This is a genomic window from Segniliparus rotundus DSM 44985, assembly GCF_000092825.1.
GTDB classification, from domain to species: Bacteria; Actinomycetota; Actinomycetes; order Mycobacteriales; family Mycobacteriaceae; genus Segniliparus; species Segniliparus rotundus.
Window position 1 is genome coordinate 1,679,385 of record NC_014168.1, and the last position, 57,671, is coordinate 1,737,055.

A 57,671-nucleotide genomic window follows, 5' to 3' on the forward strand; every position below is an offset into this window, starting at 1 on the left:
CATTGTCGCCCTCGGCTTCGTCATCGGGGTGAACTACGCGAACGACTACTCCGACGGAATCCGAGGCACGGACGACGAACGGATCGGCCCGATGCGCCTCGTGGGGTCGAAGGCCGCGGCTCCGGGGGCGGTCCTGCGGGCGGCGGTCGCGAGTTTCGCGGCCGCAGTCGTCGCGGGTCTGGTGCTGGCCGCGACAAGCAGCTGGTGGCTCGTCGTCCTCGGGGCGGGTTGCCTCGCCCTGGCCTGGTTTTACACCGGCGGAACGAATCCGTACGGCTACAAAGGCTACGGCGAAGTCGCCGTGTTTCTCTGCTTCGGCCTCGCCGCGGTGCTCGGCTCCGAACTCTCTCAAACGGGCCGGATCAGCGCGAGCGGCGCGCTGTGCGCCGTCGGCGCCGGGTCCTTCTCCGCCGCGGTGCTCGCCGTGAACAATCTGCGCGACATCGACGGGGACCGGGCGAGCGGCAAACGCACGCTCGCCGTCCGCCTTGGCGAGCCCCGGGCCCGTTTGCTCTATCTCGCGTTGGCCGCAGCCCCTTTCCTCATCACGCTCGGCCTCGCCGTGATCCACCCGTGGACGCTGCTCTCCCTGCTCGCGGCGCTCATACTCGTCAAACCGGCGAGCGAGGTGCGCCACGGCGCGCGCGGGCAGGCGCTCATCGGGGCTCTGGGCGCCACGGGCGCTGCCATGCTGGCCTGGGCCGCGCTGACCGCCGCTGCCCTGTGCCTGTTCGAGAGAGGTCTGCTCTAGCGAGGTCTGCGCGGCGCTCGTTTCGCGACACATGCGCACGATGCAAATCTTCATGCGCTAGCCTGCACCCATGTCTGATTTGAAGCCTTTTTACGAGGATGTGCAGTCCCACTACGACCTCTCGAACGACTTCTTCGCATTGTTCCTCGACCCGACACGCACCTACAGCTGCGCGTATTTCGAGCGCCAGGACATGACGCTGGAAGAGGCGCAAATCGCGAAAATCGACCTCGCGCTCGGAAAATTGGGCCTCAAGCCCGGCATGACCCTCCTGGACATCGGCTGCGGCTGGGGCACAGTGCTCAAGCGCGCGCTCACCAAATACGACGTCAACGTCATCGGCCTCACCCTCAGCAAAAACCAGCATGAGCACGTCCAGGACGAACTGGCGAAACTCCCCAATCCGAACGGGCGCACGGCGGAAGTGCGCCTGCAAGGCTGGGAGGAGTTCGACCAGCCTGTCGACCGCATCGTCTCCATCGGGGCATTCGAGCACTTCCGGCGCGAACGCCACACCGAGTTCTTCGAACGGACCCACCGTCTGCTCCCCGAGGACGGGCGCATGCTCCTGCACACCATCGTCTCCTTCGACTTCTACGAACTCGCCGCGAAGGGCATCAACCCCACATCCCAGCGCATGCGCTTCGGCCTGTTCATCGCGAAAGAGATCTTCCCCGGCGGCCAGCTGCCGAACCCGAAGAAAGTCAAAGAACTCGCCGGCGAGGCCGGTTACACGCTCGAGCGCGAGCACTCGTTGAACATCAACTACGCGCGCACGCTCGACCACTGGTCGTGGGCCTTGGCCGAAAAGAAGGACCAGGCTGTCGCGATCAGCGGCCAAAAAATGTACGACACCTACATGCGGTATCTCACTGGGTGCGCCGTCGGGTTCTGGGAAGGCAGCATCGACGTCGTCCAGTTCACTCTTGTGAAGTAGTTCCGCGTTCGTCAGCTCGCGCCGCATCGGTTTTTTCACCTGCGAGCTGGGCGCGCAAGGCCGCGCGCTCGGAACGGCGCCGCCCGTCCGCCTGGGCCATTGCAGCCCCGATGTTCACATTGAACTGCTTGAACAGAAGCCAGGAGAGCGGCATGGAGGCGACCCCGGCGAAGAGCAGCGCGACGACAACAGGCACATGCACGCCCATGAGCCGCCCGACGCCCCAGACGAGCGCGGCGACAACCGCCAAGAGCCCGAAGCGCATCGCCATGTACCCGGCGACGCTCGCGACGAAACGACCTCGGCCAGAGGGGGGAGGCGCTGGGGCGGAATCCGACATGGCGTCCAGGGTAGCCGAAGCCGGGCCGCCAAAGCGAACAACGGGTGAACGGGCTATTCTGGACCCATGGCCTACCTCATAGCCGCGTTGGCGATCCTCGTGGTTGTGGTGTTGCTTTGGCGGGCGCGACCAGTGCGGGCGCACCGAGTTCTCGCCCCGGACGACGACCCCGACTTCCTCTTGGATCTGCGCAACAAAATCGAACGCGAACGGGAGTGAAGCGGGCCAGCGCGCACTGGCCCGCTGCGGGCGAAACCCGTTCCAACAAACCCAGTCAGACCGACCCGGTCCAGGCGGACCCGGTTCCGACAGATTTCAGCTCAGGCCTGTGTAGCTGTGCAGGCCGGACTGCACGAGGTTCACGTAGAACAAGTTGAAGACCAACATCGCGAAACCGACGATGTTGATGATGGCCGCTCGGTGCTCTTTCCAACCGGCGGTCGCCCTCGCGTGCAAGTACGCCGCGTAGATCACCCACACCACGAACGAGACGGTTTCCTTCGGGTCCCAGCCCCAGAACCGGCCCCATGCGGACTCCGCCCAGATCGCGCCGCAGATGACCCCGATTCCGAACAGGGGGAACGCGAAGACCGCCGATTGGTAGGCGACGCGGTCGAGGATTTCCCCCTTCGGCAGACGCGAGCCCCACGCGCTGCTGTGGAATCGCTCACGAGCCAAGTACAGCGCGCTCGCGACCCCGGAGACGAGGAACACCCCGGTCGCGGTGGAGATGATGGAGACGTGGATGGCGAGCCAATACGACTTCAGCGCGGGCACCACTGGCGCGGTCGGCGTGTACAGCCATTTCCCGGCGATGTACAGGAGCACGACCGCGGGCCCTAACGCGAAGACAAGGCTGCGTCTGGTCGCGTCCGAGCGAAGGAGGATCATCGCCGCCAGCAGCGCCGCCGCCGTCGCGAGGGTGATGTACTCGAACATGTTCCCCCACGGCGGCCTGCCCGCCGCGAAACCGCGCAGCAAGAGGACCGAAACCTGGCATGCCCAGCCGAGCATCATCGCGGCGAACCCCGCCCGCCCGGCCCGCTCCCCCGCGGTCCGCGAATGCCCCGCCCCCGGCATGGTCATCACAGCGGGCTTTTGCGGCGCGCCGGCCGTGACGAGCTCTTTCTCGGCCGGTTGCTCCCGCACGGCTCGGGCCCATTCGAAGAGCAACGCGACGAAGGCGACCACATAGCAGGTCAGGGCGGCGCCGAAGGCGACTCCCGCGTAGCCTGCCAGCGTTTCGTTCACCGGCATCGCGCGCTCCTTGTCATAACGAGCCAGACTACCGTATCGCGTTGTCAGAAGACCTGTTCGATGCGGCAAGCCCCATCCCGCTCCTGCGGTTCTCAGGGTTCGTCAAACGTCGGCGCCGCACGCCCGGCGACAGAGCACCTCACGCGGTTTCTGCGCCCAGTTTCTGCCTGACGCGGGCGGCAAGTTTGTCGAATTCCCCGTGCCAACCGGCCTGATCGGTGCGCGCCAGGCCGCCGAGCTCCAGCTCGGCGGCCTCGAACCGGGCCCAGACCCGGCGTCGGCGCACCACGAGCGAGCCGAGCAAACCGCACACCATCGTCACCGCGAACAGCAACACCCAGAGCTGCGCCGGGTCCTTCGAGACTTGCAACGACACCCACTGCTGCACGCCGTCGAACCGCACGATGACCCCGTCCGGCAATGTGACCGACTCGCCCCGCATGAGATTCTTGCGCGCTGCGCGCACGAGCTTGCCCGAATCGACCAATCTGTGGTCCAGCGACGTCGCCGACTGCGGACGGCCGGAGTTCAGACCTGTGTCGCCTTCGTACACGTCAATCGCCACCCCCGGATTGACCAGCTCCGGTGACAGCGAGGTCAACAGCGTCCCGTGCAGCCCGGCGGTGGGCGCGAACAGCCCTTCGAGGGCGACGGCGTGCTTGTCCCGCTCGCCGAGGTCCGGCCACATGCCGGCGGGCGGGTCGAACCGCGCCGCGCCGCTGGAGAGGAACGTGGCGCCGTCTTGGGGGATGAACGGCACCGTCTCGGTGCGGCTCTTGCCCGGGCCGCCGTCGGGCCAGGTGACCGTGAATGTCGGCGCGAAGCCGTGGCCCATCAGGTAGACCCGCAACCCCTCCACACGCAGCGGATGGTTCACCCGGAGCTGGTATCCGTGCCAGCTGTCGCTCGCGAAGTCCGCCGGGAGCTGGTACGCGATCTGGGATTCGTAGTTGTCCGGCTGGCCGCTCGCCAGGAACGTCTCGTGGAAGCTTTTCGCCTGGAGGCAGAAAGGGTCCAGGCGGGTGCCGTCTTCGAGCAAACCTCCCCGGAAAGAGTCATAGACCGAGGTAGAAGTATTGCAGAAGCCTGTTGTGCCGGGCCCGGCGATCAATGTCCGGGTTCCCTCGTAGCCCCACAGCCTGCCGAGCGCGATGGCGACGAGAATCCCGAGGAGGGCGAAATGGAAGAGCACGTTGCCGAACTCGTGGACGAAGCCCCGCTCCGCGGAAAGCTCCCAGCCGCGCTCTGTGTCGTGGACCTCTGTTCGCCAACCGCGCAGCACTGCCTTCACCTGCGCCTTGGCCAGCTCTGAGTCCGCGGCCCGCAACCGGGCGTGATGCGGCAGGCGGGAGAGGTTGCGCGGCGTCCTCGTCAACGGCGCGCGCAGCTGCTTGCACTGCTCGACCAGGCGCGGGGCGAGACACCCCACCAAAGAGACGAACAGCAAGGCGTAGATCGCGGTGAACCAGGGCGAGATGAAGATCTCGAAGAATTTGAGCTTGTCCAGCCACGGGCCGATGTCAGGATGGTCCTCGATCCAGCGGTCGACCTTGCCGATGTTCAGGTCTTTCTGCGGCAAGACCGCCCCCGGCACTGCCGCGACGGCAAGCAGGAACAGCAGGACGAGAGCAGTCCGCATGCTGGTCAAAGCGCGCCAGCTGTTGCGGAGAAAGGCGAGCGCGATCATATCGGTGAGATGTACTCCCCGCCTGTGGCCGAGCGGAGCCAACCGACGACGCAGCCCCATTGCCCGGTCGCGAGCAGAACCCCGATGAGGGCCATCGCCGCCGCCCCGGCGATCCGCACTCCGCGCGCGTGCTCGCGCAGCCAGCCCGTGGCGTCGGCCATCGTGGCGGAGCCGACCGCCACAAGGAGGAACGGCGCCCCGAGGCCGAGGCAGTACGCGAGGACCAGCCCCGCGCCTCTGGCGGCGTCCACGCCGTCGGTCGCGAGCGCGGAAGACACCACCGCGCCCAACGTCGGACCGACGCACGGAGTCCAGCCGAGAGCGAAAACAGCGCCGAGGAGCGGCGCGCCGCCGAGGTGCGCCACCGGGCGCGGCGCGAGACGGGCCTCCCGGTTCAAGATCGGCGGCCACCCGAGGAAGGCCAAGGCAAGCACGATCGTCACCACGCCCCCGATGCGCGAGAGCGTCTCCCGGTGGGTGACGAACGTGTCGGCCAGGCCGAAGACCAGGGCCGTTTCCAGCAGAAAGACCACGGTGAAGCCGAGGACGAACAGCGCGGCCCCGAGCACAGCTTTCGTCCGGGCCCCCGCCCCGCGCGGACCGGCCTCGTCAACGCTCACCCCGACCAAACCCGCGAGATAGGAGACATAGCCGGGGACCAGCGGCAAGACGCAGGGCGAGGCGAACGAGGCCGCACCCGCGAGGGCGCACGCGCCCAAGGCCAACAGGATCGGCCCCGAGGCGGCCGCCTGCTCGAATGCGGCGCCGACGCTCATTCGGCGAGCACCTTGTCCAGCACCGGTTCGAGCGACGTCTGGCTCACCGCGCCGATGTGCACGAAGGCGACCGCGTGCGTCCGGTCGAGCACGACCGTGGTGGGGACAGCGCTCGTGGACACATGCGCGGAGAGGCCGAGCAGGGAGCGCCCGGACGGATCGTAGATCGACGGGTAGGACACGCCGCGGTCGAGCACGTAGTCCTTCGCGGCGTCGCGGGAGTCCTCCCGCAAATCGACCCCGAGGAACGCCACGCCTCGGTCTTTGCTCGCCTGGTACGTGGACTCAAGGGCGGGCGTTTCACCGCGGCATGGTCCGCACCAACTCCCCCAGGTGTTGATGACCACGGCTTTCCCGGCGAACTGCGGGTCGTCGAGCGAGATGCGCTTGTCGGTGAGCAGGTCGGGCCCCGCCACCGGCCCGGTGAGGGCCGGTCTGTGGCCTGGGTCGTACCAGTGCTCGGGTTTGCCGTCCGGGGAGAAGATCCCGTTCGGCGAGGGCTGGCGCACCACGCACGCCGTGCTGGTCAACGCGAGGAGCGCGCAGCCGAGCGCGACGAGCGGTTGTCTCATATCCCTGCGCTGGGCTCGCTGTATTTGATCTGCGCCACCGTGTCGCCCTCGTAGACGATCGTGGTCAGCGACGCGAGGTCGCATTCGCGTTTGCGCGGGTCGTGGAAGAAGCTTTTGCCCTCGTAGTGGCGGCGCAGCGTGTACACCGGCAGCTGATGGCTCACGATCACCGCCTCGTGGCCCCGCACGCTGTCGCGCACGGAAGTCGCCACGCGGACCATGCGGTCGCGGATCTCGGTGTACGGCTCGCCCCAAGACGGCCGGAGGGGGTTGCGCAGCTTCCACCAATGCTGCGGCTTGAGCAGCACTCCTTTGCCTTCGGCGAATTTGGTGCCTTCGAAGATGTTGCCCGCCTCGATGAGGTCGTCCTCGGTCTCGATGGGAATGCCCAACGCCTCGGCGATGGGCTTCGCGGTCTCCTGCGCGCGCTGCAGCGGGGACACCACCAGGCGCCGCACGTCCCGGCCGGCGAGGTGCTCGGCCACCTTTTTCGCCTGCCGCTGGCCGCGCTCGGAGAGGGAGAAACCTGGCAAGCGCCCATAGAGCACGCCCGTCGGGTTGTGCACCTCGCCGTGGCGCATCACATGGACGATCGTGCGGACGTTCTGCTCGCCGCCGGTCTGGGTGCTCATCTCGTCTCCTCTGATCCTCTAGCCCTAGGCAGTCTAAAGGGCGCCAAGCTTGTTGACGACATCGGTGAACCTTGTCCGGCATTGCCGTCAGACCCCTGCGGTGTTCCCGCCGCACAGGCTGAGCCCACATATTTCAGATCTGGGGCATCTTTCAGATCTGGGGCGTCGGCCTCTTCTGCGGGGAAAGAGCCGTTCCCCGTGGACGGGCTCATCGCCGCGCTGTCGGCGGCGCGTCGGGCACTGCTTGGGCAGCGGCGCGCGCTGCGGCGGGCACAGCGCGCGCGAACACCTCGAACGCCTCATCGGTGAGAGAAGTCGACACGAACCACGCCTCGTACGCGCTCGGCGGCAAATGCACCCCGTGGTCGAGCATCGTGTGGAAAAAGGCCGGGTAACGCCAAGTCTGCGTGGCCCGGACCGTGTCGAAGTCTGTCGGCGGGGCTTCGGCGAAAAACACCGAGAAGAGGTTTCCCGCCCTGCCGATCGCGACCGGCAGTCCCACAGCGGCGAACTCTTTTTCGACCAAGCCGACGATCGTCTGCGCGGCAGCGTCCAACCGCGTGTAGGCGGCCTCGTCGGCGAGGCGGAGCGACGCGAGACCGGCAGCTGTGGCGAGCGGGTTGCCCGCGAGCGTGCCCGCCTGGTAGACGGGGCCGGCTGGGGCCAGCTGCGCCATGATCTCAGCGCGTCCGCCGAACGCCGCCGCGGGCACGCCGCCGCCCATGACCTTGCCGAATGTCACAAGGTCCGCCGCGACGCCGCCAAGGCCGAACCAGCCTGCCCTGCTGACTCGGAAACCGGTCATCACCTCGTCGGAGATGAGGAGGGCGCCGCTGGCGCGGGGGGTTTCTGCCAGCGCGCGCTGGAACTCTGGCTTCGGGGCGAGAACGCCCATGTTGCCGGGGGCGGCTTCGGTGATCACAGCCGCGATCTCGTCGCCGTGTTGCGCGAAAAGCTCCGTGAGCGCCTGCGCGTCGTTGTACGGGAGGACGACCGTGTCGGCGGCAGAACCAGGGGTCACCCCTGGGGAGGACGGGGCGCCGAAGGTCAACGCCCCGGAGCCCGCGGCGACCAGCAGCGCGTCGGAATGCCCGTGGTAGCAGCCCGCGAACTTGACGATCTTGGCGCGGCCGGTGTGGGCGCGGGCGAGGCGGATCGCGCTCATCGTGGCCTCGGTGCCAGAGGTCACAAGGCGCAGTTGCTCCGCGCCCGAGCCGTGGACGCGGGCGATGATCTCCTCGGCGAGAGCGGCTTCGGCCTCGGTGGGCGCGCCGAACGAGAGGCCCCTCCCGGCGGCCAGCGCCACATCGGCCAGAATCTCCGGGTGCGCGTGCCCGTGCAACATCGCGCCCCAGGAACACACGAGGTCGAGGTAGCGGTTTCCGTCCACATCGGTCAACCACGGGCCTTGGGCTTTGGCAATGAAACGGGGGGTGCCGCCGACTGCGCCGAAGGCCCGCACGGGCGAACTCACCCCGCCGGGGATGACCCGGACCGCTCGCGCATAGGCTTGCTGCGAGGCTGCGACGGCGGCTGGCTCAAAATCGGTGGGCACAGCAGCAACAGTAACGCAGCGGCGTGCGCGAAGGCTCCGTCGTCCCGTGTGAGGTTCCCCGAGAAGAACGAGGCGCCCGCGCTTTCCCGGCCCAATCCCCTGCGGACGAGCCGGTTTCCCCCGCGCGGGAAGCCGGTCAGTTCTCGCGGGGGATGAAACCGTTCGCTTTGGCGGTCTCCACGTTCTTCAGATGCTCCTCATACGTGTCGCTGAACAAAGTCGTGCCCTTCTCGTCCACAGTCACGAAGAACATCCAATCCCCGTCAGCGGGTTTGAGCATCGCTTTGACCGCCGCGTAGCTCGGCGAGCAAATCGGGGACGGGGTGAGGCCCGGACGGATGTACGTGTTCCACAGCGTCGGGTTCTTCCTGTCCTGATCGCTCGTCCCGACCTCCTGCTTGTCGAGCACGTAGTTGATCGTGGAGTCGAACTGCAACGGCTGGTCGGCGGCGAGCCGGTTGAGCATCACGCGCGCGACTTTCGGCAGATCCTCGGGGAAGACGACTTCCCGCTCGATGAGCGACGCTCCGATCAGCGTCTGATACGGCGTCCAGCCCAAAGCCTTCGCGCTGTCGAGCAGGCCGAGCGCCCGGTACTGCGCCGCCGTGCTCGTGATCAGGAAATGCAGGATCGTCAAGGGGTCGGACTGCGGGTTGAAGTTCATATCGCCGACAATCAGGCCTTCCAGGCGGCGGTCGCGAGGCACGCCCTCCGGGAATCCCGCGACGCCCTCCTTCGCCCAATCCGGCACTCCGAGCTCTTCGAGCGTCGCGTTCTGCGCCGTGGCGCGCAGATCGTCAGCCGAAACGCAATGCTCCTGGCCGTTCAATGTCACGCAGCTCGCCTCGGCGATGATGTCGTAGATGGCAGGAGTGCGCTGCCCTGTCGTCGTGATCGTCCCGTCCAAGGCGCGGGAGCCGGGGACGCTCAGATAGCCGACGACGTCTTTCTTGCCCTTCTCGGTGAGCTTTGCGAGGGCAAGCGCGGCGGGGATCTTGGTCGGCAGCACATAGTAGCCCGGATTGATCGAGGTCAGCCCGGCGTCCAGGAACGCCTCTTTGCTTTTGACCACGTTCTGCGCGACAAGATGCTCGCCGATCAGCGCGTTGCCCTCGCCCTCGGCGACGTGGAACACGAGCTCCGGGCCTGCGGGGCCGGTGAAGTCCGGCGGGGCGGGCTTCGAGGCTCCGCCGCCGCCCCACCAGAAGAACACCAGGCCCGCGGTGAGCAGCAACGCGCCGACCAGAAGGAGCACAGCGGCCACGCGGCGGCGGCGCAAAATCTCCGGGGAGCGGTCGCGCATGGCGCGGGTGCCGCGCTGCGCGGGCAGTTTCGGCGACCCGACCACCTCCGGCAGAGCCCTTCTCCTGCCGGAGCCTCCTGGCCGAATCGGATCGATCATGCTCTGCCCTCTCTCTCGTCGCGCGCACGGTCCTTGCCGTCGAGCCATCCTTGCAGAATCGCGGTCGCGGCCAACTGATCCACCACGCCGCGTTGCCCTTTCCGAACGAGACGCTTGCCACTGACGCCTGCTTCGCGAAGCTGGCGGTGCGCCAACAGGGTCGTGACCCGCTCGTCGACGAGGCGCACCGGCACCGGGGCGATCACCTCGCCCAATCGGCGGACGAACTCCTCCGCGGTGCGGGCCGCCGTGGCGGCTTCGCCTTTCAAATTCCTCGGCCAACCAACGACGACCAGGGCGATCCGGTGCTCCCGCACCACTTCGGCCAGAGCGGCGAGATCCTCTGCCAACGCCAGCTTCGGCGGCTTGCCCGTGGCGCGCTCCAGGGCCGCGAACGGCGCGGCGAACACTGCGTCCGGATCGGATATCGCCAAACCGATCCGCGCCTGGCCGAGATCGATCCCCAGCCGAGGGCCGCGGAGCCCTGTCTCTGCCGCCGACGGGCGGGGTTCTGTCTCCGCCGCCGACGGGCGGGGTTCTGTCTCTGCCGCCGACGGGCGGGGTTCTGTCTCCGCCCCCGACGGGCGGGCCTCAGACACGGGCTCCGAGCCCGGCGATCTCCTCGCGCAGCTTCGCCTGGGCCGCCGGAACGGCCGAGGGGTCGGTTCCGGAGCCCTGCGCGAGATCGTCTTTGCCGCCGCCTCTGCCGTTGACGGCGGGGGCGACGGCGCGGAGCAGTTCGCCCGCTTTCGCGCCGAGCTCGTTCGCGGCTTTCGTCGCGAGCACGGCGAAGGCGACTTTCTCGCCGCTCTTGTGAAAAAGCGCGGCGACTGCGGCTCGGGAGCCGAAAGCTTCCTTCATCGAGGCAGCCAGGCCGCGCAGATCGTCAGAGTCCACCTCTGCGCTGACGAACTCCACGACGGCCCCGGAGCAAAGACGGACCGGGCTCGCCGACTGGGCGAGGTTCCCCGCCTGCGCCCGAGCCTGGGCTTGGGCCTGCCGCGCGATCTCGCGCTCCAAGGTTTTCACCCGCTCCACCAGCGCGCGCACCTTGTCGGGAGCCTCCGGCGCAGGTGCGCCCACCGCGGAGGCCACCGCCGCCAGCAGCGCGCGTTCCTTCGCGAGATGCTCGCGCGCGTCATAACCGACCAAAGCCTCCACCCGGCGCGTGCCAGAACCTGTGGAAGACTCGCCGAGCAAGACCACCGGGCCGACCTTGGCAGACGAGGGCACATGCGTGCCGCCGCACAGCTCCATCGAGAAAGGCCCGCCGATCTCGACAACGCGCACTCGCTCGCCGTAGTTCTCGCCGAACAGCGCCAACGCGCCCATCGCGCGAGCCCGGTCGATATCCGTGACAAAGGTGTTGACCGGGTAGTCGGTCTCCACCGCCTCGCCGACCACCGACTCGATCTCCTGCTTGGCCTGCGGGGAGAGCGCGCTGTGCCACCGGAAGTCGAACCGCAGGTAGCCTGGCTTGTTGAGCGATCCTGCCTGCGTCGCCTCAGGGCCGAGGACCTGGCGCAGCGCGGCATGGACCAAGTGCGTGCCCGAGTGTCCTTGGTTCGCCCCGTGGCGCCACTTCGAATCGACCTGGGCGGTGACTTCTTGGCCGGTGGCGAACGCGCCTTCGACAACTTTGACCCGGTGCGCGAACAGGCGCTTGGCGATCTTCTGCACATCGCTCACCTCTGCGAACGCGCCGGGAGCGCTGATCGAGCCGGTGTCGGCGAGCTGCCCGCCGGACTCCGCGTACAACGGGGTGCGGTCGAGGATGATCTGCGCCTCCTGCCCGGCGCGGACCTCGTTGGCGAGCTGGCCGTCCACCACGACGCCCAGGATCGTCCCGAACGAGGAGAGCTCGTCGAAACCAGTGAACTCCGTCGGCGGGCCGTCGAGCAAGGCTTGATAGGCCGATTGGTCCTCGTGCGCCTGCTTTCGGGATTTCGCGTCCGCTTTGGCCCGGCGGCGCTGCTCCGCCATGAGCTGGGCGAAGCCCTCCTGGTCCACCTCCAAGCCGACCTCGCGCGCCATCTCCAAGGTCAGTTCGAGCGGGAAGCCATAGGTGTCGTGCAGCGCGAACGCCTCGGTTCCGGGGATGATCTTGCGCGAGGAGCCCAGCGCCCCGGCCGCCACCTGCTCGAAGAGTTTGGAACCGGAGTCGATGGTGTTGCGGAACGCGTGCTCCTCCCCGGCGGCGGTCCGCTCGATCCGAGCAGCCTCGTGCGACAGCTCGGGGTACATCGGACTCATCGAGGACACGACTTGCGCGACCAACGCGGGGGTGGCCAGCTCCGTCGCGCCCAACAGCCGCGCCGCGCGCACGATCCGGCGCAGCAGCCTGCGCAGCACGTAGCCCCGGCCGTCGTTGCCAGGGTTCACCCCGTCGGCGATGAGCATCACCGCCGTGCGGGCGTGGTCGGCGATCACCCGGAACCGGGTGTCGTCGGCATGCGAACCGGCTCCGTAACGGCGGCCGGTGAGCTGCTCGGCGACGGAGATGACCGGGCGCACCACATCGGTCTCGTAGACGTTGTCCACCCCTTGCAGCAGGAACGCGACACGCTCGACGCCCATGCCGGTGTCGATGTTCCGTTTGGGCAGCGGGCCCGCGATGTCGAAATCCGTCTTGCTGCGAATCGCGGCGAGCTCGTTCTGCATGAAGACGAGGTTCCAGATCTCCAAGTACCGGTCCTCGTCGGCCTCCGGCCCGCCGTCCGCGCCGTATTCGGGCCCTCGGTCGTAGTAGATCTCCGAGCAGGGGCCGCTCGGGCCGGGGATTCCCATCGACCAGTAGTTGTCGGCGGGGCCTCGGCGTTGGACGCGCTCGTCGGGCAGGCCCGCGACCTTCTTCCACAGCGTGATGGCCTCGTCGTCGTCCTCGTAGACGGTGGCCCACAGCCGTTCCGGGTCAAAACCGTAGCCCCCGTCCGCAACAGACGAGGTCAACAAGGTCCAGGCGAGCTGGATCGCACGCTCTTTGAAGTAGTCCCCGAAAGAGAAGTTCCCCGCCATCTGGAAGAACGTGTTGTGCCGGGTGGTCACCCCGACCTCTTCGATGTCCTGGGTGCGCACGCACTTCTGAATGCTCGTCAGCCGCGGCGAAGGCGGGGTGCGCTGGCCGAGGAAATACGGCACGAACTGCACCATGCCCGCGTTGACGAACAACAAGTTGGGGTCGTCGAGAATCAACGAGGCGCTCGGGGTCAGCTCATGGCCGTTTTTGATGAAATGCCCGAGAAAACGCTCGATGATCTCCGCTGTGCGCATGGGCCACTACCCTACCGGAAAGCTCAGCGGAGCTTATTTCGCCTTGATCCGCCGCACTGTCTCTCGCAGCAGCTGAGCGGCCACGTCTGATTCGTCCGCAGAACCGCCCCGAGTCTGCGGGAGCGACAGCGCGAGGCCCGCCCGCATGCCGGAGCCGATCACGACCAGCCCACGGGACCGCGCCCCGGTGATCGTCAGGACAGCTGGAATGGCCATGGTGCCCTGGGACTGCAATCTGCCCGACATCCTGATGGTCATCGACTCGTCGGCGCCGGGCACGGTGTCGCGCTCCGTGCTCAACCGCATGACCGCCGTGGCGCCGCCAGCCGAGCTCAATGTCACCGCAGGGCAGCGTTTCGCGAAATCCTCCGCTGCGACGAACGGCCCCGAGCCGCGAGGGTCGCGGTGCAGGCGCACTTCGGCCGAGGCCGCTTCGACAAGGAGCATCCCGGTCGAATTGCCCTGCACGGAACCGACCGCGTCCGCGGATTTCTCTGCTTTCCGCAGATCGCACTCAGGCGGGCTGATGTCGACAGCCGAGCCCTTGCCTTCCGATCTGGCTGAGCCTCGCGTCCTGGTCACCTTCCACCCGTCCGGGTAGTCCTCTCGTGCGGGCAAGAGCGCGAACAGCTCGTCGTCGGACAGTCCGGCGAGGCCGTCTTGCCCCGGAGCCGCCGCGCCGATCAACGCCAACGGGCTCGAATCCCCCGGTTGCGAGCTTCGCGACCCCCACCACCAACCGAGCAGAAAAATGCAGGCGAGCGCCAAACAGCCCGCGAGGGCCTTCTCCCACCGCTTCGGTTGTCCTGGCCGGGGCGGTTCGGGCGGGGCGGCGCCGTGCGGCGCAGCGGCGGCCTGCGGGGCGTGCTGCGAATCCCAGGACTGCGCGCACTGCTGCTCGGGCACCTGCGGGAGCCCCAACGCCGGGTAGAACCACTGCGGCACTCCACTGTTTTGGGGCGGACTGTTTCGGGGCGGACTGTTCTCCGATGGCGGGCCCTGCGGCTGCTCTGGTGTTGTGCCCATCACTCCATTTTGCCTGACGGCTGACCGTCAATCGAGCAGAGGGGTTTCGCCGAGCGGCTGATTCAACATGATCCGCACTTGGTAGGTGCCATAGCCGCCCCAATGCGAAATCGTGGCGACCAACGCGTCGTCTTCGCTCCGCGCCGCGCTGAGGAAGCCGCCATACACCCCTCGGGGATCTCGCAAGCTTCTGTCGCGCCCGTCCCCGGTGACCACCGCCAGCTCCGGGCCGAACTCGGTCGGATGGTCCAGCGGCGCGAGGCGCATCGCGACCGGGGTCTGCATGTTCCTCGTGTACACGAACGCGAGATACGGGCCGAACTGCATGAGGCCGGATTCGCCGATCCCGTCCTGTTGGCCGTCCCGCGCGCTCTTGGGCCGCTGTAGGGCCACACTGGGCAGCGGCGGTGTGACGGGCAAAGTGCTCAATGTCTTGCTCTGCCCAGGCCGCCGCCAGCCCGCCGCCGTGTAGTACTCCCAACGGTCCGGGTCCAGCAGGTCGTGCGGCGCGCTGCGCGCCATGTGCAATCCGTCGTTGGCCCTGCCTTCCTGTTGCCCCCCGATGTAGACGACCGGGGGCGAGCCGTCCGGCGGCTCGACCATGGCGAACTCCATCTGCTGGAACGGCGCCCCCCGGTTCCAGGTCTTGGGCTTCGAAGCAGGGCGCTGGCCGTGCGGGTTCGTCAGGACCAACGCGGGCGCGGGCAGCTCGGGAATGGGCGGAATGACCCGGCGGGTGTCGGGATCGAGGTCGAACTGCACGATCTGAGACTGCAGGGTGGTCCACTGGGCGGAGACGTCCCAGTTGTTCGCGATCTGGAACGCGACGAACAACTTGTCGTCCACGACGATGGCCGAAGTCGGGACGATCGAAGCGGCAACAGGCCCCTTGGCCTTTCCTCCCACGGAACGGACCACCTCTAGCATGGAGCCCCCAGGTGTTCCGGCCGCGGCAATGCGGCCGAGCAGGTCGATGGGCATGCCCTTGCGGCCCGGATACGGCTCCGGCTCCGGGCCGGCGCCCGCCGCCTGCAAAGCCCCGCCGACCCAGCGGGTGGACCACGCCGGATAGGCGGGGATGTCGTTCTCGTCGGCGAACCCGTCGACGATTTCGTCCCCGTCCTGGTCCAAGTGCGTGTAGAGGATCGGATTCGCCCATGTGACAAGACCTGGCCGCAGGTCGAGGTCCGGGCCGCCGTGGGAGAAAGGCTGAATCCGGCTGGTCGAGTCGCCGAAGACATAGCCGATCACGCGCTCGCCCTTGGCGTTGGTCCCGAGGTCGACGGGCACGCCGAGGTCGGCTCCGTCCATCCGCCAATCGTCCTTGATCTGGCGGGCCGCAGGCCCCACGCCGCCCACCATGTCCTCGCCGACACGGGGGACGATCTCATCGAGATCTGGCTCCGAGTCCGGGCCGGCCCCGTCCTCTCGGTCGTCCTCAACGTCGTCTCGATCCATGTGGTCCGGGGCCGGTTCCTCCTGGATGAAGGCCACCGCCTGGTCTGGGCCCGAGGCTGGGTCTGGGTCTGTGCCGTCGGGCGGCGGGTCCTCGTCCGGCTCGGGGGCCGGGTCCACCGGCTCGACGGCGACGATGCTGATGTCTCGGACCGGCGCGGGCATGGTCGCGAGCGGCGGCCCCTGCCAGAGCACTGCGCCAGTTCGGTCGTCGTCAGCAGGGACGTCATCGCACGAGACGGCGCGATGCTCCGGCTCCGCCTGCGCCGGGGCCTGGGCGAGCCACCAAAACAGTGGAACGGAGACCGGCAGTCCCAGACCGGCCAAAAGCCAGGGCCGGCACCTGCCGAAAACTTTCGGCCAGATTTTCGTCGACCGGCGTGGGGATGTCCACGGGGTGGAACTTTTCGACAAAGCACTGTGTTTCGACAAGGAACTGTGTTGCCGCATTGGCGCGAGTTTAGTCCTTGTCGCCGTCGCGCGGGGTGGCCCGGCGGGTCTTCGCCCCGCCACGGACGATAGCGCGCAGCTTCGGCACCCGCCCGAGCAGCTCCCGTTCAAAACCGTGGTTCGTCGGCTGGTAGTAATCCACCCCGACGATCTCGTCCGGTGGGTACTGCTGCGCGAGCACGCCTTCCACCGTGTCATGCGGATAGCGGTAACCTGCGGTTTTCTTGGTCTTGCGGGCATATGAGGAGTGCCCGTCGCGCAAATGCTGGGGCACTGGTCCCGCTTTGCCCGCGCGCACGTCCGCCTCTGCCGCGCCGATGGCGCGCACCACGGCGTTCGATTTGGGCGCGGTGGCCAGGTGGATCGTCGCCTGGGCAAGGATGATCCGGGCTTCGGGAAGGCCGACTATGGCGACCGCCTGGGCCGCCGCCGTCGCGACACCGAGGGCGGACGGGTCCGCCATGCCGACGTCTTCGCTCGCGTGGATCATGAGCCTGCGCGCGATGAACCGGGGGTCTTCTCCAGCGACCACCATGCGCGCCAAATAGTGCAGCGCCGCGTCCACGTCTGAGCCTCGAATCGATTTGATGAACGCGCTGACAACGTCATAGTGCTGATCGCCGTCACGGTCGTAGCGGACCATCGCCTCGTCCAGGCTGGCGGTGACCTGTTCGAGGGAGACCTCCCAGGTCTGCGCCCCCTCGTCTTCGGCCTGGGCGAGGTCCACGGCGGCTTCGAGGGCGGTGAGCATGCGGCGGGCGTCGCCGCCCGCGACCCGGAGCACGTGCTCGCGCGCCTGGTCGCACAGCCGCACCGCGCCGCCGTAGCCGCGTTCGTCTTCGAGCGCCCTGCTGATGAGGGCGTCGAGGTCTTCGCGGGCGAGCGGGCGCAGTTCGAGCACCAAGGATCGCGAGAGCAGCGGGGAGACCACGGCGAACCCCGGATTCTCCGTGGTGGCCGCGACGAGAAGGACGATTTGGTGCTCCACGGCGGCGAGCAGGGCGTCTTGCTGCGTCTTCGAGAAACGGTGCACCTCGTCGATGAAGAGCACCGTGCGCCTTCCGGCGGCGAGGCGCATCCGCGAGTCCTCAATGACCTCGCGCACCTCCTTCACCCCTGCGGTGAGCGCGGAAAGCGCGACGAACTCGCGCCCGGTGGCGGCGGAGAGCAACGAGGCGATGGTGGTTTTGCCAGTGCCAGGGGGGCCGTGCAGGACCACGGAGGCCACGCCATGCCCGTCGACGAGCCGCCTGAGCGGTCTGCCCGGCCCGAGCAGGTGGTCTTGGCCGAGCACTTCGGCCACGTCGCGCGGCCGCATGCGCACAGCAAGGGGGGTGTGGGCGGCGCTCACCAGCGCCATGCCGCGCGCAACGCGGCGATCACTGCTTCGGCGTGCTTGGCCACAGCCTGGTCCTGCGCCGCCTCGGCGAGGCCGAGCAGCACCTCCCACCGGGCCATGAGCACCTGCGGCGTCGGCGAGGAGAGGGCGTGGCTGTGCGACCACGCCCCGTCCCTGCGATGACCAGGCAGCCACCACGCCGTGGTGAGCCAGACCCAGACCAACCCGGCGGCCAGGACGCGCTTGTGCACCGTCATCTCGTCGGCGAGGGCGGGCCACACGGCGACCGCCTCCGCACGCCAGGCCTGCACGATCCGCTGGTCCAGCTCAGCCCAAAGCTCCCGGCTCTTGCCGCTCTTGTCTTCGCCCATAGCCCCGCGATACGTGAGCAGCGCATACGCTATGTCCAGCGTCGCGTCGCGGAATCCGCCCCACTCGTAGTCCAGGAACCGGACCCCTTGGTCCGCCGTGAGCACGATATTGTCCGGGCCGGGGTCCGCCGGGCTGAACGCCCGCATCGCGCCTTTCTCGAAAAGGCTCCGCGCCTTCGCCGCGATCTCGCGCACCTCGTCGGACACCTCGACGGAGAAATGCTCACGGAGCTGCTCGGGGAGAGCGCCGACGGCTCCCTGCACTTGTTGGCCGATCACGTCGCGGCCAGAAGGCACCTTGGCCCGGCGCAGCAAAGCGGAGAAGTCGGCCTCGCGGCCCGCCGTCGCCGCGTGCATCTTGCCCAGACGCTGCGCCCAGGCCATGAGGGCGTTCTCCTCGCCGCCCGAATGAGAAGCCAAAACCTGCGACATCGTCATGGCCTCGCCGAGGTCCGAGATGATGAGCACCCGCTCTTCGAGATCCCAGGCCAGCAGCTCCGGACCGGGGCGGTCCCCCGTCGCGAGAGAGGTGGTGAACTGGTAGCTCACCACCTCTCTCGTGAACATCTCCAGCCTGCTCTGCGGCGGCGTCTGCTTCACCACGATGGTCCTGGGCAACGAGAACGGGTTCTCCCCGACCTTCGCGCGGACCACCACAGTCTGCCCAGTGCCGCCAAGGTCCTCGACCTCGACGAGGGTGAGTTCAGCGCCGGTCCGCTTCGTGAGCAGCCGGACTGCGGCGGCGATGACCGAAGCGGCCTGCGCTGTGCCGAGCGGCGGATTATCCGTGAGAACTGACATCACCATCAAGAGTACTCTCGGCTGCCGACAAAAACGGAAATCCGGCAGAAGACGGGGGCGCCCCCGCCAATTCGGCGGGGCGAAAAGGCCCGCTACAGTTCCGCCACGTCAACGGAAACCCCGATCGTGCTGCTCTTGGCCTCGGAGTAGATGACGCCCCGCAGCGGCGGCACATCCGCGTAGTCCCTGCCCCACGCGCACGTGACGTACTCGTTGCCCACAATTTTGTCGTTCGTCGGGTCGAAGGCGAGCCACCTGCCCCGGCCGAAGCCCACAGCGGGCCACGCGTGCGTCGCGTCCGCGCCGACCAGCTTCGGCTGGCCCGGCGGCGGGTTGGTGAGCAAATAGCCAGACACGTACCGGGCCGCGAGACCGTGCCCGCGCAGGCAGGCAATGGCGAGGCGGGCGAAGTCCTGGCACACCCCCGACCGCTGCGCCAACACGGAGGCGACCTTGGTGCTCACGGTCGTCGAGCCCTGCGTGTAGCTCAGCTCGTGGTGGATGCGGTGGGTGAGCTCGGCGACGACGTCGATCAACGGCCTGCGGGGCGAGAACGTGGGAGCCGCCCACGCCAACACCTCCTCCGTGATCTCCGGCGGATCCAGGTCGAGGACGTACTGCTGCGCGAGCGGCTCCTGGTTCAGCCGCAGCCGCACGTCCTCCCACTCCGCGCGATCATCCCAATCCTCCCAGGACGAAAATCCCGATCGGACCGCGATCTGCGAAGCCGCGTCGACGACCAATCTGCGGTGGGTGCGTGTGACGTGGAAATAGAAGTCGTGGTTGCCGAAGGCGTCGATCCCGGTCGACTGGTCCTCGGGCTCGGGGTCCACGGTCACGCTGTGGGACAGCCGGCGCTGGCCCTCGAACTCCCTCGGGCAGAGAAACCCACGCCCGTAGGACGACGTCACATCGTCGTCGTACTCATACACAGTGCGATGCACGACCTGGAACAGCCGTTCCTGCGGCTCGCGCGCGAATTCCACAGCCTGTTCCTCCTAGCCCGCCCACAAGGGGCGCATCCGGCTCGGCGGAGTGAGCCGCGAGCGTTCGATAATGGTCGCGAGCTCGCGAAGTCCGTCGTGCACAGCGCCCGACCACTGTGCCAGAACTGCGCGCTCCCCTTCCGCCGAGATCCGCTCCAACTCGTCCGGCTCGACTCGCCGCAACAAGCTGAACAAGGACTCCAACGAGTGCTCCGCCCTGGTCGAACGCGCCGCGTCCGGCAGCGCCATCAAGTTCCGCCGCAACGCTTCGAGCTGGTAGAGCAACGACCTCGGGTTGTCCCCGTCGAAGAACAGCAACTCGGCGACCGTGCTGATCCGCACGCGCAGATGGTTTCGCCGCCGGTACGTCACTGCCGACTCCACCGAGGACAGAACGGCTTCGGCGAGCGGGCGCTCCGCGTCCGCGTCCTGGGGTTGCACGAGCGTGGCCCGCACGAGCGCGGTGAGCTGCAAACCTCGCTCGATGCGCTTGCCGATGTCCATCAGCCGCCACCCGGCGTCATGGACCATGGACTCCGAGGCCAGGCCGGAAAGCGCCAACATTCCCGCCAATGCCTGGGATTGGGCGATCGCGAGCTGGACGATCTCGTCGGCCCAAGACGACTGCGCGCTGTGCCGCACCGGCCCTTCCAACGCGCGTTCGAGGTCGGCCAGAACCATCCAGGTGTCCACCGAGAGCTGGTCGCGCACGCCCTGCGCGGCGTTGCCGAGCCGGTCGGCGGACTGGGCGAGGGAGCCGGGGCGATCCCGGTCGAACGTGAGCGCCCGCAGCTCTTGCAGCGCGAGATCCACACTCATCCCCGTGTCCAAAGCCGGTCCTGCGGTGATCTGCTCCACGGCCGCGAACAGCGATCGCAGCGGTTCCGTGAACGGCGCGTCGCGGCGGCCTGCGGACTGCTGCTCTTGCAGCCGCTCGCGGATCACGATGAGCAGGCGGGCCAAGGCTTCGGCCCGCTCCCCGTACCGGCCGATCCAGAACAGGTCCGCGAGCACTCGAGGCGAAGTGACCGACTCGTCGGCGCGCGCCGACAGCTGGGGCGGAGTTTCTCCCGCGTTCGGGCGCCGGCCCCAGTCCGAGGCGACGACCCGTGCTCCTTGCTCGCCCGTTTTCTTCCCGCGCGCCGCGCCGGTTTCCGGCTGCATCACCCAGATGTCCTTGGTCGCGGCGGAAGCAGGCAGCATGGCGTTGCCGTTGCGTGTCATCACCTGGCCGAGCCCGCCCGGCAAGACCATCTGCTCATTGCCGTGCGTCACGGTGAAACAACGCAAGAGCACCGGAGCGCCTTGCAACAGCGCAGCTTCGTCGCCGCGCGACAGGCCCGCGTCTGCCGGGAGCACGGGGGCGGAGCCCAATCGCATCGGCAATTGGCCCACCCAGCGCCACGGCTGCGCTGCCAGCTGTTTGACGAACCGCTCCCGTTCGCCGGCCGACCACGCGGCCCCCGCGTGCGCCGCGCCGGTCACCACATCGCGGATGACGAGTTCGGCGGAGCCCTCCGCCAGCTTCTCCCGGTCCGCGGGCAGGCCGCCCCAGAGGACGGTGGCGTTCTCCAAAAGCAGTTCCTCGTCCAGGAGCGTCCGCGCGAGCTGCGGGAGGAAAACGGCGAGGGCCGGGTTTTCCAGCACGCCGGAGCCGATGGAGTTGACAATCGTCACTGTCCCCCGGTTCGCCGCCTCGACCAGGCCCGCGATGCCGAGCTGCGAGTCCGGGCGCAAATCGAGCGGGTCCACGAACTGCGAGTCGACCCGTCGTAACACCACATCGACGCGTTTGAGGGTTCCCAAGGAACGCATCCACAGCTTGCCTTCCCGAACCATCAAGTCGGGGGCCTGCACAAGCGGGAATCCCATGAGAAGCGCGAGATGGGCCTGGTCGAACGCGGTTTCCGACCCTGTCCCCGGAGAGAGCACCACCACCGTCGGATCTTCCACACCGGCCGGCGCGGCGTCCAGCAGCGCGAGCCGGAGCTCCTGGATGAACGGGCCCAACGAGCGCGGGGCCACAGCTTGGAAGACGCCAGGCGCGGAGCGCATGAGCACGCGCCGCCCCGCGACAGCGTATCCGACGCCCGAGGGGGCCTGGGTCCGGTCGGCGTGGACGACGAAATTCCCGGAAGGCCCCCGGCCGAGTTCGACGGCGTGCAAAAACACCGGCTTCGGCGGCGACGGAGCCTGCAACGCCATCCGCAAGTAGCCGCGGTGCGCGAACACAAGCTCTGGCGGCACAAGGCCCTGCTCCAGCACCCGCTGCGGGCCATAGAGGTCGGCCAAGAGCGCGACGAACAACCGGGCGCGCTGGGCGAGCCCCTCTTCGAGGGACGACCAGTCGTGCGCGGAGAGCACCAGCGGGATCGGGTCCAACGGCCAGGAGGCCGGGGCGCCAAGGACACGGCCGTGGCCCTCGCCGAGCGGCGCGGCCCGGGCTGTCGCGAGCTCGGGCGCGCCCACCGGGTTGTACGTGACGCCGTCGCTGTCGACTTGACGGGCGACGCGGGCGCGCAAATGGCCAAGGCCCTGGGGGCCGAGCGGAGCGAGCGAGGAAAGCAGCTCTGACCAGTGGGCACGGGGCTGCCCGTCGTCGTCGGTCAGCTCGTCGTAGCCCTCCGAGACTTCCCCGAACAAAACTTGTTGCGCTTGCGACCCCAAGCCGGCCGGACTCATGGTGGTTGAATTTACCGGAGCACCGTCCGGGCCCTGCGCAGATCAAGGATGCCCGGTGCGCCGTTGTCCACAGCCATCCGGGCGGCGATCTCAGTGATTTTGCGCAGGTCGATGACACCAGGGGTGATGCTCATCGGCTCGAATCGGCAGATTCTGCGCGACTGCGCGGTGGCAGAGTTCACAGGCGGGTCCTCGTAGGCGAGGCCGCCGGGATGCACGACGTGGTACATCGCGCCGCCGAGGGAATGCCCGGTGCAGGTGTCGATGAGCTCGAAACGCAGCGGCGAGTCGATGGTGATCGTCGGATGCAGCGCGCTCGGCGGCTGCCAGGCGCGATAGCGGACCCCGGCGACTTGGACGTCGTCCTTGTCGGTCCTGCGCAGCGGCACGGGAATCCCGTTGCAGGTGGCGATGAAACGGCCCGGGTCGGCTCCGACGAGTTTGACCTGCAGGCGCTCCACCGAAGAGTCCACATACCGCGCGGTCCCGCCAGCTGTGGCCTCTTCGCCGAGGACGTTCCACGGCTCGATGGCCGCTCGCAACTCCAACTCCGCCCCTCCGACGACGACCGAGCCCAGGCGGGGGAAACGGAACTCCGTGAAAGGTTCGAGCCAGGACTGGTCGAACTCGATCCCGGCGCGCCGAAGATCCGCGACGACCTCCGCGGCGTCCGCGATGGCGTAGTGCGGCAGCAGGTACCGCCCGTGCAACGCCGCGCCATGCCGGGTCAGGGGCGCTTGGAGCGGATGCTCCCAGAACTTCGCGACGAGCGAGCGCACCAGAAGCGATTGGACAAGGGCCATTTTCGGATGCGGCGGCATCTCGAAGCCCCGCAGCTCGAGCAGGCCAAGGCGGCCCCTGGTCGAGTCCGGGCTGTACAGCTTGTCGATGCAGAACTCCGCGCGGTGGGTGTTGCCGGTCAGATCGGTGAGCAGGTGGCGCAGCGCGCGGTCCACCTGCCAGGGGCGGAAGTCGCCGGACTGCGCGATCCGGCTGAGCTCCGCGAAGGCGATCTCCATCTCGTAGAGGGCTTCTGGGCGCCCCTCGTCCGCGCGGGGCGCCTGCGAGGTCGGACCGATGAACCGACCGGAGAAGAGGTACGACAGCGACGGATGCCGCTGCCAGTACGTGAGCAGGGAGACCAGCAGGTCCGGTCGGCGCAGCAGCGGAGAATCCCCTGGCGTCCGACCGCCGAGGGTGATGTGGTTGCCGCCCCCGGTGCCGTTGTGCGTCCCGTCGAAGTCGAACGTCTCGGTGGACAAGCGGGCGAGGCGGGCTTGCTCGTAAAGGGTCTCCAGCAGCTCGGTCTGCTCCTCGAAGCTCGCCACGGCGGGCACGTTCACTTCGATGACCCCGGGGTCCGGTGTGACCGACATGAACTGCAGCCTCGGGTCGGGCGGCGGCTCGTAGCCCTCCAAGACGACCGGGACGGCGAGTTCGCGCGCGGCGGCTTCCACGGCGCCGACCAGGTCCACGTACGCCTCCGCCGTGCGCAGCGGCGGCAGGAACACATGCAGGTGCCCGTTGCGGATTTCCACCACCAGCGCCGTCGTGGAAGCTCCAGCCGAATCTGCCGGCGCCGCCGGCTCGTCCGACTGGTGACGCTGCTCACGGCCCTGGGGGGTCGGCAGCTTGGCGCGCTTCGCGATGGGGTCCGCAGGCGGGAATTGCGCAGGCGGCGACCAGCTGACCGAGTCGAGCGGCAAGCGCAGTCCGGCGGGCGAGTCGCCCTCGGTGAGCACGATGCGGCCTCGACGGGTCCGCCACAGGGCGCTGAACCAGCCGTCGCCCGAATCGGAGGGCTCCAGCGGCACGACGTACGCCGCCGGGATGTTCGCACGGGCGTCGAGAACTTCGACCAGCTTGGCCCGCGCCTGTGGCGAGTCGAGTTCGGGCCCGAGGTCGGACTCAAGGTCTGCCGGGTCGCCGTCTGGCATGCGCAACGCGCGCTGCAGCTGCGCGAGCGGATCCTCGTAGGCGGGCTGGGCCGCTTCAGCGGACACGCCGAGCTGGCTCGCGAGCAGTTTCGCGAACTGGGCGGCAAGCTTCGCCGCCTCGCCCGCCTCGAGCGTGCGGGGCGCGGGCTCCCACGGCTTGGCGAGCAACGACTCGTCAGACCACAACGGCTCCCCGTCGGCGCGCCAATGCACGCCGATGTTCCATCTCGGCAACGCCTCGCCCGGGTACCACTTGCCCTGCGTGTGGGAGAGCAGCGCGCCAGGCGCGAGGTGCGTGCGCACGCGCCGGGCGAGATCTTCGGCGCGCTCCCGCTTGTGCGGGCCGTCCGCGGCGGTGGTCCATTCCGGGGACACACGGTCGTCCACGGAGACGAACGTCGGCTCGCCGCCCATCGTCAGGCGCACGTCGCCGTCCTTGAGCCGCTTGTCCACGGCGAGGCCCAGCTCGTACACCGACTTCCATTGCTCGTCGGTGTACGGGAGCGTGACGCGCGGGTCTTCTTGGACGCGACGGACGGTGTTCGAGAACTCGAAGGCGACCTCGCATGTGTCCGTCGCGCCTTCGATCGGGGCCGCGAGGGCGGGCTCGGGAGCCGCTGCGAGCGGAATATGCCCTTCTGCCGCGAAGAGCCCGGAGGTCGGGTCGAGCCCGACCCAGCCCGCGCCGGGCAAATAGACCTCGGTCCAGGCGTGCAGGTCGGTGAAGTCGGCTTCGGGCCCGGACGGGCCGTCCAGGGCGGGCAAGTCGGAGGTGAGCTGCACGAGGTAGCCGGAGACGAACCGCGCCGCGTAGCCGAGCTCGCGCAAAACCGAGACCAACAGCCAGGCCGAGTCGCGGCAAGAGCCGATTTTGCTCCGCAACGTGTGGTCCGGGCTCTGCACACCGGCCTCCATGCGGACGCTGTAACCGATCTCCTGGCTGACAGCGGTGTTGACCGCGACGAGATGGTCGATCGTGCGGATCTGGCCGGGTTCGGCGAAACGGCCGGCGAAAGCGATGACCAGCTCGCCCGGACCCGATTGCGGCCCGGCTTCGTCCACCCGGCTCCGGTACGGGAGGAGGGATTCGCGCAACGCGGCCGGATACGCGAAGCCCGCGTGCTCCGCGTAGTCCTCGATGAAGAACTCGAACGGGTTGATCGGCGTGAGGTCGGCGATGAGCGAAACCGTGAAGGAGAGCTCTGCTGCCCGCTCGGGGAAAACCGCCCTCGCGAGGAAGTTGCCGAAGGGGTCTTGCTGCCAGTTCAAGAAGTGCTGCCCCGGATGGACGGTGAGCGAGTAGGCCTCGATCTTGGTCCTGGTGTGCGGGGCGGGGCGCAGCCGGACCACATGCGGATAGACGCCGACCTGGCGGTCGAAGCGATAGCTGGTGTGATGTTCGAGGGCGACCTTGATGCCCATCGTGCTCCTAGTTCTTCTCTGCCTTGGGCTGAGATTTGTCTCCAAAGCCGACCGGCCCAGGCTTGAAGTCCACCCCGGTCTCGGCGCGCTGCGACGGTGTGATGGCGCCAGGCGCGCCAGTGAGCGGGTCTTGTCCGCCGCCGGACTTCGGGAAGGCGATGACCTCGCGGATCGAGTCGACGCCTGCGAGCAGGGCTGTGATGCGATCCCAGCCGAACGCCATGCCGCCGTGCGGCGGCGGACCGTAGCTGAACGCGTCGAGGAGGAAGCCGAAAGCGGCCTGGGCCCGCTCTTGGTCGAATCCCATCAGCTTCAGCACGCGCTCCTGCACTTCCCTTCGGTGGATACGAATGCTGCCACCGCCGATCTCGTGTCCATTGCAGACCAGGTCGTACGCCTGGGAGAGCGCAGAGCCGGGGTCTTGCTCCAGAGTAGCCAAGCTTTCCTCAGACGGCGCGGTGAACGCGTGGTGCACCGCCGTCCAAGCGCCCTCCCCCACCGCCACGTCGCCTGCCGCCTTGGCCTGCGCGGCGGGTTCGAGCAGAGGGAAATCGACCACCCAGGCGAACGCCCACTTGGGAGCGTTGTCGAGCAGACCGAGGCGCGTGGCGATTTCCACACGGGCGGCGCCGAGCAGGCTCCTCGCGCTGTTCGCGTCGCCAGCGGCGAAGAAGACACAGTCGCCCGGTTTCGCGCCGACATGCTCGGCGAGGCCGTCGCGCTCGGCCTCGGACAGGTTCTTCGCCACCGGTCCAGACAGTTCGCCGTCCTCCCCGATCAGCACATATGCCAGGCCCTTTGCCCCGCGCTGGCGCGCCCAGTCCTGCCAGCCGTCGAGCGCGCGGCGCGGTTGGCCCGCCCCGCCCGCCATGACGACCGCGCCGACATGCTCGGCCTGGAAAACCCGGAACGGGGTGTCTTTGAAGTAGTCGGTGCAGTCCACGAGCTCCACGCCGAACCGCAGATCGGGCTTGTCGGAGCCGTACCGGCGCATCGCCTCCGCGTAACTGATCCGGGGCAACGGGAGCTCAGGAGCCTCGCCGAGCACGCCCCACACTGCGGCGACGACCTCTTCGGCGAGCGCGATCACATCGTCCTGGGTGACGAAGCTCATCTCCAAGTCGAGTTGCGTGAATTCGGGTTGGCGGTCGGCGCGGAAGTCCTCGTCGCGATAGCACCGGGCGAGCTGGAAGTAGCGCTCGAGCCCCGCGACCATAAGCAGCTGCTTGAACAACTGTGGGCTCTGCGGCAACGCGTACCAGCTGCCCGGTTTGAGCCTGGCCGGAACGATGAAGTCGCGCGCGCCCTCTGGTGTTGAGCGGGTGAGGGTGGGAGTCTCCACTTCCGTGAAATCCCGGTCGAGCAGGACCCGCCGGGCCGCGGCGTTGAGCGTCGAGCGCAGCCGCAGCATCTGCGCCGCCTCTGGCCGGCGCAGGTCGAGGTAGCGGTAATGGAACCGGGTCTCCTCGCCTGGGGGCTCGTCGAGCGGGAAGGGCAACGGGGCGGATTCGGAGAGCACTTCGAAGCTGGTGACGCCCACTTCGACGGCTCCGGACCCGAGGGCGGCGTTCTCGCTGCCCTCGGGACGGCGGTCGACGACGCCGTTGATCTTCAGGCAGTATTCGGCTCGCAGCGCGTGCGCGCGCGCGAGCACGTCGCCGTCCCGGAACACGACCTGGGCGATCCCTGACTTGTCCCGGAGGTCGACGAAGATCACCCCGCCGTGGTCTCGGCGGCGCGCGACCCAGCCGGTGAGCACCACATCGGTTCCAATATGGTTTTCTCGCAGTTCACCGGCCAAATGCGTGCGCACGCCCGTCACCTCTCCTTACAACTATCGGAAATTCCTGTCCTGAGGATTGAAGCTGCCACGCACAAAAAGCCCAGGACTTTCCGGCAAGGCGCCCGGTTTCGCTTCAGGTGGCACTGTACGGGCTCGTTCGCGCCCGGCGCAACTGACTTCTTCCGCGACAGGCCAACTCGCAGTCGCTGTCAACCAGCTGGGAATCGCGCAGAATCTGCGCGATAGTTGATTGCGTTGAGCTAATCTTTATGTATCACGGAATCGACAACGAAGTCGGAGGCCTGGAATGCCCAAGATACGATCCTTTGGAAAAGCTGCTCTGGTTGTCGGAGCCATCGCTGCTCCGCTCATCATCACCGACGCGGCGACAGCCTCAGCTGATCCAATGCCGACAAAGACCATCGCCCCGATCAAATCCGACGTGTGCGTTTCTGGGCCGCTCGGATTCGTTCGCGGTTGTGTCGACCTCCCCCGCCACCGCTGGTGGGACGGGGACCGATGGTGGGACGGCGACCGCCCCTGGGACGGCGACGACTGGCGCCGGTTCCACGACGGTCCAGATTGGAGCGGCCCCGGACCCGGTTGGTACGACCCCGGTCCAGGCTGGCGCGACCGGGGCCCTGGGCCCCGACCAGGCCCTGGTTGGGGTCCAGTGCCCCGGCGCCGGCCCTGACGGTCCTGGCCCTGGACGGCGGTGAACCCGAAAAGCGATTCACTCGACCGGGTTCGACCGCTCAGACCAATTCGACCACAGCCGCAAGGCCAGTCCGACTGCGCCGAAGGCCGCCCCTGCCCAACACACCCCTGCCCAACCGGATTCTTGGTAGAGGAATCCGGAAGCCGCAGATCCCGCCACGCCGCCGAGGAAATAGGGCACCATGTACGCGGACGTGGCCCGGCTCCGAGCGGCGGCATGGGCGGCGTAAATCGCGTGCTGATTGGACAGATGCACCATCTGCACGCCGAGGTCGAAGACGACCAGGCCGACGATGAGCGCGGCGAGGGAACACGACCCCCACGCCAGGAACGGCCAGGAGACGAGCACGATGATCCACGCAAGCGTCGCGACCAAGACGCCCCGCCCCCGGTCGGCGAACCTGCCAGTGACCGGGGCGATCAACGCGCCAGCCGCGCCGACGAGGCCGAACAGTCCGATCACCGCCTCGCTGTCGTGATAGCGCGTCCCCCCGGAGCCGGACAAGAGGAAGGCGATGCTGGTCCAGAGCGCGCTGAAACCCGCCATGTTCAGGAAACCGAGGGCCATTCGTTTGCGCAGCAGCGGCGATGTCCGCACCAGCTTGCCGACTGACAGCAACAACGTCCCGTAGGGCCCGTGCGCGGACGGGACCGTCTTTGGGACCAGCAGCCACAGCACCGCTGCGAGCACCAGCTCGGCCGCGGCGGCAAGGAAGAACACGGCGCGCCACGTCCCGAAGACCTGCGCGACCACGCCGCTCACCGTCCTCGCGAGCAAGATCCCGAGCAGCAAGCCCGACATGACGAAACCCGTGGCCTGGCCCCGGCGCTCTGGCGGCGCCAGATGGGCGGCGAGCGGGACGGCCAGCATCGCCGCCGTGGCCGCGACGCCGACGAGGACCAAAGCGGCGCAGAGCATCGTGAAATCCTGAGAGAGCCCTGCGGCCACGAGCGCCAAGGATGCGGCGGCGACCATGCCTGCCAGCAATTTCTTCGTGCTGACCACATCGCCGAGCGGCACGATGAACAACAGCCCTGCGGCGTAGCCGATCTGCGAACCAGTGACCAAGAGTCCGGCGAGCCCGATGGACACGTGCAACTGGTCCGCGATCACACGCAACAGCGGCTGCGCGTAGTACAGTCCGGCCACAGACGCGGCGGCGACGACGCTGAGCAGGAGCAAAAGCCCCGAGGAAAGTCCCGCGCGGATCGCCTCGGCCCCCGCTCCCCGCGCAGTCCTCGCAAAAGATTTTGGTTCGACCACGCGCATACTCTACCGGGGTAGGCTCACATCATCAGGCGATTCTGCAAGAGGTCATCCGTTGCCTCGGCGGCGGCGCAACAACGCCGCGCCGCCGAGCAAAAGGACCAGCAGCGCGACCGCGCTGGCAATCGCCCAGTCCTGCTGCCACCACGGCGTGGTGGCGACGCCTGGGCGATGGGCCGTGCCTTTGGTTTTGTTCACGAATGACTCGTCTTTGCGGACGTGCAAATCGCCGTCCGCCGCCACCGCGCCGGTGTCCTCGCGAAGGAGGAACGGCTCGGTCCGGGGCGGGTCGGCGAAGTCGAACATCGCGTCGATCGGGTTGGCCCGCCCGTCGAAACGGTCCGGCCCGAGCCGTCCGAGGCCCCAGTTGTCCTCGATGAAACGAGTGACCGAAGTCTGTTCGGTGCTGGTGTGATCGACGAAATTGCGCTTCGAGTAGGGCGAGATGACCAGCAACGGCTGACGGGTGCCGGGCCCGCAGCGGTCTTGCTGGCCGGCCAGGGGCGGATGGCTCGCGGCGAAGTCCGCGCACCACCGCTCGTCCTTGCCGTCGTCCTGGGGGTACGCGCCAGGGTTGCTCGAACCGTTGAGCAATGTCGGAGCCAAGTGGTCGTACCAGCCGTCAGAGTCGTCGTATGCGATGACGACCGCCGTGTCCTTCCAGGACGAGGACTGCTGCACAAGGTTTGTCCAGTGCGCGATGAAGTGGCCCTCGTCCACCGGATCCGAGTATCCGGCGTGCCCGTCCTGGTACTGCCCCGGTTTGAGGAAGCTCACCGCGGGCAGCGAACCCGCGTCCAAAGCGGCCTTGAAGTCCTCCAGGTCGTACTGGTGGTTCGCCTGCCCGTCCCGGCCGACCTCCTGGACCGAGGCGGGCGGCGTGTGGTGCTGGTTCGCGGTCTGGCGGAAGTACTGGAACGGCTGGTGGTGCGCGGAGTAGTCGTCTGCGGCGTTGCCTGCGACGTTGCGGTGCCCCGTCTTGCAGATCGCGCGCACTTCGTCCCGGCTCGAAGGGCGGAAGCCGCCTTGGAACCAACCCCAGGTGACCTGCTTGTCGTTCATCAGGTCGCCGATGTTCTTCGTGCCGTCGGCATACCCGGCGAGATTGTCGTCCGCCGAGGCGTCGTTGCCGTTCGAGCAGTCGTCAAAGGCGGGGTCCGGGTCGTACACCAACGTGCCCGTCCCGTCCGGGCCCGGCGCTTTGACGAACCTGTCGGGCTTCGCCGTCTGCCGCCGAGTCCGCGGGTCGAAGGAGCGCACCCCGTAGGTGGTTCCGGCCACCAAGTTCAGGTGGCCGGGGGTCGAGGGGCCGAACACAGAGCTGTAGCTGTTGTCGTTCAGCGCGTAGTGCTGCGCGTAGTTCCACAAGGCCGCCACCGTGTTCCCGTCGTAGTACCCCATCACCAGGCCCCTGGCCTCGTGCATGTTCTTGCCCGCGCTCGGGCAGCGGTCCTTGCTGGTGTTCTCGACGGCCTTGTCCATCGCGCCGCCGTTCGCGGCGCGCTGCTCCGCGTCGTAGAGGTGGATCTGATCGCACGTGACCGCCTGGTCCGGCGCGAGGCGGAACGGCTTCTCCGAGTTCGGGTTCGCCTCGCCGAGGAGCCCGTCGTGCTCCAGCGTGCGGACGTCCGTCGGCGTGGCCGGATCAGCGACGAACGCTGGCGCGGGCTCACCGGAGCCCTGCGTGCTCTCCCCTTCGATGTTCGCGGCGTGCGGGTACGTGGCGAAATAATGGTCGAAAGAGATGTTCTCCGGAAAGATGACCACGAGGTGCTTGATCGGGGTGGACGTCGACGCGGACGCGGACGCGGACGGGGCAAGCGGGAGCGAAAGCGCCAGAGCCGACGCGATCGCGAGGCGCAAAAATCTCATACGACCCTTCCTTGCCGTCGTTGCGGGGCCACTGTAACAGCACTCGGTGACCACTTCGGTCCACGCAGATCATTGCAACAGGGCACGCCCGAAATAATCCCGCTCGTCGCGCACCCCGGGGAGCGCGAAGAAGTAGCCGCCGCCATACGGTCGTATGTAGTCAACGAGCGGCTCTCCCGCGAGCCTTCGCTGCACTGTGGCGAACTGCTCCGCGATGTCCTGCTGGTAACAGGTGAAAATGAGGCCGAGGTCCACATTGCCGTTCGCGTCGACGCCTCGGGAGTAGTTGTAGGCGCGGCGCAGGATCTGCGAGCGGGCGGTCTGCGGGCTGCGCGGGTTCGCGAGGCGGATATGGCTGGTCAAGGGGATCGCCTTGCCAGCGGGGTCGCTCGCGTAATCAGGCTCGTCCGATTCGGTGTTCCCGGTCAGCGGCGCCCCGCTCGCGCGGTCCCTGCCGAAGATCTGCTCCTGCTCCTCGATGTTGATCCGGTCCCAGAATTCGACGAGCATCTTGATCAGACGCACCACTTGGTAGCTCCCGCCTCGGGTCCACGGCTGATCGTCCGCGGCCGCCCACACGAGACGGGCCATCTCCTTCGACGAGGCGGTGTCCGGGTTCGCCGTGCCGTCTTTGAAGCCGAAGTGGTTGCGGGGGGCTCCATCCGGACGGGCGGGGCTCGTGAACCCGTCGAGCTTCCAGTTCAACTGCATCGCCCCCCTGGTGTGCCGGGCGAGGTCCCGCAAAGCGTGCAACGCCACGTCCTGGCTCTCGGCAGCGATGACGAGGCTCAGGTCGCCGTGGCACCACGCCGGGTCGAGGTCGTCGTCGGGGAACGCCTCCATAGTGCCCAGCCGGGCAGGTTTGCGGTCAGCGAGACCGAAGCGCTCGTCAAAGAGTGAAGCCCCGACGCCGAGGGTGACCGTGAGGCCGCGCGGCGCGGGGGTGGGTCCGAGCGTGCCGGAGTCGGCGGGAACCTCGCCGACTCCGGTGGACGGCGCCGCCGCGCCGGAGACGAGCGCGCGAACCCGGGCGGTCATCGTTGTGAAGAGCTCGACCAGGCCGTCGCGCTCGGCCGCCATCACATTCGCGCTCGCGACGATGGCGGCTGGGGCGGGCGGGGCGAGGACCCCCGGTTGGTGCTCGCCGAAGAACGCGACAGGCATCGCGGTTCCGGCTCGTCGCTCTGGGCCCCGGCCAGCCGCCGCGACCGCCCCGGCGGTGGCCAAAGCGCCGCCGAGCAGCAGCGCCCGGCGCCCGAGGTCCGGCTCGTTCATTCGCGCCTCCGGATATCGCAGATCGCCGCAACTGGGGCGAGGTCTTCGGCGAGCTGGCTGAACACCGCGTTCAAGCGTTGTCGTGGCGGATGGCCAGACACAAGCGCCTGCGCGGAGACAAGCTCGGCGCGCAACGCCGGGAGGGCGGAATACCTCGTCCGCAGGAGCGGGTCCAAAAGGTCGAGGAGTTTTGTCACACCATCGAGGTTCGCCGCAAGGGTGGCCAGCGCCGTGTGCGAGCCGTGGTCGTCCCTGCCGCTCAATGTCTTGTCGATGGAGTCCTCGACGATCTCATGCGCGCGCAAGCCCAGCGCGAGCGGATCGACTTCGGCCTCGGGGAAGCTGTCCGCGAGGGCGTCGACCGCCTCGGTGAGCGTGCGCGACGCGTCTGCCGCGTCAGCGCCCCTCCAGAGCGCGTCCTCGACGCTCGCGAAGCCGTCCTCGACCGCCTGCCCCTGGTCGCCGAAGGCGTCGTAGGCCGCGCCGAGCGTCTCGTAGAGCCTGTGCGCGGCTGTCCAGCTCCGTTTCCCTGCAGCTCCGCCGACGGCGATTGCCGCAGTCTGCTGGCGCAACTGCGGCAACAGACCGGCGACCCAGTGCTCGTACTCCCGCGCGACAGGGTTGAGGTCTTGCATGCTGACCGCGGCAACCGCTTGCTGGTCCCCAGGCGCCCCGACCACTTCGAAAGGCTCGCTGTACATGACGCGCTGTTCTTCGAAATAGCACGCGTAGCGGTAGCGCCCGCCGGCCAACCTCGCGGTGGCGGCCCGAGCCGTCGCCGGGGCGACTGGTTCGAGCTCGAAGACCGCAGCAGGACTGTCGGCGAGGACGATCCGCAGCTCCAAAGGGGCGGCGGAAGTATTGGCGACGACCATCACCTGCTCACCGGGGCGGGCCGCCGGATCGCGCACACAGCCGTCCCCGATTGCCCGCACCTCGGTCACGGGCAGCCCCGGCCACGAGACCGCCCACGGCGGCCGCGCCGGTCCCGCAGCACCGGAGCAGCCCGCGAGCAGAAGCAAGAGGCACCCTGCGAGAGAGGACTGTTTGAAGATCACGCTGTGCTCGTCACCAGCACAAAAACGGAAAAGAGCTGTCGACATTTCTTCGGGGACTCGCCGAGCAATGCCATGCGCTCAGTTTACCTATTCGAGCGGCGCGCGCCAGACGAGCTTCGCCCCGCCGAGCGGGGACGCCGTCACGGCAAAAGAGCCGCCCGCTTCGTTCGCTCGTTGCTCGAGATTCTTCAATCCGCTGCGGCGGATCTGTTGCGCAATGCCAACCCCGTCGTCGGACACCTCGATCACAAGCTCGTCCGCCACAGACACCTCGACCAGGATCTCCGTGCCGCCGCAGTGCCGGACAGCGTTGGTCACCGCCTCGCGCGCGACTGCCTCCGCGTGCTGGGCGAGCGGCGCGGCCACAACGCCGAGCGGACCGCTCAACCGCGAAGTGACGCGCATCCCCGAGTCGCGAGAGATCTCCGCGAGGATGTTCTGCAGCGTCGCCCGCAGGCTGGCAACCCCGGAACCATCTGGTTGGAGCTCGAAAATGGTGGCCCGGATGTCCTGAATGACTTCGTGCAACCGGTCGATGTGGTCGTCAAGGCGGGCGGGGAGCTCCGGTTGCAGCGCCATCCGGCGCGTGCCCTGCATGCCGAGGCCGATCGCGAAGAGACGCTGGATGACATGGTCGTGCAGATCTCTGGCGATCCGTTCTCGGTCGGCGAGCAGTTCGAGTTCCCGCCTGGCCTCCTGCTGGATCGACCAGCGCAGGCCGAAGGCGGCCTGCTCGGCGAAAGAAACCAGAAGCCGCAGCTCTTCCTCCTCAAAGGGAACCGCCCCCGGCGCGCGGGCGACAAGGAGCGCCTTCAACCGGACTTGTCCGGTGCGCATCGGCGCGATCAGCACGGGGCCAGCGCCGGGGGCTGCCTCGCCCGCTCCGAATCGCCTCGCCTTCCCGTCTTGGGCCATCGCGCGCAACCGCGCTTCGTCCAGCCGGGCCAGGCCCGGCGGCGCGGTCCCCCGGCGCACGGCGACCCCGAACGGCTCGGCCTCCGACTCGACAACCAACACGGCCGCGAACGAGCACTGCATGAGGCTCAACGCGCGCTCGGCGACCAGGCGCAGCACCTCACGGCGCGGCGTTTGCGCGAGAATGGCTTCGGTCACCTCTTTCGTGGCCTCCAACCAACCACGCCTGCGCCGTGAGTCCTCGTAGAGCCGAGCGTTGTCGACAGCGACGCCCGCAGCGGCCGCGAGCGCGAGGACGAGCCGTTCGTCCTCGTCGGTGAACATGCCGCCGCCGCGCTTTTCGGTGAGATAGAGCCTGCCGAAGACCATGCCGCGCGCGATGATCGGCGTTCCGAGGAAAGACCGCATCGGCGGGTGGCCTTCGGGGAAGCCCACCGAATTCGGATGGTCCTTGATGTCGGAAAGCAACAAAGGCTTGTGCCCCTCGATCACCGCGCCGAGCACACCGCGCCCCAACGGCAAATCCCCGATCTGCTTGCGCGTCTGCTCATCGATCCCCTCGTAGATGAATTCGGAGAGCATTCCGTCCTCGCGCACGACCCCCAGCGCCCCGTATTCACAGTCCACCAAGCCGAGGGCCGCTCGCACGATCGCGCGCAGCGTCGCCGGAAGATCGAGGCCGGAGGAGACCGCGAGGACGGCGTCGATCAGAGGGCTCTGCCCAGTCGTCAGCAGAGCGTCACGTCGCGCGCGCGCAGGGCCTTCGGATGTCTCCAGCTCGGCTACACACCTTTCTCCCGCATCCCCGCCCCGCCGCTCACCGCGATCACAGCGGCTTGCGTCCGACGCTCGACGCCGAGCTTGCCCAAGAGCCTGGAGACGTAATTGCGCACTGTCTTCTCGGCGAGGAACATCCGCTGCGCGATCTGACGGTTCGTCAGGCCCTCCCCGATCAGATCGAGCAGCACGCGCTCCTGCTCGGTGAGGCCCGCCAACGGCCCCGGCTCGGGCTTGCCCGCCCGCAGCTGGCGGATCAGCGCTTCTGCCGCGCGGTTGTCGAGCAAGGAACGGCCCGCGCCGACAGCGCGCACCGCCGCGACGAGATCCATTCCTTTGACGTCCTTAATGACATACCCGGCCGCGCCAGCGAGGATCGCGTCGGTCATGGCTTGCTCGTCGGTGAACGAGGTGAGCATGAGACAACTGATCTGCGGCAGTTTGGAGCGAAGTTCCCGGCAGAGTTCGACCCCGTTCCCGTCCGGCAGACGCACATCGAGCACAGCCACGTCCGGAGCGGCGGCGGGGACGCGCGCGAGGGCTTGGGCGACGGAGCCCGCCTCGCCCACCACGGAGAGGTCTGGCTCTTGCTCCAGCAGGTCGGCGATTCCCCGACGGACCACCTCGTGATCGTCCACCAAGAACACAGAGGTCCGCCGACTCGCCGTCACGGCGCTGATTCTCTCATAGGCGCTGCTGCTCTCATCGGCCGCGCCCGTGATGTTTCTCGGACGACGACGGCCGGGTCGTCTGCGAGTGGGTCATGGTGCGTTCCTTTTTCCGCCGCCGCGCTCCGCGCCTTTCTTCGGGCGTTTTGGCCGCGCCTGAAGCTTTTTCGTGGAAGCCTCCTCAATTCTATGTCGCGCGCACAAGGTCGCGCAGGAAACGAACGCCCTCGTCCGCGAAGGACGAATGCCCTTGTGCCGCCCACGGCGTAGCCTGGGGGTGTGGCGCAACCAACGGCACTGCATCCCCGCCGTCTCGTTCTGTCCTCAGACGAGCTCGGGCACCTGGTCCAACTGCTGGACATCGAGCTGCCGCCGAGCTGGCAGCCCGGCGCTCCCGAAGACCCAGCAGCGCAGAAGAAGGGGCTCATCGCGCAGAAAGCCCTGTTGAGCGAAGGAACCGGAGCCGTGGCGGTGCACCCTTCGGTGGCGGCGAACCTCCAAGTTCTGGACCATCCGCGAGCAATGCTCGCGACCACAGCCCATATCGGCTCGACCGCCGTGCACTGCCTGCACGCGGTCGCCGGCGTTTTCGGCGCGTCGCTTTTCCGCCTTGACGGGAAAAAATTAGAACTCTCCTTCTTCCGATCCGTCGAACTCGGCAAAGAGCTCCTTCGCGCGGTGCCGCCCGAACCAGAGCATTCGGCCCAGCTCGCGACACTCTTCGGCGACGAACCGCCCGAGCGGTTCGTCGGAGCGCTGCCGCTCCGCGCTCTTGAAGAGCTGGGCCTCGCTGTGACGCTGCGCTCGGCAGACCCCCCCGGCGTGGGCGCGGCGCTCGAGGCGCTCGCCCTCCCCGAAGAACAACACCGCCTGGCGAGCCGCCTCGCCGAGCAGACCGACGGCCTGCTCACCTGCGACATGACCGGACACTCGGGCAACGAGCCGATAGCCGACCGCATTGTCTGGCTGCACGCGGGCGGGGCGTGGACCGGACTGCGCCCGTCCGACGGCGGGACTGGGGAGCGGCTCGTGCAACTCGAACCTGTCCAGCCAGGGTCTTTGGGAGTCTGTGCAGCAAGTTTTCTCGCTTCGGCCCTTTCTTGAAAAAGCAACGGAACCAAATGGGGCGAAAAACCGTCTCATATCTTGAGAAGACATGTCGTGTCGGTCTAGAATGGCAACGCGACAACTCGGTCAAGGGACGGAGAACTCAGGATGCCCTTTTATGGCAACCCGGACGACCTCGAGCGGATCGCCTCGGAGATCAACGCAGACGCCTCGCACGTCCGTGACCGCGCGACAGAGCTCGTGAACCGGGCCGGGAGCATGCAATGGCACGGGGTCGCGGCAGACCGGTTCCGCGAGCTCGCCAGAGAAGACCGCGACAAACTTTTCGAGGCCGGGGACGGCTTGGACCACGCCGCCGACGAGTTGCGCAAACACGCCGGGACGGTTCGGGAGCGGCTGGCGCTCATCAGCAAATTCGAGAACCAAGTCAGCGACTGGTTCCACAATGCGGTTTCCTGGTTCAACAACGCGGTGCACGAGGTCGCGAGCGGGGTGAAATCCGTGTGGAACCATTTCTTCGGCAGCGAAGAGTCCCGGCCCACCGAGCCCTGGTCGGGATTGCGGTACGGCCCGGACAACCTCCCTGAGGCAGGGCACAAGGACTGGATCGAAGTCGGCGAGTACATGCAGAAGAACGGGAAAATCTCATGACCGTCCCGACGGGGACCGATCCTGGCATCACCAACATCAAGGTCTCCGGCGGAGCCGGGGGCGCCTCGGCCGTGTACGAGGACTTCGGCGCGATGGGCAGGCTGACCGACGAGGTCGGCGGGGACTCGCTCGCAACAGCGGGAAAAGGCCATAAGTACCTCGTGGACCCGAACGTCGTTGCCTCCGCGGTCCTCGACCCAGTCGGCGCGGCCAAATTCGAGAGCGCGATGCTCGGCGCCTTGGACGGCCCGAAGGGCCTCACGGCCGTGGCCGGAACCATTGAGCTGCGCTCGGCGGCGCTGCGCGCAGCAGAAGCCGGGTACCAGCTCGCGGACGAGGCGAGCGCCAAACTGCTCGAAGACTTGCAATGGCTCGCCGGCGCGGCGGCCCTCCCCGTGTTGCCCGCCGCCATCGCCGCAGCCCTGCCAGACGGAGCTGCCTATGCCCTCGCCGAGCTCATCAAAAACGGCGGCGACGTCAGCAAGCTCAAGGACGACGCGGTCGCCGACCTGCAACGTCTCATCACCGAACACCCTGGCGTCGTCGACGCTGTCGTCGGCGGAACCCCTGGGGCACTGTCGCTCCTCCAAAAATTCCCTGTCGACTTGCAGCAAGGCGCGACCGAGATCGGCCTCCTCATGCCTGACGGCAAAGCCCACACTGAGAGCAAAGGCCGAGACCTCGACCCCACAGCGACCACTGTGCCCCGAAATCTCGGCGACGTCCTCGCGGAGATCAATCATCGCAACACCACTGCCGGAAACGACGGCAAAAACAACGGCCCAAATATCGACGTCCGCACAGTGACCGGCCCGGATGGGAAACCTCATTACATCGTCGACATCCCCGGCACCAAAGTATGGAACTCCTCCACACCGGGGAGCAATAACACCAACATCAACGACCTCGGCACCAATATCCACGGCGTCGCCGGTCAGGACACCGCCCTGCAGCAGGCCGTCGACCAAGCCCTCAGACAAGCCGGAGCGACGTCAACCGACCCTGTTATGCTCGTCGGGCACAGCCAGGGCGGCATCATCGCCGCAAACGCGGCAGCTGACTGGGTCAACGAGGGGAAATACAACGTCACCAATGTCATCACCGCAGGCTCTCCCGTAGGATTGGTCGACATGCCCTCCAGCGTGAAGGTCCTCTCGCTCGAAAACAGCGGCGACATCGTCGCGCACCTCGACGGCCGCAGCAACCCTGCCACCGGCAACTGGACCACCGTCACCTTCGACCACCAGACCGGCGCCGTGTTCGGGAACCACAGCCTCGGCGAACAGGGCTACACCGGCGTCGCGCGGCAACTCTCCGACCCCGGCAACCCCGCCAGCAAAAACCCCTCCGTCGCAGCCTTCAACCAATCCCTCGCCGAGAACGGCTTCACCACCGGGACATCAGTCGAGACACATCAGTACTACTCCACGAGAGTCCCCGACTGATGCGGCGGCCACCTCTGCTCCTCGCCCTCCTCTCGCTCGTCGGACTGATGGGCGGCGGATGCGTCAAGCCCGACGACCGAGTCGACCTGCTGGCGGCTCGGATCGTCGCACAGCTCAAAGCCGACCCTCTCGTCACAGACGCACAGTACCGCTACACCGCCCCGCAAGGCATTGACGACGCAGACCCGCACCTCACGTTCTCCATAGAAGTCTTGCCCGGCCATGCCGGAGCAGACGAGTGGAAACCCCAGACGCGACGTGTTGTGGAAGAGGTCTGGAAGACCCCCGCGCGATTGAACCAAGTGAAGGTCGTCTTCAACACGCGTTCGGCGGTCGGGGCCAGCCCGGAGCAATCCGACGGGGCGGGCACCATGCAGCAACCTCTGTTTCAAGTGCAAGTGAACTTGCTCTTCAACCCCGCGAACACAGTGCAGCCGAGCGCTGAGCCAACGTTCTCCGTTGAGCCTCGAATCGCAGAACGGCACCTGGACGAATGGCGGTTCGCACAGGAGCTTCAACGCGATCTGTACGCCACATACGGCCCGCACAAAACCTCATAGGCCTCCGGTTCCCGGCCTGTTTGCGACAGAGCGAAGAATATGCCCGCGAATTCCTCATCTCCCCTATCCAATTATCCGGGGCGACATCGTCACGCACCTCGACGGCCGCAGCAACCCGACCGCTGTCACCGCGACGAGAGCCACTGGCCGATGCGACGACCACCTCTGCTCCTCGCCCTCCTCTCGCTCGTCGGACTCATGGGCGCAACAGCGTGCTCGGACAATCGAGTTGCAACACTCGGCCAGCGGGTGGTGTCGCTGCTCAAAGCAGACCCGGCTGTCGCGAGCGTCGGCTACGGGTACGAGTCCCCAGCCGCGATCGACGCGCCATATGAACCTCCCTACCTCGCCTTCTTCATCCATCTCAAACCCGGACGGCAGGACATCGCAGACGCGAAGCCGTTGATCCGCAGCGCAGCAGAAATCGTGTGGCAGACCCCGGCGAAGCTCAAGTCTCTCGTCATGGAGTTCTCCCCCGCCGTTCTGTCCTCCGCACCTGAGGACCAAGCGCCTGCAGACCTTTTTCAGGTTGTCGTGCCGATGAGTTCCACCCCAGCGCCGAAAGAGAGAGCCGCTGACGCTCAAGAGTCTGCATTGCGCGACTTCGTCCACGCCCTCCAGCAGGAGCTGCAAGCCACATACGGCCCGCACAAAACCTCATAGGCCTCCGGTTCCCGGCCTGTTTGCGGTATAACGAAGAGCATGTCCGCGAACTCTGCCCTCGCCTATGCGATTGTCCGGATTGCGCTCGGTTTGGATTTCTTCTGCCACGGATTCTTCCGGCTGCTCACCTTGGGCGCATTCCACGAGCGCGTGGTCGAAGGATTCGCCAAAGCCCACTCCCCGCTGCCCCACGCCCTGGTCTCGCCGTACGCGTTCGCGATCTCTTTTTTCGAAGCGGCAATCGGAGCGCTGCTGCTGATCGGGCTCGCGACCAAGCCAGCCCTGATTGCCACCGCCCTGCTCATCCTGAGCTTCATGTTCGGATCAGGCTCCGAACAAAAATGGACCGCCGTCTCGACGCAACTGCTCTACGCGGTCATTATCGCAGGCCTCGTTGCCTTCCTCGCGCAGAACCACTATTCCGTCGACCGGCTCCTCGCGCGCAACGGCGATCGCGGGCCAGCCGCCAAAGGCACTGAACGCTGAACACGAAGGGCCCGCGAGCCAGATCCGGCAAACCTCACACCGTTGGGCCGGATGAAGAAGATCGCGACGAGGCCCAGGCGGCGAGCGCCCCGCTCATCGCGATCACCGACCCTGACAGCAGCGCTGGCGCGAGGGCTCCCGCGCCGTGCGCCCCGACCAGCGCGCCGAGCAGCGGCGGGCACACGACGGCCCCGGCCATCGCGGCAGCAACGATATAGGCGAACGCGGGTCCGTGCGCGTACCCGGTCTGCGCCAACCAGGTCAACCCGTTCGGGAAGATCGGGCCGATGAAAAGCCCCGCCAAAAGATACGCCCAGACTGTCGCGGGGCCGTAGCACGCCAGAGCGACAGCAGCGGTCATCCCAGCTGCGCTCGCGATCACCAGCGCAGCCGCAGACACGCGGTGCGCGAGAGGCGCGGCGAGGAAGCGGCCGATCACCATGGCGAGCCAATAGCCGGACGTCGCCAACCCCGCAACCGCCGGGCTATGGCCCAAATCAAGCAACCGGACCGGCTCCCAGCTGCCGATCCCAGACTGCACGGCGAAGTGAGCGATGTACAGCACGAGGAAACCGCCCACAACGGCCAGCGCAGAACCGGACAACCGTTCGGACCGAGCCGCGTCCCGCGCCGACTCGCCGGGAGTCGGACGAGGTCGCACGCCGCGCAACGTCGCGAGCCCCACCAGGCAGATCACGCCCACGCCCACGAACACCCACCGGTAACGGCCCGAACCGACGACGGCGACGAGCGCCGGAGCCGCCACAGTGCCGATCCCGAAGCACGCGTGCGCGATATTGACCAAGGCAGGGCCGCGCTCGCCGTGGCCGATCAAAAACAATTGGGTGACCAGCGCGTCGCAACCGCCGAGCCCAAGGCCCGCCACAACAGCACCAGCGAGCGTCAGGCCCCACGACGGAGCCAACGCGATCACGACAGATCCGACGACCACCAACGAGAGCGACGCCGCCAGCGCGAAACGATTGCCCCGCCGCCGGAGCACAGGCTGCACGGCGACCGCGCCGACCACAGCGCCCAGCGACTGCAACGCGAGCCCGCTGCCAGCGGCAGCGTCGGACAAGCCGAACTGCGCCTTCCATTCTGGAAGAGCAGGACCATAGACAGCGAGCAGAGCGCCCACGCCGACCATGGCCGCGCACGCCCCCGCCGTGGCAGCGCGTGTGAACAACTCAGGCACCAAAACCTCCAGGCAACGCGTCGTCTCGCGACCAGATCAAAACCGAGCGTCCTGCTCTCGTGATAACGGCGAGCACGAGTCGCCGAACCGCTCATGGCGGTGTTGGGCTGTTGTGAAAACCCTAGCAAAACGCGCATCGGGAACCGTCGCCCCGCAACAGAAAAACAAACGTCCCGCAGCAGCGCGCACAAGCACCACGCTCAAAAGCCCCCGAACCGTCCCTGCTGCCCACACCGGGCATCGCAATTTCCTTGCCCACGCCTTCGGACATTATGCTTGAGCCCGTGATGTCCTCAGCTGCTGGCGCGCTCGCGCGGTGGATCTCCCCATTCCTGGCGGTCGCGGCCGTCGCCGCCCTCGATTGCGCTGCTGGCGCGCATTGTTTTGCCGACCCGGATCCCGATGCGGCGGCGCACGACAGCGCTGACGACGCAGCCCAAGAGAACCCGCCAGACAACCCGCCTGCGCAGGCACGGGCAACTGACGGGGGCAACCCCTTCGCCGACGTGCCCCTCTACGTGAACCCCACCTCCGCCGCATTGCGCGCCGCAAACAGCGCCGAGCCGCCGAGCCCCGAGCTCACCACGATCGCCAACACCCCCCAGGCGTTCTGGATCGACGAAGCGGTGCCCTTCTCAGTGGTCAATGGCTACTTAGGCGGCGCGTGGGCAGCGGGAGCCATGCCCGTGCTCGCCATCTACGCGATCCCGCACCGCGACTGCGGAAGTTTCGCGGCGGGCGGGTTCGCGACCGGCGCGGCCTACAAAGGCTGGATCGACTCCGTCGCAGACAGCATCGGCGCGTCCCCCGTCGCGATCATCCTGGAACCAGACGCCCTCGACATGGCCGACTGCCTCTCCCCCGACCAACGCGAAGAGCGCTTCAGCCTGATCCGCTACGCCGTCGACACGCTGACCCGCGACCCCGCCGCAGCCGTGTACATCGACGGCGGGCACTCGCGCTGGCTGCCCGCAGAGGAAATCGCCTCCCGGCTCAACCAAGCCGGCGTCGACCACGCGCGGGGGTTCAGCCTCAACACCTCCAATTTCTTCACCACCGAAGAGGAGACCGACTACGGCGAAGCTGTGTCCGGCATGACCAATGGCGCCCATTATGTGATCGACACGGGCCGCAACGGCACCGGGCCAGCCCCCGAAGCGCCGCTCAGCTGGTGCAATCCCAGCGGCCGGGCCATGGGGGCCCAACCCACCACAGACACCGTCGGCGAGCACGCCGACGCGTACCTGTGGGTCAAGCGCCCCGGCGAGTCCGACGGAGCATGCAACCGGGGAGACCCCCGGGCAGGCGTCTTTGTCAACCAGTACGCCATCGACCTGGTCCGCAACGCCGGGCATTAGGTTTGCGCGCCGAGCGTCACAGCCCATCCGCACGAAGCGCGCACAGCCGACACAGCGTCCGCCTCGGCTGCAAGAGGATGCTCCTTGGCAGCGCTCCTCGTCGTTGGGCGGACAAGGCTGAGAGTTGCCGATCACGCAATAGGTATCGCGGAGTCGGCGCTCGACGAGGCGGTGTTGGTGCTCTCAGTCGTCAGTCGGATTGCCGCTGAGGCTCGTCGGTTGTCATGGGGCTGGGCCACTCGGCGGGGGAACCGCGCAGTGGCGATATGTCGGGAAGTGGTTTCTTGCAGAGTTTTCTGGCCTGTTTGGGAGTCATGCCCAGGGTTCTCAGCAGGTGTTCGGCAACGGCGTCCACAGTGGCTTCGGTGTCACGTTCGGGCTGCTCCCGCAGGAGTGTGGCCAAGCCGACGAACGCGCCTCCGGCGATGGCGAGGCCCAGTTCCGGGTCGGCGATAGTGAACCGTTCTTGGTCGATGGCGGCGGTGATGTCACGAAGCGCTCTGGGCGACAATCCGCGATTCGACATGATGAGCGAGCCGCAGTGCGCGAGCAGCAACGCGGCCTCTTGGGGGTGGTGGCGGAACAGCCGCCCGCTCAAACGATATTTGGCCGCGAAGGCCTCGGCAGGATCCGAGATGGAGCCGGTGAGGCCGTCGAGCAGGGCGCCGAGATCGTCAAGGGCCTTGTTCAGGGCCGCCTCGAACAACTCTTCCTTGGTCGAGAAGTGGTTGTAGAAGGAGCCCATGCCCACATCGGCCGCTTGGGTGATCTCCAAGATCGGCACGTTCGTTCTGCCTTGCGCGATGAAGCCTTGGGCCGCCCGGACCAGAGCGCGACGAGTACGCAGCTTGCGCCGCTCCAAGCGGCTGGCTGGCGTTTTCGGCGATGCGCCAACACTACGGTCAGGCAGATCCATAGGCCCAATATAGCAGCCGACGGCAATACTGAGGATATCGTCAGAAATATTGACTCGGCATCCGACCGTATGCGACGATTTCCTCAGAAGAAAACGATTTCTTCAGCAAGAGACGATTTCTTCAGAAAGGCAGAGGAGGCGCACGTGGCACAGGCAGTCACACCGCGGCACGACGGACACAAAGGCCTGCACAGCGAACACGGCGCGCAGCGGGGCGAACATCCGGGGCGGGCGAAGGACCCGATCATCCGGGTCGCCGACATCGCGTGGTTGGAATTCGACAAGCCCGACCTCGTCCGCGCGGAGGCGTTCGCCCGCGCCTTCGGGTTCGGCGTCGCTGTGCGTGCTCCGCAGGAATTGCATCTTCGCGGCACCACGGCCGGTTCGCCGTGTGTGATTGTGCGACGCGGAGAGCGCACGCGGTTCGCCGCTCTGGCGTTGCGCGCCGCCGACGAGGCCGACGTCCTGCGGCTGGCCGACAAAACCTGCGCCCCGTTGCACCCGCTTCCCGAATCCATTGGCGGAGTGTCGGTCCACTTGACCGACCCCAGCGGCATGGCGGTGAAGGTCGTCGCCGGCACGCACGAGTTGCCAGCCCAGCCCGCGCAGGCGCCGCAGGCCTGCAACACGGGACCTGGCGCCGCGCGGATCAACGCGCCGGTGCGTCCGCCCCAGGCGCCGGCCCGTGTGCAGCGCCTGGGCCATGTGGTACTGCAGTCCACCACGTATCTGAAAACGCTCAACTGGTACCTGGACACGTTCGGGATGATCGTGAGCGACTTCCTGTTCTTCCCCGGGCAGCGCGACCGCGGGCCCGCGATGAGCTTCATCCGCTGCGACCTCGGGTCCGTCCCGACCGACCACCACACCCTCGCCTTGGCGCTCGGACCGGCCAACCGCTACATCCACTCGGCGTACGAGGTCAGCGACCTCGATGCGCTGGCGGCCGGCGGCGAATACCTCAAAAAGCGCGGCTATTTCCGATCCTGGGGCATAGGCCGGCACATTCAGGGCAGCCAGCTGTTCGACTACTGGCGCGACCCGGACGGATTCCTGGTCGAACATTTCACCGACGGCGACATGTTCGACAACACGCTGGAACCCGGCTGGGCGCCATTCACCGCATCCGGCCTCGCGCAGTGGGGACCTCCGGCCACCAAGGACTTCCTCGACGCTCGCCCGCGCGACGTGCGCCGCCAAGCGAGCTCGATGTTCAGCGCCCTGCGCGACGACAACGAATTCGATCTCAACCGGCTCATCGGCCTCCTGAAAGTTGCTGCCTCATGACCATTTCCATCCTGCGCACGACAGACGGCTGGTGGGCGCAAACCCCCACCGGCGCCGCCCGGATCAGCACGTCCGCTGCCAGCACCAGCGAACTCCTCGCCGACCGCGCGGCCGTCGAGGCCGCGGCGGCGGCAGAGGATTCTGTCGCGCTCGACGAACTGGCGCTGCTGTCGCCGGTCACCGCCCCGTGCCGGGTGATCGCCCAGATGACCAACTTCGAATCACACGTCAGGGACGCGGGAATGAATCCGAAGACGGTGCCGCTGACGTTCTTCCGCAAGTCGTCGGCCTCGATCACCGGACCGTTCGGCGAGATCGTCCGCCCAGCGCACGTGCGACTCCTGGACTACGAAATCGAGATCGGCCTGGTGATCGGGCGCGAGGTCCCGGCCGGGTCGACGGTGACCGAGCAGGACTTGCCCGGCGTCATCGCCGGGCTGGTGATCACCAACGACGTGTCCGCCCGCGACATCCAACTCCCGCAAACCCAGTTCTACGAAGCGAAGTCGTATCCCACGTTCACGCCCGTCGGGCCGGCGCTGGTGCTCCTGGACGCCGCTGAACTGGCTCGTTTCAGCGAATTGCGGCTGCGGCTGAGCGTCGGCGGCGAAGAACGCCAGAACGCGCTCGTCGAAGGCGACATGCTGTACCGCCCGCTGCAGGCTCTGCAGTCGCTGACGCGGTTCCAAGACCTCGCCGCAGGCGACCTCGTGCTCACCGGCACCCCGGCCGGAACCGCGCTGACCGCCCCGCCCAAACCCATCGAGATGATCGGCAACCTGCTGCCGCCTGCCGTGAAATGGAAAGCGTTCTTCTCCCGTCAGGCCAAGAACCCGAAGTACCTGCAGGACGGCGACATCGTGGAGGCGTCGATCGCCACTGACGACGGCGCGATCAACCTGGGCGCGCAGCGGCTGTCGGTGCGTCGCGCATGAACGGCATGCTCCTGCCCGCAACGCGGCCGCCGGGCGATCTGGCTGGGTCGTTCGCGGTGAGGCACGGGGGCGGCGAACAATGACGCGCCCGGCGAGCCACGCGCCCACCGAACACGTCCCCGTCGTCGTTGTCGGCGGCGGCCCCACCGGGATCACCGCGGCGACCTTGCTCGCCCAATACGGTGTGGAAACCCTCGTGCTGGACCGGTGGCCGCAGGTGTATCCGCAGCCACGCGCTGTTCACCTCGACGACGAGGTGTACCGCATTCTGGCCCAGCTCGGCGTCGCCGCCGAGTTCGCCGAGATTTCACGACCTGCCCGCGGTTTGCGGCTCATCGACCGCAACATGGCGGTGCTTGCCCAGTTCGACCGCGATACCTCGCTGACACGCAATGGTTTTCCAGCGGCCAGCATGTTCGACCAACCTCAGCTCGAAGAACTGTTGCGCGCCAACCTCACCCGCTACCCGCATGCCCGGTTTCGCGGCGGCGCCGAGGTTCTTGCAGTGGCCGCGGACGCATGTCCCTTGCGCTTGCAGGTGCGCGACCGCACGAGCGGCCAAGACTCGGAGATAACCGCTGATTTCGTGCTCGGTTGCGACGGCGCCAACAGCATGGTGCGCAGCGCGATCGGTGCGACGATGCGAAACTTGAAGTTCGACCAGCGCTGGCTGGTGGTCGACATCGCGACCGAGACCGATCTGCAGCAGTGGGAGGGCGTGCACCAGCTGTGCGACGACCAGCGCGCCGGCACGTACATGCGCATCGGGCCCGCCCGCCACCGATGGGAATTCCAGCTTCTTGACCACGAATCGGTCGACGACTACGCCGCCCTGGCAGACCTGCGCCCATTGATCGCCCCTTGGACCCGGGATGTCGACGACGCCGATCTTCGGGTCATTCGGGTCGCCGAATACACGTTCCGCGCCCAGTTGGCCGACCAATGGCGCCGCGGCAACGTGTTCCTGCTCGGCGACGCCGCCCACCTGACCCCGCCGTTCATCGGCCAGGGCATGGGAGCCGGATTGCGCGACGCGATGAACCTGTCGTGGAAGATCGCCGGCGTGCGCCGCGGTGATCTGCCGCTGCGTGCGCTCGACAGTTACCAGGAAGAGCGTCGTCCGCACGCCCGTCACATGATCTCACTGGCGCTCAACATCGGGCGCGCGATGACATCTGGCGGTCGGCTCGGGACGGCCGCGCGCTCACTGATACTGCCGCGGCTGCACCTGGCGCCGGGGCTACGGACCAAGGTCGCCGATTCGCAGACCCCGCCCCTGCGGTCCTCCACGATGCTGCAACGCACCGTTGCAACGCGCGGCGTCGTCGGCCGCCTGTGCCCGAACCCGCTGCTCGAGAACGGCTCCCGCCTCGACGAAGAGCTCGGCCTTCGGTTCGGCGTGATCACCGCCGTGGCGCCGATCCCGTCGCAGCGCGAGATCATCAAGGCCCGCGGCGCGACCATGGTGCATGCCCCGGCGGGCTCCGAGTTGGCCCGATGGCTCCAGCGCCATCGCGTCACAGCCGCCGCGGTGCGCCCCGACCGCACCGTCAAGAGCGCCAGCAAAGACATCGCCGCGGTGTGCCGCAGCGTCCCACCGTTTCTCCTCGACCATCGCCCAACTGCCCCGTCAGACAAGCAATGCCCTCCGCGCACTGCGGCGAACTCGCCGGGATAACGTGGGCACGGTGTCCCGGCTTGCCAAAACACGCCGGGATGTCAGGTTGGAGGGCGGCCGGGAGGCGCGCCGATCAATTCCAGCGTGGCGCCGTCCGCGTCGTGCAGGTAGACGAACCGCGTTCCGCGCCGCGGCCCCTCGGTCAAGGACTGCGCACTGCCCGCCACAGCCCATCCGTACGAAGCGCACACAGCCGACACAGCGTCGACGTCGTCCACCTCGACTGCAAGATGCCACGATCCGATATCACAGGGCCGCGGCCGCAGCTCGGATCGGTCGCCGGGCGCTTGATACTGCAGCAGTTCGAGGCGGTGGCCAGCAAGATTGACCACGGCAACGTCGATTCGCGCCTGCGGCACCCCGGTGACCTCTGCGGCGAAGACTCCGCCGAGCTGGAATCGTCGTTCGATCTGGGCGCCGAGCGCCGAGCACCAGAAGTCGACGGACTGATCTATATCTCGCACTGTGATGCCCGTATGCGCCACCGCCCGCGCGAAACCCATGTCCGAAATAGTAGACGGACCCCGCCCTTCTCTGCGGCGCCATCGTGAGGCGTCCCGTTTCCCGGAGCCGAACTCCTAAGCGGCAGCGACCCAGCTATCCTCGCGCCAGTCGTCCAATCCGCCCTCGCGAAGCTCCGAACAGCCTGACCCACGGAAACCATGAAGGTGAATTTTCCGTGACGAACGCGGGGATTGTTCGTCGCGCCGCTTCCGACTGATCTTCGGCGACGGCATGATGGCGGGCATGGTCTCGAAGATCCGCGCGTCCATCATCGCCTCGGCACTGCTCGCCACTGTTTTTAATGCGCCTGCGGCGTTCGCGTGGGGCGCTCAGGGGCATGATGTGATCGGCGGGTACGCCGACAACCACCTCTCGCCCGAGGCGAAAGGGATCGTCGGACGGCTCTTGGTCGGGGAGAAGAGCCCGACATTGGCGGGGGTGGCGACGTGGGCGGACGACATCCGCTCCAACGACTCGGATCTGGGGAAAGAATCGGAGCCGTGGCATTTCGCGGACATCGCGGACAACAACTGCGTCTACACCCCCGAGGCCGGAGGCGGGCAGAACGTCGTGGAGGCCCTGCGGACGCAGACCGCGATCCTCGCGGACTCCACCAGATCGGACGCGGATCGGGCGCAAGCGTTGAAGTTCGTGGTGCATTTCGTCGGGGACGCGCACCAGCCGTTCCACGCCGGGTACGAGAGCGACCGGGGCGGCAACGACCACCCCGTCACCTACAACGGCACGCACACGAACATGCACTCCGTGTGGGACACCCGCCTCCTCGCCACCCTCAAACTCTCGAACCCCGCGCTGACGCAGCGCCTAGAGGCCACGCCCGACGACTCCCTGCCTGCCCCCGACGTGCAGAACGACCCCGTGACCTGGGTCGAAGAATCCTGCCAGATCGCCATCCACGCCTACCCGGACTCGGCCACCATCGGCAGCGACTACACCAACAAGTACCTCCCTGTCGCTGAGCAACGCCTCCACCTCGCAGGAGAACGCCTCACCCAGCTCCTCAACCATGTGCTCGCCGAGTAGTTCCGGGCTGGGCGATACTCAACCCTGCTTCAGGTAGAGGGCTTCGGCTTCGGCGACGACGCGCTCATGAGAGCGTGTCGCTCCTTCCTCGGTGTCGCCGCATATCAGCGTGGGTCGCTTATGCGGATTGTCGCCGACAGGTTTGACGAACGGGGTCGTCTCGGTGCGGAAGACGAACAGCCGCTGACCGGGCGGCAGCGGCGGCGCACCGGGCGGGAACGTGCTCGCAGGGAACCTGCCCTTCCACAGCGTCTCCACCCTGTACCGTTCGGTCTCGGTCACCCGAAGATGCGTGTACCGCCAGTCCCGGCGCAACTCCTCCCAACGCTCCCGCGTGATCTGCACGCTCTCCCGGTCGAAATAGAAGAACTGCTCCTCCTCGTCACTCACCCCGCCATCCTCCCACGCCCCGAAAATCCTCTGGGAAATCCGTGGTTCAGGCCCTCTGCCGAGAATCGAACTCGGGTACCCGCGAAAACGCCCCCGAACTGGACTCCCCTCGTTTCCGAAGTTGCGTCCCAGTTCAGGGGCATTTCGAGTTTCTCGGAAAACCGCTCTGAGTTTCCGATCCGCTCAGAGTGTGCGGATAGGGATTGCAGTTCAGAGGCCCTTCCTGAAACGCAGTTCCAGAGAATATTGTCGGAAATTCCAGAGAATATCCATCTTCCTCGACCAGTCTACCGACCGCTCCCGGCAGGGCTCTGATCCGCTCTCCCTCTCCCGCGTGCGTCGACCGGACTGTTGACTGTTTCTCGGTGTTTCTGCTGGCAGGGGGCGTTTGAGCCTTTCGCGCCGGAAATGAGCCGTATTTCCCAGAGAATTAAAACCGAGCGGAGACGCGGAAGGGCGGGCCGACAGATGCAAGTCGGCCCGCCCTCAGATTCTCGGGGTCAGGTTCTCGGCGGCGTCCTCGTCGGGGGTTTGCCGAGGATGCGTTCCAACTTCCGCATGCGCGCGGGGATGGACTCGACGTGCTCGGTCTTGTCGGCCCAGCTTTGTTAGGCGCGGTGGTTGGCGGTCGCGGCCATGAGCGCGATGATGACAGGCCAAGCCTGCGAGGCCGCGTTCCGCATGGACGAACGCGGCGAGCACGACACGGCGAAACTGTTATGGGCGGCAGCCAGTGAGGCCGACCAACAATCCGAAGGAACAGCGTGACCAGGATGAGCGGGATCGATTTCACCGACCCCTATTGGGGCGACGCCGTCTCAGGCGTCGAACCAGGATGGCGCCCCATCGTCCGAGAACTCGACCAGAAGCTGCGCGCTGCCGCGCCAGAGTTCGAGTACGCGCAGCTGAAGGAGAAATACGGGGGGCTCAGGGTGTACCTGCGTTTCCCCGAGAACATGCCCGCGCAGATTCGTGACCGAGCCCGCGAACTGGTCCGTGAGGCCGAGGAGAAAGCATCCCGGAAATGCGAGAACTGCGGCACTACTGGTCGACTCCGCGAAGACAGAGCCTGGGTCCGAACATTGTGCGACGAATGCGATGTTGAGGGCGAAGATGCAGGCCGGGTAGCTGATGGAAATCGGGGCGACAGGCTGCGGCGGCGCTGGCCGTGTGTCAGTCCACGCGCTGCGCTATCCGCGATCTGCGGTCCGGTCTTCTGGCAGCTCCGATCTGTCAGCTGTGCGATGATATTGACATGTCGAAAGCCGACGAATTGTATCTGATGCAGTTGGATTTCGGGAAGCGGGCCGAGGCGCTCAGGAAGTCCACCGACCAGAAGCTACAGGCGATTGTGGACGAGGAACGTCGTTCAGCGGACGAACGCGAAAGACGGGCCGCGCAAGAGGCCGCGTCGACCACGGAGGGGAAGTCGCGGGCGATGTGGGACGTGGACAGCCGGAAATACGGTTACTACGAGGACGAGGACTAGAGGAGTAGACGTGGCGAACATGGGCAACCCCGACGGGGTGCGCCAACTCGGCGACCTGTGGTCACAGGCGAGTGGCGGTTTGCACGACCAGGCCGCGCGCATCCGAGCCTCCCGGCTGCGGCCCGAACACTTCGGCCCGCGCTACGCGGAGCAGGCGGGAGGTGTTCGAGAGGGCTTCGAGCAGCTGGCTGGCACATGGAGCTCGTGGGGCGGGCACTGCGAGGGCTACGGCGGTAACCTGCACGCGGCGGTCGACTCGTACACGGGGACCGACGAGGGCAACGCCGCCGATCTGGACCTGAATCTCTGATGGCGGACTGGAGCGACGAGATCCTCGCCAGCGCGCAGTTCTGGCTGTTCGACGGCCCACTGGTCCCGGCGTTGCCGACGTTCCGCCAGTACATCGACAAGCTCAACCAGTACCGGCCCAGGCTGGAAGCACAAGACGTCAAATTTCCCAAGATCCTCGACCACGACGGCGTCTACTGGGAGACGGAGTACCACAAGGACGACAAGATCAACATCAAAGCGTTCCGCGACGACGCGGCGAACTTGCACACCGCAGGACAGGAAGTGCAGGCACAGCTCGACCTGATCCGGCAGACCGAGGACCTGCCCCACCACTGGAACGACAACGCCATGGACACCGCCCTGGAGAACTACAAGAACAACAAGACGCGCATGGACAACGACCGCGCCGGGCTCGTCGAGAAATCCCAAGAGATCGCCCAAATCGCCGAGAACATCGAGAAGACGCTGAAAGACAAGGCCACCACCGCGCAACACGAGATCGGCAACCTCGTGTGCTCGTCGTTGCGCAACAACCTTCCCGACTTCGAGACCCGGCTGCGCACCGGCTGCGAAGCCATGGAAGCCAACAACCAAGGCGGCTCCGGCCCCTTCGGGCTCGGCACCAACCAACACCGCTACCAACACCACGGCTCCGGCGGCGACACCTACGACTGGGGCGGGGCCGGGGAGAACTGGAGCGCCGCCGATGTCCGCAACGACCTCCGCAACAGCGTCGTGGGCGCCATCGCCACAGTCGCCCAAACCCTCGAAGATAGCAACAAAGCCACCGAAGACCACCTCCGGGACTGCTTCCAAACCCTCCTCACCGACCTCGGCGCGGGAGCGGGAGGGACAGGGTCGACAAATGGCGTCACAGAAGAGCAGCTCCACGAGATCTTCCCGTACCTCCCGATGGACAAAGTGCGCGAGTACCTACCTGGAATCAATGCGGCGATGCGAGATGCTGGCATCGAGACTCCCCAGCAGAAGGCCGCTTTCCTCGCCACGTTCGCGGTCGAGACCAGCGAACTTCAATTGATGAAGGAAAACAGGAATGAGCAGTCTTGCGAGGAGATGTACGGTCCAGAGTACGCTGGAAAGACATTCGGTTGGGACACCCCGAGAGACCCGGACACCCCGCCTAATTCAGCCATACCGCAGCCTTACACGAACACATCGGGGCAGCTCGGCAACACCCAACCCGGAGACGGCTACAAATACCGTGGGCGTGGCCCCTTTCAGCTCACCGGGCGAGCGAACTACCGGGCAGCAGGAGCTGCTCTCGGCCTCGATCTGGAGAATCATCCAGAGCTCGCCGAGGTGCCCGAGAACGGTTTCCGCATCGCCGCCTGGTATTACAACAGCCATCCCACGACAGATGGCAGTGGCAGAAGCCTGAACGAAGCCGCTGAACAAGGAGATTTCGCAGCCGTGACAACCGCTATCAACGGCGGGCTCACCGGGTACGCGGAACGTAAAAAATACTTTGACACTGCCACGCGTGTGCTGAACGGCAATTAAAGCATGCGACAGAGCGACGAGAGGAATACAACCATCGTGTCCCCGATTCCGTCGAGCAATTTCCGACGCAAACTGCTCTCACCCGCCTTGGCGCTGGTCTTGCTCGGGGCCAGCTGCCATGCTTCGCTCCCGCAGGTGTCGGCAGCGCCACCGTCGCCGACTGATTTCTGCGCCGAACTCCACGGGGAATGGGACACGGCCAAGAGCACATGCGGCTTGACCGTGCGGGGCGACCGCACCACCACCAAGATCACCGAACAATACCCCGTGGACCTTGTGGACGATCCGGTCTCCGGTCCGGTCCTCAAAGCCTATCTGCGGGGGATCACGGATAAATTCTCCCACCCGGCGACATCGCCCCTTGTCCATGACGGGAGCGCGAACATCTATTCCACGACCTACACGCACGCCCCACGAACCACCTCTGTCGTCTTCCGCGAAAACTGGTTCCTGCCCGGTGCCCCACACCCTAGCGAGGGGATCACCACCTTCACCTTCGACCTGGACCAAGGCAAACAGCTGTCTCTCGCAGACCTCTTCTGCCCAGGCGTGGACCCGTTGAAGGCGCTCCCTCCGCTCATTCGGCCATATGTCCAGCAAGCGCTCGACGCGGCGCCCGGAGCGCTCGCCCCGATGTTCACTATCGAGAGGTTCGAGCCGAGTGACCAACCGGGCTCGCTGGCCAGCGATTACCGTGCGTGGGCGCTCGACGGCGACGACCTCGTCCTCTACATGCCTGTCGAGGGCAGCACCGGCGGCATACCAGCAGGGCTCGTCTCGCCCCGTGTGCCCCTCTCCTCGCTCCACGAGATCCTTCGCGACGGCAGCTGCTCAGCTTGAGCTCAGGGTGAGCGATCATCTGAGTTTTGCGGAAGATTATGGTCAGACTCCCGCTCGGTAGAAGGCTCCTCACGAAGAGCCGCGCAGCCCTGCATGCGAGGTGGCCTACGAGGAGAGAACAGCCCACCGAAGTGGTAGAGCAACCTGTGGCGCATGGCAAGCCCATGCAGGACTCGGCATGGGCGCTCAGCCCTGTTTCGGGTAGTTGGCTTCGGCTTCTTCGACCGCTCGGTCGTGCCCAGCCACAGCGTCGTCTTCTTTGTCGTGTTTTGTGATCGCGACGAGCTTCGCGCCGTACTGGTCGCCGAGCGTGAACAACGCGAGGGTCGTGGTCACGAACACCTTCGGCCGAGCCGGCACCGGGGGCGGCGGCTGATCGGGACGGAAGAAACCAGCGGAGATCTTCCCAGACCACCTCGTCGCCACCTTGTACCGGCTCGTCTCCGTCACCCGCAGATGCACATACCGCCAATCCCCCTCCAACTCTTCCAACCGCTCCGGAGTTATCCGCACCCCGGCCCGGTCGAAATGGAAGAACCGCTCATCATAGCTCACCCCGCCATCCTCCCACCCCACGAAAATCCTCTGGAAAATCAGCGATCCAGGCCCTCTACCGAGAATCGAACTCAGGTCCCCACGAAAACGCCCCCGAACCGGACTCCCCACGTTTCCGAGGTTCCGCCCCAGTTCAGGGGGCGTTTCGAGTTTTCTCGAAAACCGCTCTGAGTTTCCGATCCGCTCCAGAGTGGGCTAGTTGCAGAACCCCCGGACCAGTAGCGACGAGTGCATATAACAGCGTCTTGTCCATGCATCTCGCCCTGTTTGTCCATAGTTGCTCGATGCTAAATTTTTCCGCCTCGTTGGCACTTGTCAAAGGGGTTCCCGCAGACGCGGCGCCATCCTCACTGTATTGCGCGTTGCCAGTTGACGTAGTCGCCCGCGTAGTCGGCTGGATCACCGACGATCTTGATGAGCTTTTCTTGCACTACCTCGATGTCTTCGGCGGATAGAGTGACCAGCGTTTTGCGCAGCGGCCAGCCCCATTGTTGCTTGTTTGGAAATGCTGTCAGACTCGGGACAAGCTTGCTGAGCTCGACCCCTTGTCGGAAGGGGGCCAAGCTGCGGAGTTCGAGATCGCACCCCAGCGTGTACAGGCTCGTCTCATGATGTCGCTCGTGCTCTTCAAGGTATCGCACCGGGGTGCGCACGGTCGCGGTGCCCACCACGAGCGTCGTAGCGTCAGAGGAAGAGCCCCAGCATTCCTTTGTCGTGACGAGATAGAGGGTGTCGCCGACCGCGAGTTCTTCCGCCCGCTTGCGGATCCTGGGGTTGAAGGCCATGCGGGACGCGCCGAGCACCCAGCGCACCGATTCGCCATCAGCGAGCACAAGCAGATAGGCATTGCCGGTGCCGTGCCCGGAGTCCCCGTCCAGCACATGGAGGATCGCCTCCCCCACTTCGGACAACTGGTTTATCACGGCTTTCGCGGACTCAGCCGTGATCGGGCGTTTGCCGTTCGGAGCAGAAGGGTCGCGGTCCGTCTCGTGGGCGATCTGGTTTCGGCGCAGAGTGATCGCTCGAAGTGACTCGACGAGGTCCGTAACATCGACCGGCTCGTCCCTCGCCTCGTTCAGTCGCGCCGAGACCCTCGGCCACAGCTGGACGTCGGTGACCAGCTTGAAGCCATCTTTGATCTTGTCCGGGTTCTGGTACGAGGTGGACCCCAAAGTTTCTTTCAACTGCTCGCGGAACACCGCTTCAGCGGACTCGCTCCGATGGTGCACCCTCTCGAAACGCTCGACCGTGATCTCGAACTTCTTCAGTCTGTTCGGCTTCTCCCCCGGCTTGACGAACAGCTTGACCGCGCGCTCCTGGATCTCCTCGCCAACCCAGTGGTCGAGGGCTGACACCGCACCCACCCACGCATGACGGTAGATGTCGCTAATGTCGAACGAACCCACCTGGAGCCGCTCCAGGCTCTGGGCCCCCTCGATCATGCTCCGAAGATCGGCCAGAGTCCGTTCGAACTCGTTGAACGCTTGGGTCGTCATAAAAGCCTTCTAAACTCAGAGGGGTTCCCGACACCACGCCAAGCACCCTTCTTCAAATAAATAAATCACAGACCAGAATACGACCCCACCCATCCTGGCTTGACCTGCACCGCCCTTCACCGTCGACGTGGCATGATCGGAGATGCCAATCTGGTTTGGGAAACCGGGGGCAGCTCGAAACCACGCTCTGCTCACGGAAGACTATCGATAATCTTCATCGTCTCGACCGAGACAGTGGTGACCTTCTGGATCAAGTCAACGATATACGTGGGGTCGTCGTGCTCGTCACACCAGTCATTCGGATCGTTGACGATGCCGGATTCCGGGTCAATTTTAACTTGGTAGCGTTCGATGATCCATCCGAGGGCTGAGCGTGAACCGAGGAGATAGCGCTCGGCGCTCTCAGGGATTCCGGTGATAGTGACTTTCGGATTGTAGATGATTTCGGTATGATCGGTCTTTGACCGCCATTTCATCTTCTGGACACGCCAAGTCTCCCTGTCGCTGGGATTCGCACCTTCTTTGAGTTGCACATTCAAAGGATAGAAGTCTACATCCTCGTAATTGGCATGCAGGTCCGCAAGGCGTCGTCCAGCAGAATTATATGTATCGAATTCTGCACGCGAACCAGGCGTAGGGATGTGCGGCAGTGTCTTTTTGAGATCAGCAGCGTACTTCGCTCGATAGCTTGGCGAGTGGAGGAGTCCGTAGACGAAGTAGAATATGTCGTCTTTTGTTATATCGCCGCCGAACGAAGCCCGGTACAGCTTATGGATAGAATCGGTGATGTTGTCCACGCGCCGGTAGCCATACTCAACAAGCCCCTCGTCTCCTACAAGTAGATCAAAAGCACCAGCATCAGATTCGACCTCTTCGTATGTGAAACGAGGAAAAAATTGAGTCGTGTAAGTAAAGTAAGCGACATCGGGAAGGTATCTAGTCATTAGGCACCCAAAGTCTGCGGCGGGTCGAGGACTCATTACGACTATGCCAATATTACTGTGATACGAAGTAGGAAACATCGAGGGCAGTTGTGATCGTTCATGGTTCAAGAAACCATCAAAGTAAGCGAATTTGGTTTCGAAAGGCCTATAGGTTGCAGTTATAAATCCCTTTTCTGAAACTCCAATTTTTCGATTTCTGGCCAAGTGCGCCCGAAGGCTTCTCGACCAGTTTATCTTTTTCGGATCTGATGCGCCAGGAATCCCCGCGACGTACTGCGCTACATTGGCTTCATTAGGTTTAGCAACGCCGTTGATTTTGCAGTGTTCCTGGAAGGGTTCAATCAAGTCATTATAGTTCATGATCAGCCTCTC

Annotated in this window: 51 protein-coding genes (2 of these 51 cut by a window edge); 20 read left to right on the top strand and 31 right to left on the bottom strand. The window is 66.5% G+C overall.

Going from position 1 to position 57,671, the window contains the following annotated elements:
• Positions 1–751, top strand: the 3' portion of a protein-coding gene (locus SROT_RS08445; RefSeq protein ID WP_013138601.1) for a 1,4-dihydroxy-2-naphthoate polyprenyltransferase. It extends 140 nt beyond the left edge of the window; the window shows 751 of its 891 coding nt (coding positions 141–891); its start codon lies off the left edge, out of view; the stop codon is at positions 749–751.
• 70 nt (positions 752–821) lie between these two features.
• Positions 822–1,688, top strand: a complete 867-nt coding sequence (locus SROT_RS08450; protein WP_013138602.1) for a cyclopropane mycolic acid synthase family methyltransferase — start codon at positions 822–824, stop codon at positions 1,686–1,688.
• On the opposite strand, the gene SROT_RS08455 is transcribed toward SROT_RS08450, so the two are convergent.
• Entirely contained in the window at positions 1,672–2,028 is a 357-nt protein-coding gene (locus SROT_RS08455) for a DUF4229 domain-containing protein (protein WP_049773334.1), read from the bottom strand. The two genes, SROT_RS08450 and SROT_RS08455, sit on opposite strands and share 17 nt — an antisense overlap.
• 66 nt (positions 2,029–2,094) lie before the next feature.
• Between SROT_RS08455 and SROT_RS16765 the strand changes: the two genes are divergently transcribed.
• Entirely contained in the window at positions 2,095–2,247 is a 153-nt protein-coding gene (locus SROT_RS16765; RefSeq protein ID WP_187288022.1) for a hypothetical protein, read from the top strand.
• A gap of 96 nt (positions 2,248–2,343) precedes the next feature.
• On the opposite strand, the gene ccsB is transcribed toward SROT_RS16765, so the two are convergent.
• From ccsB to aspS, 17 genes are all read right to left on the bottom strand, one after another.
• Positions 2,344–3,285 (bottom strand): c-type cytochrome biogenesis protein CcsB, encoded by a 942-nt coding sequence (gene ccsB, locus SROT_RS08460; protein ID WP_013138604.1) that lies wholly within the window; start codon positions 3,283–3,285, stop codon positions 2,344–2,346.
• Between the two features lie 139 nt (positions 3,286–3,424).
• Entirely contained in the window at positions 3,425–4,972 is a 1,548-nt protein-coding gene (gene resB / locus SROT_RS08465) for a cytochrome c biogenesis protein ResB (RefSeq protein ID WP_013138605.1), read from the bottom strand.
• Positions 4,969–5,748 carry a cytochrome c biogenesis CcdA family protein gene (locus SROT_RS08470; protein ID WP_013138606.1) on the bottom strand — a complete coding sequence of 260 codons (780 nt, stop codon included), beginning with the start codon at positions 5,746–5,748 and terminating at the stop codon, positions 4,969–4,971. The genes resB and SROT_RS08470 overlap by 4 nt, the downstream gene beginning before the upstream one ends.
• On the bottom strand, positions 5,745–6,320 hold the full coding sequence (locus SROT_RS08475) for a TlpA disulfide reductase family protein (RefSeq protein ID WP_013138607.1): 576 nt from the start codon (positions 6,318–6,320) through the stop codon (positions 5,745–5,747). Before SROT_RS08475 ends, SROT_RS08470 begins: the two co-directional genes overlap by 4 nt.
• The gene (locus SROT_RS08480) at positions 6,317–6,952 is read right to left on the bottom strand and encodes a histidine phosphatase family protein (RefSeq protein WP_013138608.1); all 636 of its coding nucleotides are present in this window, start codon (positions 6,950–6,952) and stop codon (positions 6,317–6,319) included. Before SROT_RS08480 ends, SROT_RS08475 begins: the two co-directional genes overlap by 4 nt.
• A gap of 208 nt (positions 6,953–7,160) precedes the next feature.
• On the bottom strand, positions 7,161–8,507 hold the full coding sequence (hemL, locus tag SROT_RS08485) for a glutamate-1-semialdehyde 2,1-aminomutase (protein WP_013138609.1): 1,347 nt from the start codon (positions 8,505–8,507) through the stop codon (positions 7,161–7,163).
• 136 nt (positions 8,508–8,643) lie between these two features.
• Positions 8,644–9,909, bottom strand: a complete 1,266-nt coding sequence (locus SROT_RS08490) for an endolytic transglycosylase MltG (protein ID WP_013138610.1) — start codon at positions 9,907–9,909, stop codon at positions 8,644–8,646.
• Entirely contained in the window at positions 9,906–10,376 is a 471-nt protein-coding gene (ruvX, locus tag SROT_RS08495; protein ID WP_281042355.1) for a Holliday junction resolvase RuvX, read from the bottom strand. Before ruvX ends, SROT_RS08490 begins: the two co-directional genes overlap by 4 nt.
• A gap of 124 nt (positions 10,377–10,500) precedes the next feature.
• Entirely contained in the window at positions 10,501–13,179 is a 2,679-nt protein-coding gene (gene alaS, locus SROT_RS08500; protein WP_013138612.1) for an alanine--tRNA ligase, read from the bottom strand.
• 33 nt (positions 13,180–13,212) lie between these two features.
• Positions 13,213–14,205 (bottom strand): hypothetical protein, encoded by a 993-nt coding sequence (locus SROT_RS08505; RefSeq protein ID WP_013138613.1) that lies wholly within the window; start codon positions 14,203–14,205, stop codon positions 13,213–13,215.
• Between the two features lie 27 nt (positions 14,206–14,232).
• Positions 14,233–15,987: a DUF4185 domain-containing protein gene (locus SROT_RS08510; protein ID WP_245535272.1), complete on the bottom strand. Its 1,755-nt coding sequence runs from the start codon at positions 15,985–15,987 to the stop codon at positions 14,233–14,235.
• Between the two features lie 133 nt (positions 15,988–16,120).
• On the bottom strand, positions 16,121–17,470 hold the full coding sequence (locus SROT_RS08515; protein WP_148223397.1) for a replication-associated recombination protein A: 1,350 nt from the start codon (positions 17,468–17,470) through the stop codon (positions 16,121–16,123).
• Positions 17,458–18,627, bottom strand: coding sequence for a protein kinase family protein (locus SROT_RS08520; protein WP_013138616.1), 1,170 nt, complete (start codon positions 18,625–18,627; stop codon positions 17,458–17,460). The genes SROT_RS08515 and SROT_RS08520 overlap by 13 nt, the downstream gene beginning before the upstream one ends.
• A gap of 86 nt (positions 18,628–18,713) precedes the next feature.
• Positions 18,714–19,607, bottom strand: coding sequence for a transglutaminase family protein (locus SROT_RS08525; protein ID WP_013138617.1), 894 nt, complete (start codon positions 19,605–19,607; stop codon positions 18,714–18,716).
• A gap of 12 nt (positions 19,608–19,619) precedes the next feature.
• Entirely contained in the window at positions 19,620–22,289 is a 2,670-nt protein-coding gene (locus tag SROT_RS08530) for a circularly permuted type 2 ATP-grasp protein (RefSeq protein WP_013138618.1), read from the bottom strand.
• Positions 22,290–22,300: 11 nt separating this feature from the next.
• The gene (locus SROT_RS08535; protein ID WP_013138619.1) at positions 22,301–25,648 is read right to left on the bottom strand and encodes a transglutaminase family protein; all 3,348 of its coding nucleotides are present in this window, start codon (positions 25,646–25,648) and stop codon (positions 22,301–22,303) included.
• Between the two features lie 7 nt (positions 25,649–25,655).
• Positions 25,656–27,461: an aspartate--tRNA ligase gene (gene aspS, locus SROT_RS08540; RefSeq protein WP_013138620.1), complete on the bottom strand. Its 1,806-nt coding sequence runs from the start codon at positions 27,459–27,461 to the stop codon at positions 25,656–25,658.
• A 277-nt stretch (positions 27,462–27,738) separates the two neighbouring features.
• Between aspS and SROT_RS16080 the strand changes: the two genes are divergently transcribed.
• Entirely contained in the window at positions 27,739–28,125 is a 387-nt protein-coding gene (locus tag SROT_RS16080; protein WP_013138621.1) for a hypothetical protein, read from the top strand.
• Between the two features lie 39 nt (positions 28,126–28,164).
• Here the strand turns inward: SROT_RS16080 and SROT_RS08545 are convergent, their stop codons facing one another.
• The 6 genes from SROT_RS08545 to SROT_RS08570 form a co-directional block, all read right to left on the bottom strand.
• Entirely contained in the window at positions 28,165–29,418 is a 1,254-nt protein-coding gene (locus SROT_RS08545) for an MFS transporter (protein WP_013138622.1), read from the bottom strand.
• A 45-nt stretch (positions 29,419–29,463) separates the two neighbouring features.
• Entirely contained in the window at positions 29,464–31,287 is a 1,824-nt protein-coding gene (locus tag SROT_RS08550; protein ID WP_013138623.1) for a phospholipase C, read from the bottom strand.
• 69 nt (positions 31,288–31,356) lie between these two features.
• Complete coding sequence (locus tag SROT_RS08555) at positions 31,357–32,562, bottom strand: Dyp-type peroxidase (RefSeq protein WP_013138624.1); 1,206 nt, start codon at positions 32,560–32,562, stop codon at positions 31,357–31,359.
• On the bottom strand, positions 32,559–33,620 hold the full coding sequence (locus SROT_RS15645; RefSeq protein ID WP_049773335.1) for an EfeM/EfeO family lipoprotein: 1,062 nt from the start codon (positions 33,618–33,620) through the stop codon (positions 32,559–32,561). Before SROT_RS15645 ends, SROT_RS08555 begins: the two co-directional genes overlap by 4 nt.
• Positions 33,621–33,707: 87 nt before the next feature.
• Complete coding sequence (locus SROT_RS08565) at positions 33,708–35,312, bottom strand: sensor histidine kinase (protein WP_013138626.1); 1,605 nt, start codon at positions 35,310–35,312, stop codon at positions 33,708–33,710.
• Positions 35,313–35,317: 5 nt separating this feature from the next.
• A complete protein-coding gene (locus tag SROT_RS08570) occupies positions 35,318–35,983 on the bottom strand; it encodes a response regulator (RefSeq protein ID WP_049773336.1) in 666 nt (221 codons plus the stop codon).
• 276 nt (positions 35,984–36,259) lie between these two features.
• Here SROT_RS08570 and SROT_RS08575 point away from each other — a divergent pair, with 276 nt between their 5' ends.
• From SROT_RS08575 to SROT_RS08600, 6 genes are all read left to right on the top strand, one after another.
• Positions 36,260–37,084, top strand: coding sequence for a hypothetical protein (locus tag SROT_RS08575; RefSeq protein ID WP_013138628.1), 825 nt, complete (start codon positions 36,260–36,262; stop codon positions 37,082–37,084).
• A gap of 111 nt (positions 37,085–37,195) precedes the next feature.
• On the top strand, positions 37,196–37,699 hold the full coding sequence (locus SROT_RS08580; protein WP_013138629.1) for a WXG100 family type VII secretion target: 504 nt from the start codon (positions 37,196–37,198) through the stop codon (positions 37,697–37,699).
• Entirely contained in the window at positions 37,696–39,144 is a 1,449-nt protein-coding gene (locus tag SROT_RS08585) for a lipase family protein (protein WP_013138630.1), read from the top strand. The genes SROT_RS08580 and SROT_RS08585 overlap by 4 nt, the downstream gene beginning before the upstream one ends.
• On the top strand, positions 39,144–39,704 hold the full coding sequence (locus tag SROT_RS08590) for a hypothetical protein (RefSeq protein WP_013138631.1): 561 nt from the start codon (positions 39,144–39,146) through the stop codon (positions 39,702–39,704). Before SROT_RS08585 ends, SROT_RS08590 begins: the two co-directional genes overlap by 1 nt.
• Before the next feature lie 150 nt (positions 39,705–39,854).
• Positions 39,855–40,367 (top strand): hypothetical protein, encoded by a 513-nt coding sequence (locus SROT_RS08595; protein ID WP_013138632.1) that lies wholly within the window; start codon positions 39,855–39,857, stop codon positions 40,365–40,367.
• A gap of 39 nt (positions 40,368–40,406) precedes the next feature.
• Positions 40,407–40,853: a DoxX family protein gene (locus SROT_RS08600; RefSeq protein ID WP_013138633.1), complete on the top strand. Its 447-nt coding sequence runs from the start codon at positions 40,407–40,409 to the stop codon at positions 40,851–40,853.
• Positions 40,854–40,887: 34 nt separating this feature from the next.
• On the opposite strand, the gene SROT_RS08605 is transcribed toward SROT_RS08600, so the two are convergent.
• Entirely contained in the window at positions 40,888–42,051 is a 1,164-nt protein-coding gene (locus SROT_RS08605; protein ID WP_013138634.1) for an MFS transporter, read from the bottom strand.
• Between the two features lie 287 nt (positions 42,052–42,338).
• Here SROT_RS08605 and SROT_RS08610 point away from each other — a divergent pair, with 287 nt between their 5' ends.
• The gene (locus SROT_RS08610) at positions 42,339–43,409 is read left to right on the top strand and encodes a glycoside hydrolase family 6 protein (protein ID WP_013138635.1); all 1,071 of its coding nucleotides are present in this window, start codon (positions 42,339–42,341) and stop codon (positions 43,407–43,409) included.
• A 190-nt stretch (positions 43,410–43,599) separates the two neighbouring features.
• Here SROT_RS08610 and SROT_RS08615 read toward each other — a convergent pair whose 3' ends face one another.
• Positions 43,600–44,325, bottom strand: a complete 726-nt coding sequence (locus tag SROT_RS08615; protein ID WP_013138636.1) for a TetR/AcrR family transcriptional regulator — start codon at positions 44,323–44,325, stop codon at positions 43,600–43,602.
• Between the two features lie 144 nt (positions 44,326–44,469).
• Here SROT_RS08615 and SROT_RS08620 point away from each other — a divergent pair, with 144 nt between their 5' ends.
• The 3 genes from SROT_RS08620 (at position 44,470) to mhpA (ending at position 48,225) form a co-directional block, all read left to right on the top strand.
• Entirely contained in the window at positions 44,470–45,612 is a 1,143-nt protein-coding gene (locus SROT_RS08620) for a VOC family protein (RefSeq protein WP_013138637.1), read from the top strand.
• On the top strand, positions 45,609–46,547 hold the full coding sequence (locus SROT_RS08625; protein ID WP_013138638.1) for a fumarylacetoacetate hydrolase family protein: 939 nt from the start codon (positions 45,609–45,611) through the stop codon (positions 46,545–46,547). The genes SROT_RS08620 and SROT_RS08625 overlap by 4 nt, the downstream gene beginning before the upstream one ends.
• 79 nt (positions 46,548–46,626) lie before the next feature.
• Entirely contained in the window at positions 46,627–48,225 is a 1,599-nt protein-coding gene (mhpA, locus tag SROT_RS08630) for a bifunctional 3-(3-hydroxy-phenyl)propionate/3-hydroxycinnamic acid hydroxylase MhpA (protein WP_013138639.1), read from the top strand.
• Between the two features lie 41 nt (positions 48,226–48,266).
• Here mhpA and SROT_RS08635 read toward each other — a convergent pair whose 3' ends face one another.
• A complete protein-coding gene (locus SROT_RS08635; RefSeq protein ID WP_013138640.1) occupies positions 48,267–48,728 on the bottom strand; it encodes a VOC family protein in 462 nt (153 codons plus the stop codon).
• A 244-nt stretch (positions 48,729–48,972) separates the two neighbouring features.
• Here SROT_RS08635 and SROT_RS08640 point away from each other — a divergent pair, with 244 nt between their 5' ends.
• Positions 48,973–49,773, top strand: coding sequence for a S1/P1 nuclease (locus tag SROT_RS08640; protein ID WP_041407842.1), 801 nt, complete (start codon positions 48,973–48,975; stop codon positions 49,771–49,773).
• A gap of 18 nt (positions 49,774–49,791) precedes the next feature.
• Here SROT_RS08640 and SROT_RS08645 read toward each other — a convergent pair whose 3' ends face one another.
• Positions 49,792–50,163 (bottom strand): hypothetical protein, encoded by a 372-nt coding sequence (locus SROT_RS08645; protein ID WP_013138642.1) that lies wholly within the window; start codon positions 50,161–50,163, stop codon positions 49,792–49,794.
• 621 nt (positions 50,164–50,784) lie between these two features.
• On the opposite strand from SROT_RS08645, the gene SROT_RS16885 reads away from it, so the two are divergent.
• The 5 genes from SROT_RS16885 to SROT_RS08665 all read left to right on the top strand — a co-directional run bounded on the left by SROT_RS16885 (position 50,785) and on the right by SROT_RS08665 (position 54,304).
• Positions 50,785–50,931, top strand: coding sequence for a hypothetical protein (locus tag SROT_RS16885; protein ID WP_222829191.1), 147 nt, complete (start codon positions 50,785–50,787; stop codon positions 50,929–50,931).
• A gap of 487 nt (positions 50,932–51,418) precedes the next feature.
• The gene (locus SROT_RS08650) at positions 51,419–51,652 is read left to right on the top strand and encodes a hypothetical protein (RefSeq protein WP_013138644.1); all 234 of its coding nucleotides are present in this window, start codon (positions 51,419–51,421) and stop codon (positions 51,650–51,652) included.
• Between the two features lie 19 nt (positions 51,653–51,671).
• On the top strand, positions 51,672–51,962 hold the full coding sequence (locus tag SROT_RS08655; protein ID WP_148223572.1) for a type VII secretion target: 291 nt from the start codon (positions 51,672–51,674) through the stop codon (positions 51,960–51,962).
• Entirely contained in the window at positions 51,962–53,464 is a 1,503-nt protein-coding gene (locus tag SROT_RS16890) for a glycoside hydrolase family 19 protein (protein WP_013138646.1), read from the top strand. Before SROT_RS08655 ends, SROT_RS16890 begins: the two co-directional genes overlap by 1 nt.
• A 36-nt stretch (positions 53,465–53,500) precedes the next feature.
• Positions 53,501–54,304 carry a hypothetical protein gene (locus SROT_RS08665; RefSeq protein ID WP_049773337.1) on the top strand — a complete coding sequence of 268 codons (804 nt, stop codon included), beginning with the start codon at positions 53,501–53,503 and terminating at the stop codon, positions 54,302–54,304.
• A 186-nt stretch (positions 54,305–54,490) separates the two neighbouring features.
• Here SROT_RS08665 and SROT_RS08670 read toward each other — a convergent pair whose 3' ends face one another.
• The 3 genes from SROT_RS08670 to SROT_RS08680 form a co-directional block, all read right to left on the bottom strand.
• Positions 54,491–54,859 carry a hypothetical protein gene (locus tag SROT_RS08670; RefSeq protein ID WP_041407117.1) on the bottom strand — a complete coding sequence of 123 codons (369 nt, stop codon included), beginning with the start codon at positions 54,857–54,859 and terminating at the stop codon, positions 54,491–54,493.
• A gap of 347 nt (positions 54,860–55,206) precedes the next feature.
• Complete coding sequence (locus SROT_RS15655) at positions 55,207–56,355, bottom strand: hypothetical protein (protein ID WP_013138649.1); 1,149 nt, start codon at positions 56,353–56,355, stop codon at positions 55,207–55,209.
• 191 nt (positions 56,356–56,546) lie between these two features.
• On the bottom strand, positions 56,547–57,671 hold the 3' portion of the coding sequence (locus tag SROT_RS08680; RefSeq protein WP_013138650.1) for a DEAD/DEAH box helicase. 3,786 nt of this gene lie beyond the right edge of the window; only the last 1,125 of its 4,911 coding nucleotides appear in the window; the start codon falls outside the window, past its right edge; the stop codon is at positions 56,547–56,549.

What these genes read in the sequence shown, in the direction of transcription:
- SROT_RS08450 (WP_013138602.1), top strand. Translation starts at nt 822, where the DNA reads ATGTCTGATTTGAAGCCTTTTTACGAGGATGTGCAGTCCCACTACGAC.
- SROT_RS08455 (WP_049773334.1), bottom strand. Translation starts at nt 2,028, where the DNA reads ATGTCGGATTCCGCCCCAGCGCCTCCCCCCTCTGGCCGAGGTCGTTTC.
- SROT_RS16765 (WP_187288022.1), top strand. Translation starts at nt 2,095, where the DNA reads ATGGCCTACCTCATAGCCGCGTTGGCGATCCTCGTGGTTGTGGTGTTG.
- ccsB (WP_013138604.1), bottom strand. Translation starts at nt 3,285, where the DNA reads ATGCCGGTGAACGAAACGCTGGCAGGCTACGCGGGAGTCGCCTTCGGC.
- resB (WP_013138605.1), bottom strand. Translation starts at nt 4,972, where the DNA reads ATGATCGCGCTCGCCTTTCTCCGCAACAGCTGGCGCGCTTTGACCAGC.
- SROT_RS08470 (WP_013138606.1), bottom strand. Translation starts at nt 5,748, where the DNA reads ATGAGCGTCGGCGCCGCATTCGAGCAGGCGGCCGCCTCGGGGCCGATC.
- SROT_RS08475 (WP_013138607.1), bottom strand. Translation starts at nt 6,320, where the DNA reads ATGAGACAACCGCTCGTCGCGCTCGGCTGCGCGCTCCTCGCGTTGACC.
- SROT_RS08480 (WP_013138608.1), bottom strand. Translation starts at nt 6,952, where the DNA reads ATGAGCACCCAGACCGGCGGCGAGCAGAACGTCCGCACGATCGTCCAT.
- SROT_RS08490 (WP_013138610.1), bottom strand. Translation starts at nt 9,909, where the DNA reads ATGATCGATCCGATTCGGCCAGGAGGCTCCGGCAGGAGAAGGGCTCTG.
- alaS (WP_013138612.1), bottom strand. Translation starts at nt 13,179, where the DNA reads ATGCGCACAGCGGAGATCATCGAGCGTTTTCTCGGGCATTTCATCAAA.
- SROT_RS08505 (WP_013138613.1), bottom strand. Translation starts at nt 14,205, where the DNA reads ATGGGCACAACACCAGAGCAGCCGCAGGGCCCGCCATCGGAGAACAGT.
- SROT_RS08515 (WP_148223397.1), bottom strand. Translation starts at nt 17,470, where the DNA reads ATGGCGCTGGTGAGCGCCGCCCACACCCCCCTTGCTGTGCGCATGCGG.
- SROT_RS08520 (WP_013138616.1), bottom strand. Translation starts at nt 18,627, where the DNA reads ATGGTGATGTCAGTTCTCACGGATAATCCGCCGCTCGGCACAGCGCAG.
- SROT_RS08530 (WP_013138618.1), bottom strand. Translation starts at nt 22,289, where the DNA reads ATGAGTCCGGCCGGCTTGGGGTCGCAAGCGCAACAAGTTTTGTTCGGG.
- SROT_RS08535 (WP_013138619.1), bottom strand. Translation starts at nt 25,648, where the DNA reads ATGGGCATCAAGGTCGCCCTCGAACATCACACCAGCTATCGCTTCGAC.
- SROT_RS16080 (WP_013138621.1), top strand. Translation starts at nt 27,739, where the DNA reads ATGCCCAAGATACGATCCTTTGGAAAAGCTGCTCTGGTTGTCGGAGCC.
- SROT_RS08545 (WP_013138622.1), bottom strand. Translation starts at nt 29,418, where the DNA reads ATGCGCGTGGTCGAACCAAAATCTTTTGCGAGGACTGCGCGGGGAGCG.
- SROT_RS08550 (WP_013138623.1), bottom strand. Translation starts at nt 31,287, where the DNA reads ATGAGATTTTTGCGCCTCGCGATCGCGTCGGCTCTGGCGCTTTCGCTC.
- SROT_RS08555 (WP_013138624.1), bottom strand. Translation starts at nt 32,562, where the DNA reads ATGAACGAGCCGGACCTCGGGCGCCGGGCGCTGCTGCTCGGCGGCGCT.
- SROT_RS08580 (WP_013138629.1), top strand. Translation starts at nt 37,196, where the DNA reads ATGCCCTTTTATGGCAACCCGGACGACCTCGAGCGGATCGCCTCGGAG.
- SROT_RS08585 (WP_013138630.1), top strand. Translation starts at nt 37,696, where the DNA reads ATGACCGTCCCGACGGGGACCGATCCTGGCATCACCAACATCAAGGTC.
- SROT_RS08590 (WP_013138631.1), top strand. Translation starts at nt 39,144, where the DNA reads ATGCGGCGGCCACCTCTGCTCCTCGCCCTCCTCTCGCTCGTCGGACTG.
- SROT_RS08595 (WP_013138632.1), top strand. Translation starts at nt 39,855, where the DNA reads ATGCGACGACCACCTCTGCTCCTCGCCCTCCTCTCGCTCGTCGGACTC.
- SROT_RS08600 (WP_013138633.1), top strand. Translation starts at nt 40,407, where the DNA reads ATGTCCGCGAACTCTGCCCTCGCCTATGCGATTGTCCGGATTGCGCTC.
- SROT_RS08610 (WP_013138635.1), top strand. Translation starts at nt 42,339, where the DNA reads ATGTCCTCAGCTGCTGGCGCGCTCGCGCGGTGGATCTCCCCATTCCTG.
- SROT_RS08615 (WP_013138636.1), bottom strand. Translation starts at nt 44,325, where the DNA reads ATGGATCTGCCTGACCGTAGTGTTGGCGCATCGCCGAAAACGCCAGCC.
- SROT_RS08625 (WP_013138638.1), top strand. Translation starts at nt 45,609, where the DNA reads ATGACCATTTCCATCCTGCGCACGACAGACGGCTGGTGGGCGCAAACC.
- mhpA (WP_013138639.1), top strand. Translation starts at nt 46,627, where the DNA reads ATGACGCGCCCGGCGAGCCACGCGCCCACCGAACACGTCCCCGTCGTC.
- SROT_RS08635 (WP_013138640.1), bottom strand. Translation starts at nt 48,728, where the DNA reads ATGGGTTTCGCGCGGGCGGTGGCGCATACGGGCATCACAGTGCGAGAT.
- SROT_RS08640 (WP_041407842.1), top strand. Translation starts at nt 48,973, where the DNA reads ATGGTCTCGAAGATCCGCGCGTCCATCATCGCCTCGGCACTGCTCGCC.
- SROT_RS08650 (WP_013138644.1), top strand. Translation starts at nt 51,419, where the DNA reads ATGTCGAAAGCCGACGAATTGTATCTGATGCAGTTGGATTTCGGGAAG.
- SROT_RS08655 (WP_148223572.1), top strand. Translation starts at nt 51,672, where the DNA reads ATGGGCAACCCCGACGGGGTGCGCCAACTCGGCGACCTGTGGTCACAG.
- SROT_RS16890 (WP_013138646.1), top strand. Translation starts at nt 51,962, where the DNA reads ATGGCGGACTGGAGCGACGAGATCCTCGCCAGCGCGCAGTTCTGGCTG.
- SROT_RS15655 (WP_013138649.1), bottom strand. Translation starts at nt 56,355, where the DNA reads ATGACGACCCAAGCGTTCAACGAGTTCGAACGGACTCTGGCCGATCTT.